52 protein-coding genes (2 of these 52 running past the window's edge) are annotated in these 56,944 nt (G+C 71.2%); 18 read left to right on the top strand and 34 right to left on the bottom strand.

Translation table 11 applies throughout. The features are described 5' to 3' along the window. The 5 genes from ACFWYW_RS05860 to ACFWYW_RS05840 all read right to left on the bottom strand — a co-directional run. Positions 1-265: the beginning of a dihydrodipicolinate synthase family protein gene (locus tag ACFWYW_RS05860; protein WP_379613624.1), read on the bottom strand. 653 nt of this gene lie to the left of the window's left edge; only the first 265 of its 918 coding nucleotides appear in the window; the start codon lies at positions 263-265; its stop codon lies off the left edge, out of view. 18 nt (positions 266-283) lie between these two features. Further along, positions 284-1,150: a carbohydrate ABC transporter permease gene (locus ACFWYW_RS05855; protein WP_379613626.1), complete on the bottom strand. Its 867-nt coding sequence runs from the start codon at positions 1,148-1,150 to the stop codon at positions 284-286. Beyond that, on the bottom strand, positions 1,147-2,013 hold the full coding sequence (locus ACFWYW_RS05850) for a carbohydrate ABC transporter permease (RefSeq protein WP_379613628.1): 867 nt from the start codon (positions 2,011-2,013) through the stop codon (positions 1,147-1,149). Before ACFWYW_RS05850 ends, ACFWYW_RS05855 begins: the two co-directional genes overlap by 4 nt. A gap of 57 nt (positions 2,014-2,070) precedes the next feature. Further along, positions 2,071-3,324, bottom strand: a complete 1,254-nt coding sequence (locus ACFWYW_RS05845) for an ABC transporter substrate-binding protein (RefSeq protein ID WP_379613630.1) — start codon at positions 3,322-3,324, stop codon at positions 2,071-2,073. A gap of 110 nt (positions 3,325-3,434) precedes the next feature. Then, positions 3,435-4,565 (bottom strand): DegT/DnrJ/EryC1/StrS family aminotransferase, encoded by a 1,131-nt coding sequence (locus ACFWYW_RS05840; protein WP_379613632.1) that lies wholly within the window; start codon positions 4,563-4,565, stop codon positions 3,435-3,437. Positions 4,566-4,633: 68 nt separating this feature from the next. On the opposite strand from ACFWYW_RS05840, the gene ACFWYW_RS05835 reads away from it, so the two are divergent. After that, on the top strand, positions 4,634-5,839 hold the full coding sequence (locus ACFWYW_RS05835; protein WP_379613634.1) for a hypothetical protein: 1,206 nt from the start codon (positions 4,634-4,636) through the stop codon (positions 5,837-5,839). 224 nt (positions 5,840-6,063) lie between these two features. On the opposite strand, the gene ACFWYW_RS05830 is transcribed toward ACFWYW_RS05835, so the two are convergent. The 6 genes from ACFWYW_RS05830 to ACFWYW_RS05805 form a co-directional block, all read right to left on the bottom strand. Continuing rightward, positions 6,064-7,086 (bottom strand): dihydrodipicolinate synthase family protein, encoded by a 1,023-nt coding sequence (locus ACFWYW_RS05830; RefSeq protein WP_379613636.1) that lies wholly within the window; start codon positions 7,084-7,086, stop codon positions 6,064-6,066. Positions 7,087-7,151: 65 nt separating this feature from the next. Continuing rightward, positions 7,152-8,159 carry an NAD-dependent epimerase/dehydratase family protein gene (locus ACFWYW_RS05825; RefSeq protein WP_379613638.1) on the bottom strand — a complete coding sequence of 336 codons (1,008 nt, stop codon included), beginning with the start codon at positions 8,157-8,159 and terminating at the stop codon, positions 7,152-7,154. Between the two features lie 53 nt (positions 8,160-8,212). After that, positions 8,213-9,106 (bottom strand): Gfo/Idh/MocA family protein, encoded by an 894-nt coding sequence (locus ACFWYW_RS05820; protein ID WP_379613640.1) that lies wholly within the window; start codon positions 9,104-9,106, stop codon positions 8,213-8,215. A 56-nt stretch (positions 9,107-9,162) separates the two neighbouring features. Beyond that, on the bottom strand, positions 9,163-10,974 hold the full coding sequence (locus tag ACFWYW_RS05815; protein WP_379613642.1) for a hydantoinase B/oxoprolinase family protein: 1,812 nt from the start codon (positions 10,972-10,974) through the stop codon (positions 9,163-9,165). A 3-nt stretch (positions 10,975-10,977) separates the two neighbouring features. Beyond that, complete coding sequence (locus tag ACFWYW_RS05810; protein WP_379613644.1) at positions 10,978-13,017, bottom strand: hydantoinase/oxoprolinase family protein; 2,040 nt, start codon at positions 13,015-13,017, stop codon at positions 10,978-10,980. Between the two features lie 42 nt (positions 13,018-13,059). Continuing rightward, the gene (locus ACFWYW_RS05805) at positions 13,060-13,443 is read right to left on the bottom strand and encodes a hypothetical protein (RefSeq protein WP_379613646.1); all 384 of its coding nucleotides are present in this window, start codon (positions 13,441-13,443) and stop codon (positions 13,060-13,062) included. Positions 13,444-13,504: 61 nt separating this feature from the next. Here ACFWYW_RS05805 and ACFWYW_RS05800 point away from each other — a divergent pair, with 61 nt between their 5' ends. Continuing rightward, the gene (locus ACFWYW_RS05800; protein ID WP_379613648.1) at positions 13,505-14,149 is read left to right on the top strand and encodes a thymidine kinase; all 645 of its coding nucleotides are present in this window, start codon (positions 13,505-13,507) and stop codon (positions 14,147-14,149) included. Here ACFWYW_RS05800 and ACFWYW_RS05795 read toward each other — a convergent pair. The 3 genes from ACFWYW_RS05795 to ACFWYW_RS05785 form a co-directional block, all read right to left on the bottom strand. Then, positions 14,146-14,814, bottom strand: a complete 669-nt coding sequence (locus tag ACFWYW_RS05795; protein ID WP_379613650.1) for a DsbA family protein — start codon at positions 14,812-14,814, stop codon at positions 14,146-14,148. The two genes, ACFWYW_RS05800 and ACFWYW_RS05795, sit on opposite strands and share 4 nt — an antisense overlap. 36 nt (positions 14,815-14,850) lie before the next feature. Continuing rightward, entirely contained in the window at positions 14,851-15,747 is an 897-nt protein-coding gene (locus ACFWYW_RS05790; RefSeq protein ID WP_379613652.1) for a hypothetical protein, read from the bottom strand. A gap of 100 nt (positions 15,748-15,847) precedes the next feature. Next, positions 15,848-16,507: a carbon monoxide dehydrogenase subunit G gene (locus tag ACFWYW_RS05785; protein ID WP_379613654.1), complete on the bottom strand. Its 660-nt coding sequence runs from the start codon at positions 16,505-16,507 to the stop codon at positions 15,848-15,850. Positions 16,508-16,601: 94 nt separating this feature from the next. Here ACFWYW_RS05785 and ACFWYW_RS05780 point away from each other — a divergent pair, with 94 nt between their 5' ends. Next, positions 16,602-17,438, top strand: coding sequence for a polysaccharide deacetylase family protein (locus ACFWYW_RS05780; RefSeq protein ID WP_379613656.1), 837 nt, complete (start codon positions 16,602-16,604; stop codon positions 17,436-17,438). On the opposite strand, the gene ACFWYW_RS05775 is transcribed toward ACFWYW_RS05780, so the two are convergent. Together ACFWYW_RS05775 and ACFWYW_RS05770 are read right to left on the bottom strand one after the other, a co-directional pair. Beyond that, positions 17,420-17,545: a hypothetical protein gene (locus ACFWYW_RS05775; protein ID WP_379613658.1), complete on the bottom strand. Its 126-nt coding sequence runs from the start codon at positions 17,543-17,545 to the stop codon at positions 17,420-17,422. The two genes, ACFWYW_RS05780 and ACFWYW_RS05775, sit on opposite strands and share 19 nt — an antisense overlap. A gap of 11 nt (positions 17,546-17,556) precedes the next feature. Further along, positions 17,557-17,802, bottom strand: coding sequence for a hypothetical protein (locus ACFWYW_RS05770; RefSeq protein WP_379613660.1), 246 nt, complete (start codon positions 17,800-17,802; stop codon positions 17,557-17,559). Between the two features lie 203 nt (positions 17,803-18,005). Between ACFWYW_RS05770 and ACFWYW_RS05765 the strand changes: the two genes are divergently transcribed. Together ACFWYW_RS05765 and cydB are read left to right on the top strand one after the other, a co-directional pair. After that, on the top strand, positions 18,006-19,343 hold the full coding sequence (locus ACFWYW_RS05765; RefSeq protein WP_379613662.1) for a cytochrome ubiquinol oxidase subunit I: 1,338 nt from the start codon (positions 18,006-18,008) through the stop codon (positions 19,341-19,343). A 10-nt stretch (positions 19,344-19,353) separates the two neighbouring features. Beyond that, positions 19,354-20,247, top strand: coding sequence for a cytochrome d ubiquinol oxidase subunit II (gene cydB, locus ACFWYW_RS05760; protein WP_379613664.1), 894 nt, complete (start codon positions 19,354-19,356; stop codon positions 20,245-20,247). A gap of 6 nt (positions 20,248-20,253) precedes the next feature. Here cydB and ACFWYW_RS05755 read toward each other — a convergent pair whose 3' ends face one another. The 6 genes from ACFWYW_RS05755 to ACFWYW_RS05730 form a co-directional block, all read right to left on the bottom strand. Next, the gene (locus ACFWYW_RS05755; RefSeq protein ID WP_379613666.1) at positions 20,254-20,721 is read right to left on the bottom strand and encodes a hypothetical protein; all 468 of its coding nucleotides are present in this window, start codon (positions 20,719-20,721) and stop codon (positions 20,254-20,256) included. A gap of 12 nt (positions 20,722-20,733) precedes the next feature. Then, on the bottom strand, positions 20,734-21,480 hold the full coding sequence (locus ACFWYW_RS05750; protein WP_379613668.1) for an ABC transporter ATP-binding protein: 747 nt from the start codon (positions 21,478-21,480) through the stop codon (positions 20,734-20,736). Continuing rightward, a complete protein-coding gene (locus ACFWYW_RS05745) occupies positions 21,473-22,201 on the bottom strand; it encodes an ABC transporter ATP-binding protein (protein WP_379613669.1) in 729 nt (242 codons plus the stop codon). Before ACFWYW_RS05745 ends, ACFWYW_RS05750 begins: the two co-directional genes overlap by 8 nt. Beyond that, a complete protein-coding gene (locus tag ACFWYW_RS05740; protein ID WP_379613672.1) occupies positions 22,198-23,184 on the bottom strand; it encodes a branched-chain amino acid ABC transporter permease in 987 nt (328 codons plus the stop codon). The genes ACFWYW_RS05745 and ACFWYW_RS05740 overlap by 4 nt, the downstream gene beginning before the upstream one ends. After that, positions 23,168-24,046, bottom strand: a complete 879-nt coding sequence (locus tag ACFWYW_RS05735; protein ID WP_379613674.1) for a branched-chain amino acid ABC transporter permease — start codon at positions 24,044-24,046, stop codon at positions 23,168-23,170. Before ACFWYW_RS05735 ends, ACFWYW_RS05740 begins: the two co-directional genes overlap by 17 nt. Positions 24,047-24,692: 646 nt before the next feature. Next, entirely contained in the window at positions 24,693-25,811 is a 1,119-nt protein-coding gene (locus ACFWYW_RS05730; protein ID WP_379613676.1) for an amino acid ABC transporter substrate-binding protein, read from the bottom strand. A gap of 203 nt (positions 25,812-26,014) precedes the next feature. On the opposite strand from ACFWYW_RS05730, the gene ACFWYW_RS05725 reads away from it, so the two are divergent. The 4 genes from ACFWYW_RS05725 (at position 26,015) to ACFWYW_RS05710 (ending at position 31,605) form a co-directional block, all read left to right on the top strand. Then, on the top strand, positions 26,015-27,046 hold the full coding sequence (locus ACFWYW_RS05725; protein ID WP_379613678.1) for a LacI family DNA-binding transcriptional regulator: 1,032 nt from the start codon (positions 26,015-26,017) through the stop codon (positions 27,044-27,046). A gap of 830 nt (positions 27,047-27,876) precedes the next feature. After that, complete coding sequence (locus tag ACFWYW_RS05720) at positions 27,877-28,806, top strand: calcium-binding protein (protein WP_379613680.1); 930 nt, start codon at positions 27,877-27,879, stop codon at positions 28,804-28,806. Between the two features lie 193 nt (positions 28,807-28,999). Beyond that, positions 29,000-30,460 (top strand): PQQ-dependent sugar dehydrogenase, encoded by a 1,461-nt coding sequence (locus tag ACFWYW_RS05715; RefSeq protein ID WP_379613682.1) that lies wholly within the window; start codon positions 29,000-29,002, stop codon positions 30,458-30,460. Next, positions 30,457-31,605 carry a hypothetical protein gene (locus ACFWYW_RS05710; protein WP_379613684.1) on the top strand — a complete coding sequence of 383 codons (1,149 nt, stop codon included), beginning with the start codon at positions 30,457-30,459 and terminating at the stop codon, positions 31,603-31,605. The genes ACFWYW_RS05715 and ACFWYW_RS05710 overlap by 4 nt, the downstream gene beginning before the upstream one ends. A 62-nt stretch (positions 31,606-31,667) precedes the next feature. On the opposite strand, the gene ACFWYW_RS05705 is transcribed toward ACFWYW_RS05710, so the two are convergent. The 9 genes from ACFWYW_RS05705 to ACFWYW_RS05665 all read right to left on the bottom strand — a co-directional run bounded on the left by ACFWYW_RS05705 (position 31,668) and on the right by ACFWYW_RS05665 (position 42,009). Next, the gene (locus ACFWYW_RS05705; protein ID WP_379613686.1) at positions 31,668-32,090 is read right to left on the bottom strand and encodes a hypothetical protein; all 423 of its coding nucleotides are present in this window, start codon (positions 32,088-32,090) and stop codon (positions 31,668-31,670) included. 416 nt (positions 32,091-32,506) lie between these two features. After that, entirely contained in the window at positions 32,507-33,253 is a 747-nt protein-coding gene (locus ACFWYW_RS05700; protein WP_379613688.1) for a leucine-rich repeat domain-containing protein, read from the bottom strand. Between the two features lie 321 nt (positions 33,254-33,574). After that, the gene (cutA, locus tag ACFWYW_RS05695) at positions 33,575-35,926 is read right to left on the bottom strand and encodes an aerobic carbon-monoxide dehydrogenase large subunit (protein WP_379613690.1); all 2,352 of its coding nucleotides are present in this window, start codon (positions 35,924-35,926) and stop codon (positions 33,575-33,577) included. Continuing rightward, entirely contained in the window at positions 35,923-36,384 is a 462-nt protein-coding gene (locus tag ACFWYW_RS05690) for a (2Fe-2S)-binding protein (protein WP_379613931.1), read from the bottom strand. Before ACFWYW_RS05690 ends, cutA begins: the two co-directional genes overlap by 4 nt. Positions 36,385-36,398: 14 nt before the next feature. Further along, positions 36,399-37,277: an FAD binding domain-containing protein gene (locus ACFWYW_RS05685; protein ID WP_379613692.1), complete on the bottom strand. Its 879-nt coding sequence runs from the start codon at positions 37,275-37,277 to the stop codon at positions 36,399-36,401. Then, positions 37,274-38,629 (bottom strand): uracil-xanthine permease family protein, encoded by a 1,356-nt coding sequence (locus ACFWYW_RS05680; RefSeq protein WP_379613694.1) that lies wholly within the window; start codon positions 38,627-38,629, stop codon positions 37,274-37,276. Before ACFWYW_RS05680 ends, ACFWYW_RS05685 begins: the two co-directional genes overlap by 4 nt. A 150-nt stretch (positions 38,630-38,779) precedes the next feature. Further along, positions 38,780-40,087, bottom strand: a complete 1,308-nt coding sequence (locus tag ACFWYW_RS05675) for a uracil-xanthine permease family protein (protein ID WP_379613696.1) — start codon at positions 40,085-40,087, stop codon at positions 38,780-38,782. An 87-nt stretch (positions 40,088-40,174) separates the two neighbouring features. Further along, a complete protein-coding gene (locus ACFWYW_RS05670) occupies positions 40,175-40,384 on the bottom strand; it encodes an RNA-binding S4 domain-containing protein (RefSeq protein WP_379613698.1) in 210 nt (69 codons plus the stop codon). Positions 40,385-40,395: 11 nt separating this feature from the next. Beyond that, positions 40,396-42,009 (bottom strand): PucR family transcriptional regulator, encoded by a 1,614-nt coding sequence (locus ACFWYW_RS05665; RefSeq protein ID WP_379635093.1) that lies wholly within the window; start codon positions 42,007-42,009, stop codon positions 40,396-40,398. Between the two features lie 130 nt (positions 42,010-42,139). Between ACFWYW_RS05665 and ACFWYW_RS05660 the strand changes: the two genes are divergently transcribed. From ACFWYW_RS05660 to ACFWYW_RS05635, 6 genes are all read left to right on the top strand, one after another. Next, on the top strand, positions 42,140-43,051 hold the full coding sequence (locus ACFWYW_RS05660; protein WP_379613702.1) for a DUF2877 domain-containing protein: 912 nt from the start codon (positions 42,140-42,142) through the stop codon (positions 43,049-43,051). Further along, a complete protein-coding gene (locus tag ACFWYW_RS05655; RefSeq protein ID WP_379613704.1) occupies positions 43,048-44,355 on the top strand; it encodes an FdrA family protein in 1,308 nt (435 codons plus the stop codon). Before ACFWYW_RS05660 ends, ACFWYW_RS05655 begins: the two co-directional genes overlap by 4 nt. Beyond that, on the top strand, positions 44,352-45,740 hold the full coding sequence (locus ACFWYW_RS05650; RefSeq protein WP_379613706.1) for a DUF1116 domain-containing protein: 1,389 nt from the start codon (positions 44,352-44,354) through the stop codon (positions 45,738-45,740). The genes ACFWYW_RS05655 and ACFWYW_RS05650 overlap by 4 nt, the downstream gene beginning before the upstream one ends. 158 nt (positions 45,741-45,898) lie before the next feature. Further along, a complete protein-coding gene (locus ACFWYW_RS05645; protein WP_379613708.1) occupies positions 45,899-48,316 on the top strand; it encodes a protein kinase in 2,418 nt (805 codons plus the stop codon). A gap of 188 nt (positions 48,317-48,504) precedes the next feature. Next, positions 48,505-49,320 (top strand): MOSC domain-containing protein, encoded by an 816-nt coding sequence (locus tag ACFWYW_RS05640; RefSeq protein ID WP_379613710.1) that lies wholly within the window; start codon positions 48,505-48,507, stop codon positions 49,318-49,320. Between the two features lie 177 nt (positions 49,321-49,497). Next, positions 49,498-50,874, top strand: a complete 1,377-nt coding sequence (locus ACFWYW_RS05635) for an MFS transporter (protein WP_379613712.1) — start codon at positions 49,498-49,500, stop codon at positions 50,872-50,874. Between the two features lie 7 nt (positions 50,875-50,881). Here ACFWYW_RS05635 and ACFWYW_RS05630 read toward each other — a convergent pair whose 3' ends face one another. After that, entirely contained in the window at positions 50,882-52,471 is a 1,590-nt protein-coding gene (locus ACFWYW_RS05630; protein WP_379613714.1) for a bifunctional 3'-5' exonuclease/DNA polymerase, read from the bottom strand. 21 nt (positions 52,472-52,492) lie between these two features. Then, the gene (locus ACFWYW_RS05625; protein ID WP_379613716.1) at positions 52,493-53,836 is read right to left on the bottom strand and encodes a metallophosphoesterase family protein; all 1,344 of its coding nucleotides are present in this window, start codon (positions 53,834-53,836) and stop codon (positions 52,493-52,495) included. Positions 53,837-54,086: 250 nt separating this feature from the next. Between ACFWYW_RS05625 and ACFWYW_RS05620 the strand changes: the two genes are divergently transcribed. After that, positions 54,087-54,491 (top strand): hypothetical protein, encoded by a 405-nt coding sequence (locus tag ACFWYW_RS05620; RefSeq protein WP_379613718.1) that lies wholly within the window; start codon positions 54,087-54,089, stop codon positions 54,489-54,491. Positions 54,492-54,545: 54 nt separating this feature from the next. Here the strand turns inward: ACFWYW_RS05620 and ACFWYW_RS05615 are convergent, their stop codons facing one another. Further along, positions 54,546-56,102, bottom strand: coding sequence for an FAD-binding oxidoreductase (locus ACFWYW_RS05615; RefSeq protein WP_379613933.1), 1,557 nt, complete (start codon positions 56,100-56,102; stop codon positions 54,546-54,548). A gap of 29 nt (positions 56,103-56,131) precedes the next feature. Between ACFWYW_RS05615 and ACFWYW_RS05610 the strand changes: the two genes are divergently transcribed. Together ACFWYW_RS05610 and ACFWYW_RS05605 are read left to right on the top strand one after the other, a co-directional pair. After that, positions 56,132-56,632: a TetR/AcrR family transcriptional regulator gene (locus ACFWYW_RS05610; RefSeq protein ID WP_379613720.1), complete on the top strand. Its 501-nt coding sequence runs from the start codon at positions 56,132-56,134 to the stop codon at positions 56,630-56,632. After that, positions 56,625-56,944, top strand: the start of a protein-coding gene (locus tag ACFWYW_RS05605; RefSeq protein WP_379613722.1) for a glycerol-3-phosphate dehydrogenase/oxidase. Its footprint extends 1,135 nt past the window's final position; 320 of the gene's 1,455 nt are visible here — the first part of the coding sequence; the start codon lies at positions 56,625-56,627; its stop codon lies beyond the right edge, outside the window. The genes ACFWYW_RS05610 and ACFWYW_RS05605 overlap by 8 nt, the downstream gene beginning before the upstream one ends.

The following is a 56,944-nucleotide window of genomic DNA, read 5'->3' as shown; positions in this document are numbered from 1 at the left end:
CACCGACCACGACGGGCACGCCGAGCGCGACCGCGCGCTCGACGACGGCGGCGCGCACCCCTTCGCTCAGGTACGGCCCGCGCCCCGTGTGGGCCAGCACCGCCAGCCCGCCCGCCCCGTCGGCGACCAGGCCGGCGAGGTAGGCGGAGACCAGGTCGAGGTCGACCTCGCCCGCGGTGGTCATGGGGGTGGCCGCGGCGGCGACCAGCGTCCCGCGCAGGCGCTCGCGCAGGTCGGCCGCGCGTGGGTCGATTGCCGTGCTCATGTCGAACCAGCCTAAGGGTTACTTCAACCCGGTCATCGCGATGCTGTTGACGAGGTAGCGCTGCAGCAGGAAGAAGACGGCCAGGCAGGGCACCACCGAGATCGCCGCGGCGGCCATCTCCATCGACTGCGGGAACTGCTCGCCGCGCAGCGTGGACAGGCCGACGGTGAGCGTGCGCATCTCCTCGCTGCTGGTCGCCACGAGCGGCCACAGGAAGTCGTTCCAGTGCCACAGGAAGACGAAGACGCCCAGCGTGGCCAGGATCGGCTTGGTGAGGGGCACCACGATCTGCAGGTAGATGCGCCATTCCGGGGCGCCGTCCACCTTGGCGGCCTCGAACAGTTCGTCGGGCAGGTCGCGGATGAACTGCCGCATGAGGAACACGGCCTGGGAGTTGGCCAGCGTGGGCACGATCAGGCCCCAGAAGGTGTCCGCGCCGTTCAGGTCGGAGATCAGGATGAACAACGGGATCAGCGTGGCCTGGAAGGGCACCATCATCGTCGCCAGGAACGCCCACATCAGCGCGTCGCGGCCGGGGAAGCGCTTCTTGGCGAAGGCGTAGCCGGCCATGGAGGCGGTCAGCAGGATGATGACCACGGAGACGGCGGCGTAGATGAAGGAGTTGAGCGTCCAGCCGAGGAAGCCGGAGGAGGTCAGGTTCGTGACCAGGTTGTCCAGCGTGAGCGCGTCCGGCCACTGGTGCGGCAGGGTCGGCTCGTTCTTGGGGCTGAGCGCCAGCACCAGCATCAGCAGGAACGGGCTGACGGTGAGCACGGCGACGAGCCCGAGCAGGAGGGCGAACGGCCACTGCCGGCCGGTCCTGCGCCGGGGCTTGGCGGCCCGCGCGGGCGCTGCCGTCACCGGCTTGGTCTCGGTCATCGTCATGTGTTGCTCCGATCGAGCAGGCGGCGCTGGATCATCGAGACGATGAAGACCAGGACGAACAGCACGATGCCGATCGTGGCCGCGTACGCCACGTTGAAGTTCCCGAAGCCCTGGTCGTAGAGCGCGTAGATGAGGTTGTAGCTGGCCCGCGACGGCCCGCCGCCGGTCATCACGTAGATGACGTCGAAGGCCTGGAACGCCCCGATCGTCTCGATGACGATCACGAAGAACAGCGCGGGGCGCAGCAGTGGCAGCACGATGCTGCGGAAGCGCTGCCAGGCGTTGGCGCCGTCGACGCGCGCGGCCTCCAGGTACGAGGCCGGGATCGACTTCAGCCCGGCCAGCAGGATGAGCATCGAGTAGCCGAAGCCCTTCCACACCGAGACCGTGGCCAGCGCGGGCAGCACCAGCGCGGTGTCGTCGAGGAAGCCGACGGGACCCAGATCGATCTTGGCGAGCAGTCCGTTGATGAAGCCGTCGAACTCGTACATCCACCGCCAGATCACGCCGGCGAACACGAAGCTGGTCACGTAGGGCAGGAACAGCGCGCTCCGGAAGATCCCCTTCATGAAGATGACGGAGTTCAGCAGCAGCGCCGTGCCGAGCGAGACGAGCAGGGTCAGCGGAACGTAGATCGCCACGTAGACGATCGTGACGCGCAGCGCTCCCATGAAGATCGGATCGTCGAAGAGCCGGGCGTAGTTGGTCACGCCGACGAAGCTCCAGCTCCCGTCGAGCTGGTAGTCCGTCACGCTCAAGCCCGCCGCGCCCAGCGACGGAACGAACCGGAAGATCACGAAGAGCACGAGCATCGGCAGGACGAACAGCAACCCGGTGATGGGGTCGCGCAGCCGGTGTCGCACAGGTTCACGCCTTTCGCGAAGGGGTGGGGAGGCCGCGCGGCGGCCTCCCCGAGTACGTCAGCCCGCGGCCGCGAGCTGGTCGTCGACCAGCTTGGCGGCGTCGTCGAGCGCCTGCTGGGCGGTCTTCTTGCCCTGCAGCGCCGACTGGATCTCCGGCGCGAGCGCGGTCATCACCTGGCGGGCGGCCGGGTGCGTGTCACCGGGGAAGGCGAACTCCAGCGACTTCTCGAACTCCTTGGCCAGCGGCGACGTGCTCGCCGGCGAGGCGTCGGTGCGGGCGGTGAAGAAGCCGGACTCGGTGGCGAGCCGGGTCGCGACCTCTGCCGAGCCCAGGTAGGCGGCGAACTTCTTGGCCGCGTCGGCGACCTTGGACGCCTTGGCCAGCACGACGCCGCCGGGGATGCCGAAGGCCACCTTCTTGGCGCCCTCGAGCGGGCCGCCGACGACCACGTTCTCCTCGCCGACGCCCGCGCCGAGCTGCGTGGCGCCGATGGGGGCGGCGGAGTGGTACATGGCGACCTTGCCCTGGGCCAGCGGGCTGCCCTCGATCACGTTGGCCAGCGTCGCCGCGTTCGCCGGCAGGCCGCCGGCCTTCTGCAGGTCGAGCAGGAACTGCAGCGACTTGACGCCCTCGGGGCCGTTGAAGGCCGCCTTCTTGCCGTCGGCGGAGAAGACGGTGCCGCCGTTGGCCCACAGGATCGGGTAGAAGCTGAGGTTGAGCGACGTCTCGGGGGCGCCGGGGTAGAGCAGGATCGGCGTCTTCTTGGCGGCCAGCTTCGGCGCGGCGGCCAGCACCTCGTCCCAGGTCTTGGGCACTTCGGTGACACCGGCGTCGGTGAGCAGCTTCTTGTTCCAGATGGGCGCCGTGATCGTCTGGTAGATCGGGACGCCGTAGAGCTTGCCGTCGACGCTCAGCGCGGTCAGCGCGTTGGGGCGGAACGACGCCTTGTCGGCGGCGATCGCGTCGTCGACGGGGGCGACGGTGCCCTGCTTGACGTACTGCGGGATCTGGTCGGGGCCCAGCAGAACCAGGTCGAATCCCTTCTTGGAGGCCAGCGCCGCCGTCACCTTCTGCTGGCGGCCGTCCCAGGGCTGCTGCTCGATCTTGACGTCGATGCCCGCGTTCTTGGCCTCGAAGTCCTTCTCGACCTTGTCCCAGAACGCCTTGCTCTTGGCCTGGTCGTCGATGACGGGGTACATCCACATCGTCACCGTGCTCTTGCCGCTGTCGGATCCGCCATCGGATCCACCGCATCCGGCGAGCGTCACTCCCAAGGCGGCCGCGAGGCCGGCTACCGCTACCTTCCTCATGGGCCTTCCTTTCTTCGTAATACCGGTCTAGACCGAAACCTAGCGATCGGGAGAACAGGGGGTCAATGCCTGATACATGACCGTAACTAGGCGGCCCTCCGGGATATCGGTCACCGGCAGTGCGCCCGCACGCTCGCGGAGATCGCGGCCACGTGCTCGCCGGTGTAGTTCTCGTTCCAGTCGATGACCAGGAGCGTATCCCCGACCAGCCGCTCGGCCTCGGGGCAGGTGGCGGCCCGGTAGCCCTCCAGCGGGTAGCGCGAGCTCCCGTACAGGGGGGCATTGAGGACCGGCGCGTGATTGAGGGTCTGATTGAGGTATCCGGCCCGTGCCGGAATTCCGTCCCCGCGCAGCTTCTCCGCCACCTCGCGGGCCTCGCCGCCGGGGAGGACGAGCGGGAACAACCACCACGCGTGACCGCCGGGGCGCGGCAGCCGTACTCGATCCAGGCCCTTGAGATCTTCGATCAGCTGTACGGCGGTGCGCCGCCGGTCGGCCAGCACGCCGGGCAGCTTGGCCAGCTGGGCACGGGCCACCGCGCCCTGCAGTTCGGTCATCCGGTAGTTGAGGCCGAGGCTCTCGTGGGAACGGCCGCGGGCGCGGTCCCAGCCCTTGTCGGCGAACAGGCGCATGCGCCTGGCCAGCTCGTCGTCGTCGGTGAGGGTCAGGCCGCCGTCGCCGCTGGTGATGTGCTTCCACTGCTGCAGGCTCAGGGTGCCGACGTCGCCCGCGGTGCCCGCGTACCGGCCGCCGGGCAGTTCGGTCAGCCACGCCTGGGCGCAGTCCTCGATGAGGGCCAGGCCGTGCTCGTCGGCCAGCGCGCGGAACTCGGCCATCGGGGCCGGGGCGCCGAACAGGTGGACCACCATGATCGCGCGGGTGCGGGGGCCGATGAGCCCGGCGACGGAACCGGGATCGAGAATGCCGGTGGAGGGGTCCACGTCGGCGAAGACAGGGACGGCGTTCTGCGCCAAGATGGGGGCCACCGTGCCGAAGTCCGTGATCGGTGTCGTGATGATCTCGTCCCCGGGGTCCGGTGCGGCCGCCACGACCGAGAGATGGAGGGCCGCCGTGCCGGAGCTGCACGCGATGGCGTGGCGGGAGCCGTACATCCGCGCGACCTCGGCTTCGAGCGCGCGCACCTCCGTCCCCCAGACGGAGCTGAGCATGCCGGAACGGATCACCCGCTCCAGCGCCGCGATCTCCTCGTCACCGAGGGTACGGCCGGCGGATTCGGCCATGCTTGGAAACTTGAGAGTCACAAGTTAACCTTTCGGTCTTGACCGTAATAGTGAAGAAGGAGGCGAGGGTGGGTATCGTCATCGGGGTCGTCGGCCCGCATGATCTGGTCGACGACGTCGCGGCCACCTGCGAGGAGCAGCCCGGGGTGAGCGCGCTGCGGCTCGACTACGACCACGAGTCGCAGGCCCCCGCCATCGTCGAGGCCCACGCCAACGCCGTGGAGGGCTGGCTGTTCACCGGCATCGTCCCGTACATGCTGGCCCGCGACGCCGACATGCTCTCGCGGCCCGCCTCGTTCGTGGACTACTCCGGCGCCACGCTGCTCAGCGGCCTGGTACGGCTGCAGCACGAAGGCTACGACGTCACCCGGCTGTCCATCGACACGCTCGCGCCCGCCGACGTCACCGCCACGTTCACCGAGGCGGGACTGCCCACCGACCAGCTGCGCACGCTCGGCTACCGCCCGGAGATGACCTCCAAGAAGGCCATCGCCTTCCACCGGCGCGGGCCCGGCCACCCGGTGATCACCTGCCTCAGCTCGGTGCACGAGGCGCTGCGCGGGGAGATGCACGTGCTGCGGCTGGCGCCGTCGGTGCACTCGGTGCGGGTGGCGCTGCGCCAGCTCCTGCTGACCGCGGAAGGGCAGGAGCGGGAGGACGCGCAGATCGCGCTCGGGCTCATCGACGTGGACGGAGAGGACGGGCTGCTGCGCGAGGCCACCGCGCTCGGCGGCACGCTGGCCGGGTTCCGGGGCGGCACCCATCTGCTGGTGACCACCCGCGGCCCGCTGTACGACGCCACCGGCGGGTTCACCGGGCTGCCCATGCTCGGGCGGCTGGCGGCGGGGGGCCGGGGGGTGCGGGTCGGGTTCGGCCTCGGACGCAGCGCCGCCGAGGCGGAGAGCCTGGCGCGCCGGGCCCTCGCCCGCGCCCGGCGGATCGGGGACGTGGCGGCGGTGCTGTCGCTGCGGGCCGACACCGACATCGTGCTGGAGTCGGTGACCAGCACGCCGGCCGGTGAGCAGAACCTGTCCGTGCTGGCCCGGCGGGTCGGGCTGTCGGTGCCCACCCTGGAGCGGCTGCTGGAGGCGCGGGACGCCTCCGGGGGTGAGCCGCTGACCACGCGGGAGATCGCGGAGCGGCTGGCCGTACAGCAGCGGACCGCGCGCAGGATGCTGCACCGGCTGGAGCTCGCGGGCCTGGCCGAACGCACCGGCAACCTCACCAGCGGCAGCAGCGGCCGCCCCCTCACCCTCTACCGCCTCACCCTGTAGCGCCCTCAACCCACGGGCTGTCAGCCCCGGGTATGTCACCCCTGGGGATGTCACCCCGGAGGATGTCCGGCCCCAGGAGGTCAGCCCGGAGGATGTCAACCCCCAGGTGGTCAACCCACCGGATGTCAGCCCGAGGGAGGTCAGCACTCGGGTGGAGGGCTTTGGGAGGTGGGCGTGGTGGAGCCCCGGTGCCGGGAGGCGGCGCCGGGGCTCGGGGTCGTTCTCTAGGAGAGCCACCGGTCCAGGCCCTCGGCCACGAACTCGTCGTCCCGCAGCCACGGGTACGCCGCCCACACCCGGTCGATCTCGGCGAGCTGCCCCGGCGACAGGTCCTCCTCCGGGTCCAGGCACCAGCGCCCGGCCAGCAGCCCCTGCCGCCGCAGGATCTCGTGGATGCCCGGAATGCACCCGTGGAACCCGTTCGCCGAGTCGAAGATGGCCGCGTTCGCGTCGGTCAGGTGGCCGTCGAGGCTCAGCAGGCGGCGTACCGCCTCGTCGTCACCGCCGCGCGCCCGCCGCGCCTCCTCCAGCAGGCCGACGGCCTTGCCCACCCACACCGCCCACTGCCCGAGCAGCCCGCCGACGAACTCGACCTCGACCTCGCGCCCGTCCACGATGACCCGGTGCGGGGTGATGAGGTCGGCCAGGATGTGGTCGTCGTTGCCGGTGTAGAGCGCCACTTCGTCGGAGCGCCCTGCCCTGACCACACCGTGCAACACGTCGAGGGTCCGATAGCGGTCGAAGGGCGCGACCTTGATCCCGACGACGGATTCGACGCCGGCCAGGCGGGTCCAGAAGTCCCTGGACAACGTCCGGCCGCCCACGGCGGGCTGCAGGTAGAAGCCGATCACCGGCAGCACCTCGCCGACCGCCCGCGCCCGCTCGATGAGCGCGTCCTCGTCCAGCTCGGCGTAGGGGCTGAGCAGGACCATGTGGTAGCCCAGCGTCCTGGCCAGCTCGGCCTCGGCCACGGCCTGCGCGGTCGGCCCGGTCGCCCCGGCGACCAGCACGACCTCCCGTCCCGCCTCGCGCGAGGTCTCCGCGGCCAGCTCCAGCACCGGCGCCAGCAGCGGCGTGCCGTGGATGGCGAACTGCGTGGTGTGCACGCCCACGGCCAGCCCGCCCGCGCCCGCGTCCACGTAGTAGCGGGTCAGCGCCCGCTGGCGGCGCTCGTCGAGCTTCCTGCCCGCGTCCAGCGCGAGCGGGTGCGCCGGGATGACCAGGCCGCGCCTGAACAGGTCACGCACGGACGTATGAGCGTCTGGAGCCGTGCTGAGCACGTGATTTCCCCCTTGGTCGAAGAGCATGCTGATCAGAACCGGCCGTCGCGCCGCTCGAACTTGGTCGGCTTGCCGAGCAGCGGCCCGCCCTCGGACACCCAGCGCGCCGTGTGCTCGATCAGCTCGGCCGGCGTCAGCTCCGGGTAGCCGTACAGGCGGTGGCACTTGCCCGCGTTCGACAGCAGCGCGGTGGGCGCCTCCTCGCCGACGAGGATCGGCTCCTTGCCGATCGCGCGGCCGAGGTCCCGCGCCGCCTGCCGCACCGAGATCAGCTCGGGTCCGGTCAGGTTCAGCAGGTACGGCGGAGCGTCCGCGTGCAGCAGCGCCCGGAGCGTCACCTCGTTGGCGTAGCCCTGCCAGACGACGTTGACCTGCCCGGTGGCCAGGTCGATGGGCTCACCGGCGACGATCTTCTGCGCCAGGTCGACGAGCACGCCGTATCGCATCTCGACCGCGTAGTTGAGCCGGATGAGGGCCAGGCGGGTGCCGTACTTCTCGCTGAAGTGCTCCATGACGCGCTCGCGGCCGAGGCAGCTCATCGCGTACTCGCCGACCGGGCCGGGCTTGGTCTCCTCGGTCGCGCCGCCGCTGGTGACGGGCGTGAGCGGGTAGACGTTGCCGGTGGACAGGGCGGCGATCCTGCTGTGCCTGAACCGGTCGGCGACCCGGCCGGGCAGGTAGGAGTTGGTGAACCAGGTCGCGTGCTCGGCGCCCTGGGTGCCGAACTTGGCGCCGACCAGGAAGACCACGTTCTCGACGTCGGGCAGGTCGCGCAGCGCGGCCTCGTCGGCCACGTCGGCGCTGACCACGGTGGCGCCCTCCGCGGTCAGCGCGTCGGCCAGGCCGGGCTCGGAGAACCTGGACACCGCCACCACGCGCTTGCCGCCTCGCGTGGCGTTGAGCGCCAGCCTGACCAGGCTGGGGCCCAGCTTGCCGCCCGCACCCAGGATCATGATGTCGCCGTCGAGCCTGGCCAGGTCGTCGACGAGCCCCGCGCTCGGTCGCGCCAGCCGCTCTTCGAGCTCCGATACCGTCCGCACCCCGAACTCCTCTCATTTACGGTCCAGACCGTAACTATCGGAGTCTCGCCCTGTCAATGGGTAGGGACCGCTTCGCGCGCCGAAATCAGCACTTCGAGGATGGCGCGGGTCTGCTCCCACGGCACCGGGCTGGGCGCGCCGGCGACCATGTCCAGGAACGCGTTGACCGTCCCCTCGTACCCGAGACCCTTCAGGTGGTCCTCGCCCGCCTCGATGGCGATCTCTCTGGAGCCGTCGCGGGTGTGGACGGTGACGGTGTACGCCTCGTCCTCGGAGACCCCGATGATCTCCACGGTGCCGGTGATCCCGCTCCCCCAGCGCAGCGCCATCACACCGGTGTCCTCCGAGCGCAGGCCCTCGTAGTGGCGTACGGCACCGGCCGCGCCGGCCAGCCGTACGTCGGGACCGAGCAGCGCGACCAGCAGCTCCACCCCGTGCACGCCCATCGTCACCATGGTCCCGCCGCCCTGGCCGGGCGTGTCCTGCCACGGGTTGTAGCCCGTCGCCCAGATCCCCACGTCGTGCCGTACGGTGGCCCGCACCGCCAGCACCTCCGCCGGATCCACGCGCGCCCCCGCGAAGGCCGGCGCGAAGCGCAGCACTGACGTCGACAGCACCCGGTCGGTGATGTCCAGCCGGTCCAGGGCCTCCAGCTGCTCCCTGGAGGCGGCGGCCGGCTTGTTCATGAAGACCGGCGCCCCGGTCCGCAGCACCGCGCCCAGCGCCGCCGGCGCCTGCGGGTTCGGCACGGTGAGCACGACCCCGTCCGGCTCCGCGGCCAGCAGTTCCTCAAGGCCGCCCGCGACCTTGGCCCGCGGATGCTCCTCCACGAACCGCGCCAGGCGCTCCGGATCCTGCTCCCAGACGGTCAGCTCGGCATGGCGCGCCAGGGTCCTGGCGTCGGTGTACGGGTGACTGGTGGCCAGACCGGCGAGTGCGATCCGCATGGTGATTCCTCCCCATCGTTTCCACGAATGGGGGAAATCATGGCACCTACCCTGCGTTACAGTTCGTCGACGTCCGGCGCCGGCCTGCCGCCCGACAGCCGCGCGTAGCCGGGCCCGCGGTCGAAGAAACGGCCGTTCGCCGGGCGCAACCGGGCGCGCAGCTCCGCCGTGCCCTGCTCGTCGATGCGGTCGCCGTCGAGCACCACACCGTAGTCGCCGAGCGCGCCCGCGATGGAGACCTTCCCGTCGCGCACGTCCGCGGCCACCGCCCGGGGGTCGCGGTCGTAGGGCGAGCCCCACCCGCCGCCGCCCGTGGTACGGATGCGGACGACCTCGCCGGCCTGCACCGGATGGTCGTCCACCAGCCCCTCCATCTCCTTGCCGGCGACCTCCACGCGGAACGGCCGTCCGGCCAGCCCGCCGTTGACGCCCCAGCAGGACAGGATCGAACGGTCGGCGATCGACATGTAGGAGGCGTCGCGCAGCATCCTGATGTGCTTGTCGTAGCCGAGCCCGCCCCGGTACATGCCGGGCCCGCCCGAGTCGCACGCCAGCGCCAGCCGCTCCACCCGGAACGGCCAGCGCGCCTCGGCGAACTCCACCGGGATGTTGCGCGAGTCGGGCACCACGTGGATGGTGTCCTCGCCGTCGGCGTACCACCGCCCGCCGGAGCCGCCGCCGAGAACCTCCCGCATCAGGTACGGCCGGCCCTCCCCGTCCAGCCCGTGGACACCGGTGTAGCGGATGGTCTCCTGGTCGGCCGGCATCCTGCCCTGGGTGGCCTTGGCCAGCACCCCGGCCAGCACGCCCAGCAGCCGCAGGATGACGAACGTGCGGGCGTTGGTCGGCGCCGGGAAGACGGGCGTGAGCAGGGTGCCCTTGCCGGGGAAGCGCATCTCGATGAGCGGCACCACGCCCTCGTTGACGTCCAGCTCAGCCATGCGCTCCGGGGTGTCGGCCAGGTTGCGCAGGACCGGGGCCAGCCACTTCTTCAGGAACACCCCGTCGGCGTAGTCGCCGGCGTGGTTGATCGGTCCCTTGGCCTGCGGCGAGGTGCCGGTGAAGTCGATGGTCAGCGGCGCGGGCCTGGCGTGGTCGACGGTCAGCGTGATGCGCTGGGCGTGCAGGCGCGGCTCGTCGACGCCGTCGTGCTCGGCGTAGTCCTCCCAGACGTAGACGCCTTCGGGGATCTTGGCCAGGAGCTCGCGGCGGAAGGTCTCGGTGGTCTTGGAGATGATCGCGTCGAAGCACTCCTCGACGGCGGCCCTGCCGTACCTCTGGAAGAGCTCGGAGAGGCGGCGCGCGCCCATGAGGCAGGCCGAGCACTCGGCGTCCAGGTCGCCGGCGAGCGAGTCGGGCATGCGGGAGTTACGGGTCATGATGCGCAGCGCGGCCTCGTTGGGCACGCCCTGGTCCCAGAGCTTGATCGGCGGCACCATCAGGCCCTCTTCGAAGACGCTGCGCGCGTGGGAGGGCATGCTGCCGGGCACGGACCCGCCGATGTCGTCGTGGTGGCCGAAGGCCTGGACGAACGCGACGACCTCGCCCTCGTGGAAGACCGGGACGGTCACGCACAGGTCGGGCAGGTGGCCGATGCCGCCTTCCGAGAGGTAGACGTCGTTGTGGAAGTAGACGTCGCCCTCCTTCATCGTCTCGGCGGGGAAGTCCCTGACGACGGGCTGGACGAGGGCGCTGTAGGAGCGGCCGGTGAGCTTCCTGAGCCGCACGTCGTGGATGCCGGCGCGGAAGTCGTGCGCGTCGCGGATCATCGGCGAGCGGGCCGTGCGCGCGATCGCGGTCTCGACCTCCCGCTCCACCGAGGCCAGCGTGCCTTCGACGATCTCGATGAGGATCGGGTCGGCGCTCATGGGTTACTCACCCTCCTGGTCGGCGGCGGGTTCCGGCTTGCCGGGGCGGATCACCAGGTTGCCGAAGGGGTCGACCTCGGCGTGGAAGCCGGGGTGGACGGGGATCGTGGAGCCGTACTCCTCGATGACCGCGGGGCCCTCGACCACGGCGCCGGGGGCCAGTTCCGCGCGCTGGTGGATGGGGGTCTCGGGGGTGGGATGGTCGAAGTGCACCGCCCTGGTGTGCGGCTCACCGTCGGGGACGTCGCCTTCGAGGCGGCGGATGGCCGGGCGGGTGATGGGGCCGATGCCGGAGACGCGCAGGTTGACCCATTCGACCGTGTGCCGGGGGTCGTCGCGGTAGGCGTAGCCGTACAACTTCTCGTGGGCGTCGTGGAAGCGCGCGGTCACCTCGGCGCGCCACCCCTCGTCCACCTCGCCCGGCGGGGCGTGGACCCGGACCTCGTAGGCCTGGCCGTAGTAGCGCAGGTCGGCGCTGCGCGCGTGGACGGGGTCGTCGAAGCCCTCGCGGTCCAGCGCCTCGGCGGCCGTGGACTCCAGCTCGCCGAAGATCCGCGCGGCCGTCTCCAGGTCGAGCGAGCGCGTGACGTGCGTGCGGACGTAGTCGTTCTTGACGTCCACGGTGAGCAGGCCGAAGGCGGAGACGTTGCCGGGCCCCGGCGGTACGAGCACCGCGGGCAGGCCCAGGATGTCGATGAGGCGGCAGGCCAGCAGCGGGCCGGAGCCGCCGAACGTCACCAGCGGGAAGTCGCGCACGTCCAGGCCGCGCTTCACGGTCAGGCGCCGGATGGCGTTGCTCTGGTTGAAGGCGCTGATCTCCAGGATGCCGGTCGCGGTCCGCTCGGGGCTGAGGCCGAGCTTGTCGGCGAGGTCCTCGATGCCGGCGCGGGCGGCCGCCGCGTCCAGCGGGATCTCGCCGCCGAGCAGGTGGGGCGGGATGCGGCCGAGGTAGACGTGCGCGTCGGTGACGGTGACCTCGGCGCCGCCCCTGCCGTAGCAGAGCGGGCCCGGGTCGGCGCCGGCCGAGCGCGGGCCGACCTTGAGCGTGCCCTCGGGCGAGATCCAGGCGACCGAGCCGCCGCCCGCGCCGACCGTGACGATGTCGATCATCGGGATCTTGCACGGGTAACGGCCGACAGAGCCCTCGGTGGTGGTCGAGGGCTCGCCGTCGATGACGACGGCGACGTCGGTGGAGGTGCCGCCGCCGTCCAGCGTGATGACCGACGGGTGGCCCGCGGTGGAGGCGATGAGCGCGGCGCCGAGGGCGCCGGCGGCCGGTCCCGACAGCACCGTGGTGATCGGCTGGTTGACGACCTCGCGGGCCGACAGGATGCCGCCGTTGGACTTCATCACCGAGAACGGCATGCCGAGCCGGTCGGCAAGGTTGGCGATGTAGCGCCGCATGGCGGGCTTGACCGCGGCGTCGACCAGCGTGGTGACCGAGCGCTCGTACTCGCGGTACTCCCGCAGCACGTCGCTGGAGATCGAGACCACCGCCTCGGGGTGCTCGCGCTCCAGCACCTCGCGCATGCGCCGCTCGTGCTCGGGGTTGGCGTAGGAGTGCAGGAAGCAGACGCCGATCGCGGTGATCCCCTTGGACCGGAACCAGCGCGCCGCCTCGGCCGCCTGCTCCTCGGAGAACGGCCGCACCTCCTCGCCGAGGTGGTCCAGGCGCCCGCCGACGGTCTTCACCAGGTGCACGGGCACGATCCTGGGCGGCTTGACCCAGAAGTAGGAGTTGCCGTACCCGTCGGGCACGCTCTGCCGGGCGATCTCCAGGACGTACTCGAAGCCCTCGGTCGTGATGAAGCCCAGCTCGGAGATGCGGTCTTCGAGCAGCTGGTTGGTGGCCACGGTGGTGCCGTGGACGATCGAGCTGACGTCGAACTCGCCGAGCTTCTCGATGCCCGTGATGAACCCGTCGGCCGGGTTGGCCGGGGTCGAGGGCGTCTTCGTGGTGACGACCTCACCGGTACGCTCGTCCACCGCCACGACGTCGGTGAACGTGCCTCCGGTGTCGACTCCGATACGCACGCTACGCATGCTTCATATGTGTACTGGGCTCGGATAACAGACGGATTGCCATCATGTACGGCGCCGGCCCAGAACTTCGTCAATAACACGTGGCGCGTTCTGCGTGCCCACGTAGGCGGCCAGCCGTACGACCATCTCCTGGGACTTCGACAGCTCGGCCTCGACGCGCGCCTTGCCCGACTGGCCGGCCTGCACGCCGAAGTAGGCGCCGATGATCGTGCCGACCACCCCGGCCACGCCCGCGAACAGCGCGGCGAACTCCTTGGTGGCGAAGACCGCCGCCCCGAAGGCGATGAGGACCGCGATGATGCCGGTCACCACCACGAAGAACCCGTAGCGCCAGCGGGCGGCGTCCGCCTGGGCGGCGGTGAGGTCGTCGGGACTCATCATGGCGTCCAGTGCGGGCGGCTTTTCTGCGGGCTTCTCTGTGACCAAGGCGTCCTCCTGAGGCTCTTGGGACAAATCTCCCATAAGCCAACCACTAAGGTGGCACTCCGTGACCGAATCGTCTGCTCTGTCTGCCGCGCCCTCCGCCGCCGGCCGTGATGCCGTGCTGAAGTTCTACTTCGGGCCCATGGACTGCGGGAAGTCCACGCTCGCCCTGCAGCTGAACTACAACCACGGCAGGCAGGGGCGGCGCGGGCTCGTGCTCACCAAGCACGACCGCTCCGGCGGGCCCAAGGTGACCAGCAGGATCGGGCTCGGACTTGAGGCCATCGAGGTCGAGGACGGCCTCGACCTGGTCGCCCTGGTCACCGCGCACGACCGCATCGACTACCTCATCTGCGACGAGGCGTGCTTCTACTCCGTCGAGCAGATCGAGCAGCTGGCCGACCTCGTGGACGAGCACCGCGTCGACGTGTACGCCTTCGGCCTGGCCTCCGACTTCCGGTCGGTGATGTTCCCGGCGGCGCAGCGGTTGTTCGAGCTGGCCGACGAGGTGAGCAGGCTCCAGGTGGAGGTGCTGTGCTGGTGCGGGCGGCCGGGCCAGCTCAACGCCCGGGTGGTGGGCGGCGTGATGGCCCGTACCGGCGAGCAGGTCGTCATCGGCGACACCGCCGCCTCACCCGTCCGCTACCAGGTGCTGTGCCGCCGCCACCACCGCTCGGGCGACCTGGGCGAGCCGCTGCGGGGCCTCTAGACCGCGCAGCTGTCGTCGGCGCAGCCGTCGGCGGGCGCGGCCAGCACCGTGATGGGCTTCTGCCCCGTCCGCTCGGCCACCTCCTCCAGCGCCGCGACGAACGTCTCGTACGGCTGCGCCCCCGAGACCGCGAACTGCCCCTCGAACAGGAAGAGCGGCACCCCGCTTATCCCGAGCTGCCGGGCCCGCGCGAGATGCTCGTCCACCTCGGCCGAGCCGTCGCCGTCGTCGGTGACGCCCGCCTCGGCGGCCAGCTTGGCCAGCACCTCGGTGTCGCCGACGTCGAGCCCGTCGGTGAAGTGGGCCTGGAACAGCCGCTGCGCCATCTCCTCGCCCCGGCCCTGGGCGGTGGCGACCTGGATGAGGCGGTGCGCCTGGGCGGTGTTGGCGCTGACGGCGTGGTCGAAGCGCAGCTCCAGGCCCTCCTGCTCGGCCACGCCGGTGACCTGGGAGGTCATCTGGGCGATGTCAGGGCCGAACTTGCGCTCCAGCGCGGTGAGCAGCGGCTCGCCCTCGGCGGGCGCGTCCGGGTTCAGCTGGAAGGGGCGCATGGTGATCTCGACGGTGCCGCCCTTGGCGCGGTAGGCCTCGGCGGCGCGGGCGAAGCGGGTGTGCCCGATGTAGCACCAGGGGCAGACGATGTCGGAGAAAATCTCAACTTTCACGTACGACGACAACCAGCGGGACCCGTCCCCGCATTCCTATCCGGCGGCCAGTTCGTCCAGCCGGTACGGCAGGTAGCCCGAGTCGTCCACCAGCGCGGAGGCCCCGCGCCACCAGCCGAACCACTCGGCCGAGCGCCACATCCAGTCGACCCGCTCGATCGCGGCCACCACGTCCCCGACCGTCTCCCACGTCGGTCCGAGAAGGTCCTGGCCGACGCCGTGGCGCAGCGCCCAGGCCCGCAGGATGCCCACGGCCCGCTGGTCGACCTTCCTGGCGTACGGGTCGGGTGAGTCGCCGGGCAGGTGGTGGGGACCGAGGCCGGCGGCCACGCCCCAGCTCCACTGCGCCTCAGCCGGGCGGGAGTAGCGCAGCGAGTGGAAGTCCAGGTTGGAGCCCAGGTCGTCGTCGGGGCGCCGGGTCACCACCGCGTCCAGGCGGCCACCGGCGTCGAAGTGCACCACGAGCCGCTGGCCGGGCTTCACGCCGTCGGGCAGGTCGAAGCGGTCCTCGGCCTGCCAGGAGTTGAGGTCGACCTGGGCGACGGGCCGGCCCCACAGCTGGTCGGCGGCGTCGTCGGCGATCCAGGCGCCGAGCATCTCCAGCGCCGTGAGATCGGTCCACGGCTCGATGGCGACGGCGGTGCGCAGCACCTCGTCGGGCGCGGGCAGCTTGCCGCCCCTGGTCTGCGACCACCAGGCCTCGCCGAGTTCCCTGGTGCCGACCAGGAGGGCGGCGATCGCGGCCAGCTCCGCCGAGCGGCGGGTCAGCGACGCGCCGAGGGCCAGGTCGAGGCAGCGGGAAGTGCGCTCGTGACCGAGTACCGGGGTCGCGTCGCCGATGAGCATCTCGGCGGTGGGCCGGTCCTCGCCGAGCAGGTTGCGGACGACTCGCCTGGCCTCGGTCCTGGCGTCTTCAGCATGTGCCTGGCGCATACTTGCAACGCTACGCCCGGAGATCCTTTTCCGCTACGCCGGGCCCGGCCCACGACACCCGCTTTGCCAGGCTCGCCACCGTGACGAGCAGCGGTTCCCGTTACGGCGGGCCGGGGCGGCGGCGGGTGGCCCGGCCCAGGAGCCAGCCGACCGCGACGCCGGTCAGGGCGATGCCGGCGCCCATGCCGAACGAGGCCAGCATGACCCAGGGGCGCGTCTGCGTGTGCTCCTTGGCCGGCCGTTCGTAGACCTGGGGACCGGCGGGCACAAGGGCCGCCGGATCGCCCGGCGACGCCGGCACCACGGACGCGGCGGGCGTGGGGCCTTCGCGCAGGTGGGTCTCCACGGCGGTGAAGAACTCCCCCGCCGTCCGCTTGGCCACCGACCCGAGCATGCGCTGCCCGACCCCGCCGATCATGCCGCCGACCACGGCCTCGGCGTCGTAGTCGACCCGGGTGCCGTCCTCGACCTCGCTCAGCCGGACGTGCACGGTGGCGTCCACGGTGCCGGGCGCGCCCTGCCCCCGGGCCCGCAGCACGAAGCTCTCGGGCGCGAGCGGCTCCGAAAGCCCCACTTCGCCGTGGTACACGCCTTTGATGGCGGCCACGCCCGCGGTGACCGTCATGCGGTAGGTGTCCGGCCCGCTCTCCTCCAGGCGCTCACAGCCCGGGATGGTGCGTACCAGCACCGCCGGATCCTGGAGCGCCGCCCACACACGATCTCTCTCGATGCCGATCACGGCACTGCCTGCGAGCTTCACACGGCCACTCTAGGCACACGACCCCCTCCGCCCGCATGGCAACTCCCGCCGAGAACCGCGGGAAGTCCTCGTCGAGCTGGCATGATGGAGCGCCATGGCCAGGGGGATCTTCGGGGGGCCGCGCCGTGCGTGCGCGGCGGGGATGGTGGCGCTGTCGGCGATGACCGCGGCCTGTACGGCGGGGCAGGCCCAACCGGCCGCCAACCCCCCACCGGAGCAGACGTCACCCACGCCGCGACCTCAGGAACCGGCCGGCGTGAAACCCCGCCCAGGGGAAGTACGCAAGATCGCCGGCCCGCGCCCCAGGGTGATCAGCTCGATCCCCACCCGGCGCAAGGTGGTCTTCCTGACCATCGACGACGGCTGGGAGCAGGACCCGGGCTTCGTCAAGCAGGTACGCGAGGAACGCATCCCGATCACCGCCTTCGCCATGCGCGACGCGGTCGAGGCCAAGGGCACGCCCGACCCGGCGGGCGGCACGGGCCGTTTCGTCGGCGCGGGCAAGTGGGGGTACTTCCAGGAGTTGCGCGAGGCCGGGGTGGCGGTGGAGAACCACACGCTCACCCATCCCAACCTGCTGCTGCTGGGCCGTGACGCCCAGCGCGCGGAGATCTGCGGCGCCTCCCGGCTGATCGGCAGGCGGATCGGCGCCCGTCCGGCGTTGTTCCGGCCCCCGTTCGGCAACTACAACGCCGACACCCTGGCCGCGGCGAAGTCCTGCGGCATCAGGGACGTTCTGTTGTGGACCGCCAGCGTGCAGCCGGGCGGCAAGATCGCTTACCAGGTTCCCGACAAGAGGCTGCGCCCCGGTGACATCCTCTTGCTGCACTTCCGTCCCAACCTGGCGAGGGACTTCCGCATCCTGATCGACAAGATCAAGCGGCGGGGTTACGAGCTGGGCGACCTACAGGCCTATCTGGCCGCGACCTGACGCCTGACCAGGACGGCACGGCGGCGGCGATGACGGTGCCGCCGCTCTTCCTCCGGCGGCGCCTCCCACAGCGGCGGTGCGATGATCTCGCGGAACAAGGGGTGCATGACGGTCCTCCTCAGGCCGCGAGCCGGTAGGCGGGGTAGGCGGCGGTGACCGCGCCGAGCGCCCAGCGCATGCGGGCGGCGAACGCGTCGGGGTGGTCGCCGGCCTCCTGTGCCACGTAGGCGGCGCACCCGGAGGTGTCGCCACCGCAGGCGCAGAGGCGGTCGTCGATCACGTTGCGCACGCGGTCGGAGGTCAGGATGTCGGAGGGCTGCAGGGCTGAGGTGAAGAGCACCTGGGCCAGCTCGATGGTGGTCATCTCCCGTGCCTTTCTCTGAGTCTGTGCTTATTTAGACCCCGGCCCGCCCGGGAAGTCATCGCACTTTTCCACGTTCGGCGAACCTGTTTTCTCCGGCTGTGACAAAGATCGCAGAGCTCGCCGCCCCGTTGCTCTACAGCTTGTAGTACTACTTCTAGTAGATGAACTACAGGCTGTAGAGCTCAGGGACCCGTGAGGGACAGATGGACGCACTTGACCTGGCACGGTGGCAGTTCGGCATCACCACCGTCTACCACTTTCTTTTCGTACCGTTGACGATCGGCCTGGGCATCTTCGTGGCCGGGCTGCAGACCGCCTGGCACCGCACGGGCAAGGAGCACTACCTGCGGCTGACGAAGTTCTTCGGGAAGCTCTTCCTGATCAACTTCGCGATGGGCGTCGTGACCGGCATCGTGCAGGAGTTCCAGTTCGGGATGAACTGGAGTGAGTACTCCATCTTCGTGGGCGACGTCTTCGGGGCGCCGCTGGCCATGGAGGCGCTGCTGGCCTTCTTCATGGAGTCCACGTTCCTCGGCCTGTGGATCTTCGGCTGGGACCGGCTGCCGAAGAAGGTGCACCTGGCCACGATCTGGGCCGCGGCCATCGGCTCGAACCTGTCGGCGTACTTCATCCTGGCCGCCAACGCCTGGATGAAGCACCCGGTCGGCTACACGGTCGAGAACGGCAAGGCCAGGATGACCGACCTGTGGGCGGTGCTCACCAACTCCACCGCGCTGGCCCAGGTGCCGCACGTGATCGCCTCGGCGTTCATCGTGGCGGGCGGCTTCGTCCTGGCCGTCTGCGGCTACCGCTGGCTGAAGGACCGCGACGACATGTGGCGCGGCACCGCCCGCGCCGCCCTGCTGATGACCGCCGTCGCCGGAGTCGTCGTCGCGGGCACCGGCGACATGTCGGCCAGGCTCCTGCACGAGCAGCAGCCCATGAAGCTGGCCGCCGCCGAGGGGCTCGAGCGCGACACCGCGGGCGCGCCGTTCTCGATCGTGCCGGGGCTTGAAGTGCCGAAGGTGCTCAGCTTCCTGTCCACCCACGACCCCGACGCGGTGATCGCCGGAACCGAGGACCTGCAGAAGCGCTTCGAGCAGCAGTTCGGCCCCGGCGACTACCGGCCGAACCCCGAGGTGGTCTTCTGGTCGTTCCGCGTGATGCTCGTCTTCGGGCTCGGCACGGTCGCGCTGTCGGTCCTGGGGCTGTGGCTGACCCGCAGGAAACGGCCGCTGCCGGACTGGCTGGCCAAGGTGCTGGTGCTGGCGCTGCCCCTGCCGTTCCTGGCGGTGATCGCCGGGTGGCTGCTCAGCGAGGTGGGCCGCCAGCCCTGGACGGTCGCCGGCGAACTGCTCACCGCCTCCAGCGTCTCGCCCGGCGTGAGCCTCGCCGAGGTGGCCACGACCCTCGTGATCTTCACTCTGCTGTACGGCGGGCTCGCGGTGGCGGAAGCCGTACTGCTGACCAGGCATGTGCGCAGGGGACTCGACGAGCCCGCGAACGTCGCCGCCCAGCCCGAACCGGCGCTGGCGTACTGAGGAGCTGACCGTGATCGATCTGTGGTTCGTGATCATCGCCTTCCTGTGGACCGGCTACTTCGTGCTGGAGGGCTTCGACTTCGGGGTGGGGATGCTGGCGCCGTTCGTCTCGCGCGGCGCCGGCGAGCAGCGGCAGGCGCTGCAGACGATCGGCCCGGTCTGGGACGGCAACGAGGTCTGGCTGATCACCGCGGTGGGCTCGATGTTCGCCGCCTTCCCGGCCTGGTACGCGGGGATGTTCAGCTCGTTCTACCTGCCGGTCGCGCTCGTGCTGGTCGGGCTGATCGTGCGCGGGGTCGGGCTGGAGTGGCGCGGCAAGGTGACCAACACGTTCTGGTGCGATGCGGGCATCGTGGCCGGGAGCGCGCTGCCCGCGTTCCTGTGGGGGGCGGTCTTCGCCGACATGCTGTTCGCCAGTGGGCTCGCGGCGCTGCTCGGCGGGGTGTTCTCGCTGGCGGTGAGCGTGCTGCACGGCGCCGTGTTCCTCGCGCTCAGGACCGAGGGGCCGCTGCGGCGGCGGGCGCGGACTGCGGCGCTGGCCGCCTCGGGGCTCGCGGTGCCGGTGGGCGTCCTGGCGCTGTCGCGGCTGGGCGGCGGCGTGGCCGGCACGGCCGCGGCGCTGGCCGCCGCCACCGCCCTGGCCGGGGCAGCGGCGCTGATCTGGCGGCGGCGCGAGGGCTGGGCCTTCGCCGCCACCGCCGGGGCGATCGTGCTGACCTCGGTCGCGGTCTTCCTGGAGCTCGCGCCGATGCCGCTGCCGGGGCTGACGCTGGCCGAGGCGGCCTCGGGGCCGTACACGCTGACGATGCTGAGCTGGATCGGGCTGATCACGCTGCCGTTCGTGCTGCTCTACCAGGGCTGGACGTACTGGGTGTTCAGGAAGCGGGTCCTGGTGCCCGCCTGAGCGCGGTCAGGCGGTGGGGTGCGGCTCGTCGAGCTCCGGGGGGATCGGCTTCTCCGGCGGCACGATCCCCTCACCGCCCATCTCGCGGGGCAGAACCGAGAAGAACCCGCCGTAGGCGATCACCGCGACGGTGCCGCTGGCCAGCAGGACCAGTCCGGCGATCCACGACATGTGCCAGAAGGCGGCCACGACCCCGACGCAGGAGGTCAGCGGCCCGACGCTCTTGGCGATGTTGAGCAGCGGCGTCGAGCCCAGGAACCGGTGGGTCTTGCGCAGCTGGTTGATCATCGTCAGCACGGCCAGCAGCGGGATCGCCACCGAGAAGGACAGCACGCAGACGAGGGCCGCGACGTCGAGCTCGGCCACGGTCAGGAACGGCTGGACCAGGACGATGCCGATCGCGATGAACCCGGCATAGATGAGATTGTCCTGGTCAAGCCAGGTTTCTTTGCGTTTCCAGTCCTTCGTAGACATTCGCACATCTTGTCATGTTTGAGGGCCATTTCGGGCGGCCGCTCCGCCCAGGTAGAGGGCGCCCAGCCGGGGGTCGGCGGCCAGGTCGCGGGCCGGTCCGGAGATGTGCACGGCGCCCAGGTCGAGGACACAGCCCACGTCGGCCATCTCCAGCGCGCGGCGGGCGTTCTGCTCCACCAGCAGCACCGCCACCCCGGCCCGGCGCATCAGGTCGATCTGGTCGAAAACGGTCTGCGTGGTCTTCGGGTCCAGGCCCATGGACGGCTCGTCCAGCAGGACCACCTTGGGCTCCAGCATCAGCGCGCGGGCGAACTCCACCTGCTTCTGCTGCCCGCCCGACAGCAGGCCGGCGATGCCGCCCCACCGCTCGGCCACGATCGGGAACAGTTCCTTCACCGCCTCCTCGCGCTCGCGCAGGCGCGCCTTGTCGCGCACGGTGTAGCCGCCCAGCAGGACGTTCTCCGCGACCGTCATCTCGCGGAAGACGCTGTGGCCCTGCAGCACGTGCGACAGTCCGCGGTCGAGCAGCGCCTGCGGCGAGCGTCCCGTCACGTCCTCGCCAGCCAGCACGACGCTGCCGGAGCGGGGGGCGAGCAGGCCGCTGGCGACCCTGAGCACGGTCGACTTGCCCGCGCCGTTCGGGCCGACCAGGCAGACGACCTGGCCCGCCTCGACCGTGACCGACAGGCCGCGCAGGACCAGGGCGGCCCTGCCGTACCCCGCGGTGATGTCCTTGAGTGACAGGAGCGGCTCAGACACCTAGGTACGCCTCCAGCACGCGCGGGTCGCTCTGGACCGTCTCGGGGGTTCCTTCGCAGATCGGGGCGCCGCGGTCGAAGACCACCACGTGATCGCACATGCCCATGACCACATCCATGTTGTGCTCGACGACCAGGAACGTCCTGCCCTCGGCGTTGAGATCGCGCACCAGCGTGACGATCCGGTCGATCAGCGCCGGGTTGACGCCGCCCGCCGGCTCGTCCAGCAGCACCAGGTCGGGGTCGCCCATGAAGATCGCGGCCAGTTCGAGGAGCTTCTGCTGGCCGTACGACAGGTGGCGCGCCTCGGCGTGTTCCAGGTGCTCGATGCCCATCCTGTGCAGCCAGTGGCGGGCCCGCTCGACCTCGGCGGTGTTCCGGCTGCCCGCGAGCAGTTCCCGCAGACGGGTGCGGCGGACGGCGACGAGCATGTTCTCCAGCACCGTCATGCGCGGAAATATCCGGCACAACTGAAACGTGCGCCCCAGCCCCGCGTGCGCGATGCGGTGCGGCGACCAGGCGGTGATCTCCCTGCCCTTGTACAGCACCCGGCCGGCGTCCGGCCGGATCAGGCCCGTGACCAGGTTGAAGAACGTCGTCTTGCCGGAGCCGTTCGGGCCGATGAGACCGTTGATCGCGCCCTCGCGGATCTCCACCGTGGCCCCGTCCACCGCCGTGACCCCGCCGAACGCCTTCGCCAGACCCTCGGTTCGCAGGCTCATCCCTTGACCTCCTGAAGGCGTTGCTCCGCGGTGTCCTCCCTGATCGAGGCGCCCTTCGGCCGGCCGATCAGCCTCGGCACGATGCCCTCGGGCATGAACAGCACCACCAGCACCAGCAGCACGCCGGTCGCGGTCAGGTGGATCTGCGACTCGCCGAGCGCGATGAGGAAGTACTCCCCCGCCGGGGCGATGATCAGCGCGCCCAGCAGCGGGCCGAACAGGTGGCGCACCCCGCCCAGCAGGCTCATCAGCACCATGTAGACGCCGCTGACGATGGAGAAGACGAAGATCGGGTCGAGCGAGCGGAACCAGACCGCGTACAGGCCGCCCGCCAGCGCCACGAACAACGCCGACACCGCGAACGCCGCCACCTTGAACGCCGCCGTCGGCACGCCCAGCATCTCGGCCTTGTCCTCGTCCTCCCTGATCGCCTTCAGCCCGCCGCCGAAGCGCGAGCGCGAGATGAACCACCAGGTCAGCAGCACCAGGCCGAGCAGCGCCAGGAACAGGTAGAAGAACACCATGTGCGTCTGGCCCCTGCTCAGGTCGAACGGCGCCGGCACCTGCAGGCCCGTGGCGCCGCCGGTCAGCGACCGCCAGCCCTGCACGAGCAGGTTCATCACCGACACCAGCGCGATCGACACGATCACGAACGACGCCCCGCGCACCCGGACCGCCGCCACCCCGATGACCGCCGCGGCCACCGTCACCAGCACCGCCGAGACCAGGAGCGCCAGTACCCACGGCATGCCCGCCCGGGTGATCAGCAGGCCGGTGCCGTAGGCGCCCAGCCCGAAGAAGGCCGAATGGCCCAGCGAGACGTAGCCGGTGAAGCCGCCCAGGATGTTCCACGAGGTGGCCATGGCGGCGTACATGACCGTCAGGACTCCGGCGTAGACCAGGTAGTAGTTCGGGACCAGCCAGGGGTAGGCGAGGGCGCCGGCCGTACCGGCGAGGAGGAGGAGTTTAGAAACGGTGCGCAAGCCGGCCTCCGAAGAACCCCTGCGGGCGCAGCAGCAGCGTCAGGAACAGGAAGGCGTAGAACATGAGCGTGGCCCAGGTGGCGTCGACCGTCACCAGCACCAGGCCCTCCACCACACCCAGCAGCACTGCCGCCAGCGCCGCGCCGACCACGCTGCCCAGGCCGCCGACCACGATGATCGCCATGAGCTTGCCGATCCAGGCCCAGTGCGAGGCCGGGAAGAACGGCGTGATCAACGCCAGCACCCCGCCCCCGACGGCCGCCGTCGCCAGCCCCACGCCGAACCCGTACCCCGTGACCCGATCCGTCCTGATCCCCACCAGCCGCGCGGCCTCCCGATGCTGAATCGTCGCCCGCAACGCCTGCCCGAACCGGCTCTTCACCAGCACCCCGAACAACACCGCCAGCGTCAGCCCCGCCACCCCAAAAGCAATGATCTTGTCGTACGGCAGGCTGACCGCCCCGATCGTCAGGCTCTTCGTGTCGTAGCCGACGGTGACCGACTTGTAGGAGCCTGTGTAGATGGTGCCGAGGAGGCCCTCGATCGTCAGCGCCAGGCCGAACGTCAGCAGGACCGACATCATCTGGACCTGGTCGGAGGCCAGGCGGGCCAGCAGGAGGCGCTGGACCAGCACGCCCAGCACGAAGAAGACCGGGACGGTGAGGGGGATGGTCAGCAGCGGGTCCATGCCCAGGGCTGTGTGGAGGGTGTAGGTGAGGTAGGCGGCCAGGAAGAGGAAGGCGGGGTGGGCGACCATGACGACCCGCATGACACCGAAGTACAGGGAGAGGCCGGAGGCGAGCAGGGCGTAGAGCCCGCCCGTCAGAATCCCGAGCCCCAGCCCCTGCAGAAGCAACGTCAAGCTACCCACCTCCCCCACCGGCCCCTAGGCCCACACCCCGGACTCCCCCGACCCCCGCCCAACCACCCCTGACCCACCGACCCGCCAGATCCCACCAGCCCGTCAGCCTCCAGTTCCCCGTCAGACCCCAGCGGCCCGTCAACCCGCGGCCTGTCAGCCCTCTGACCATCGGCCCGCGGTCCATCAACCCCCGGTCCATCAACCCCAGGCCTGTCAGCCGCCGGTCCATCAACCCCTGGTCTGACCGCCCCCGGTCCATCAACCCCAGGCCTGACCGCCCCCGGTCCATCAACCCCAGGCCTGACCGCCCCCGGTCTGTCAACCCCTGGTCCATCAACCCCTGGTCTGACAGCCCCTGGCCTGGCAACCCCTCGTCCATCACCCGCAGGTCCGTCCCAACCCCGGCCTGCCACACCCTCGCCCGTCTCCCCCAGGCCTGTCCGACCCCGGGCTGTCGGGCCGTGGTCCGGCGTCCTCCGGCCTGTCAGACCCCGGTCCGACAGACCCTCGTCCGTCATCCTCCGGTCCCTCGGACCCTGGGCTGTCAGACCGTGGTCTGTCATCCCCAGATCTGTCAGACCCCCGTCCGACCTCCCAAGGTGTGAAGGGTTCCCGGCCGTACCAGGTCCCATGGAGTTGTGGATGGTCACCACTCCTTCTTCGGGAACACGAGCTTGGCCGTCTGTGCCTTCGAGCCCTCCGGCAGCACGATCTCGACCTTGCCGTTCACGTACTGCTGGATCATGTGGGCCTGCTCGGGGCGTCCCTGGTCGTCGAAGGACAGGGGGCCGACCACGGTGTCGAAGGTGGCCTGGCGGAGGTGGGCGGCGAGCTTGTCCTGGCACTCCTTGCTCGGCTCCACGCACTTGACCGCGTTGACCGCCGCCTCCACGACCTGTCCGACCGTGTAGCCGTTGGCCGCGTCCTCGTTGGCCTCGCCGCCGAACATGTCCTTGTAGCTCTTGACCAGCGCGTCGTTGCCGGTGAACCCCGATCCGGCCGACCAGCCGACCGGGGAGATGACGCTCTCGGCCGCGCCCTTCACCGCCGCCGGGAACTCGGGCAGTGTCGGCCCGGTGCTGAAGGCGGCCAGTTTGGGCTGGACCTTGAGCTCCTGCAGCGCGCGGACGAGGCCGACGGAGTCCTCGAACTGGGTGCCGCCGACGACGATGTCCGGTTTGGCCTCGGCGATCTTGGCGGCGATGGGCGAGAAGTCGGTGGTCTCCGGCGGGTACACCTCGTCGGCCACCGTCTTGATCCCGGCGGCGGCCAGCTTGTCGCGCAGGCCGTACGCGGTGCCCTGGGCGAACGGATCGTCGAGGCTGGCGTAGGCGGCGGTCTTGGGCCGCTGGTCCGGGGGCAGCTTGATGAGGTAGTCGGCCAGGTAGTTGTAGTGGTCGTCGGCGATGGCGGGCGCCGCGTAGAACAGCTTCTTGAAGCCCTGCTCGAAGACTTCCTTGGCGGCTCCGGCCGGCTCGACGAACAGCATGCCGTACGACTCGGCGACCTTGCCCGCGGGGATGACGAGGCGCGAGGAGAAGGGCCCGAAGACCAGGTTCACCTTGTCCTGGGTGATCAGGGACTCGTAGTCGGAGGTGACGCGGTTGGGGTCCGAGGCGTCGTCGCGGAAGATCAGCTCGACCTTCCTGCCGAGCAGCCCGCCCTTGGCGTTCACGTGCTCGGCCCAGATCTTGTAGCCCTCCTGGATGCCCTTGCCGGGCTCGGCGAAGTCGCCGGTCAGGGGGAGCGAGATGCCGATCTTCACCGGCCCCGTCGTGGGCGCCTGACCCGCGGGCTGGTCCTCCGCCTTGGCACAAGCGGAAATACTCAAGCTCGATAATGCAAGAACCAACGTTGCCTTGCGCACATATGACATTTCCGGTCCTCCCGGCGTACGCAAGCGCTTTCGTAAGCGCTTTCGGTTACGATGGCACGTGTTTCAGCGGCGGACAAGGGGGTCGCGCGCCCATGGCCAATCGTCCGGCTCCGCCACGCCTCGTCGACGTCGCCAGAGCCGCGGGTGTCTCGCTGGCCACCGCGTCCCGGGCCATGACCGGCTCTGCGGGGGTGAGCGCCGTGGTCGCCGCGCACGTACAGGCCGTGGCCAGCCGCATCGGGTACGTCCCGAACAGCCACGCCAGAGCCTTGGCCGGCGGGCCGTCCACGATCGTCGGCCTGATCGTCCACGACGTCGGCGACCCGTACTTCGGCGAGATCGCCCGAGGCGTCCTGCGCGAGACCGAGTCCCGCGGCTACATGGCCCTGATCAGCCAGACCGAACGCGACCCCGCCGCCGAACTCGCCCGCATCCGCGCCCTGCGCGCCCACCGCGTGAACTCGATCGTCCTGGCCGGATCGGGCTACGTGGACGCCAGCACAGAGACCGACATAGCCGCAGAAGTCCGCTCCTTCACCAACGCGGGCGGCCGCGTGGCCGTCATCGGCCGCCACCACCTCCCCGTGGACGCCGTACTCCCCGACAACCTCAGCGGCGGCGTCACCCTGATGCGCCACCTCCTCGACCTGGGCCACCGCCGCATAGGCGTTCTGTCCGGCCCTCCCAACCTCACCACCGTCGAGGACCGCCTGGCCGGCCTCCGCCTGGCCATAGGCGCCGCCCGCCTGCCGTGGCACACGGTCCCGGTGGTCCCCGGCGACTTCACCAGAGAGGGCGGCGCCGCGGCGGCAGCGTCCCTCCTGAACAACCACCCCGACCTGACCGCCGTCATCGCCCTGAACGACCCGATGGCCGTCGGCGCCCTGTCCTGGCTCCTGGGCTCAGGCCGCAGGGTCCCGGCCGACATCTCGGTAGCCGGATTCGACGACATCCCCGCCGCGGCCGACGTCTACCCCGCCCTCACCACCATCCGCCTCCCCATGATCAGCATGGGCCGCCAGGCCCTCGAACTCGTCCTCAAACCCTCCGTCTCCCGCCCCCGCCGCCGCCGTACCCCCCACGAACTCATCCCCCGAGCCAGCACCGCCCCACCCCACCCCTAACTCACACCCCACGCCAAGCACCACATACACCCCCACACCACGCGCCGCACACGCACGTTCACATCACACGCCATACCGACACCACACGCCTCACCCACACCACCGCCACACCCGCGCCTCCACACCTGCAACCGCCACCCGCGGATCGCAATGGCGCAGCAGTGGAGCGACGGCACGCAGACCCGCTGGCTGGCACGCGGGCCACTAGCGCGGCGGCCCACTGGTGGTGCGGAGGCGCAGCGGTGGCGGGGCGCGGCTGGTGGAGCTGCGGCGGCGCGGTGGTGTGAAGCGGCTGGTGGTACGGCGGCACGCAGGCCCGCTGCGCGACGCGGCGAATGCGGTGGGGGGCGAGATGCGCGGATGGCGTGAGTGCGCAGGCGCGCGGGAACGCCACGTGCGCGGGGCAGGCCGCATGCGCGGGGCAGGCCGCATGCGCGGGGCAGGCCGCATGCGCGGGAAGGCCGCATGCGCGGGAAGGCGAGTGGGTGGGGAGCGGGGTTGCGAGGGGTGTTGTGGTGGGGGTGGTGTGTGGGGGCTGGGGGCAGGTGTTGGGGGTGAAGGATTGACAGGGGGATTTGGCGAGTTACGCTTCGGCCGGAGGCTAACGGAAGCGCTTTCGGAAGCGCTTACGAATAACAACCGTCGATCACTCGACCGAGAGGATCCGGATGTCGGCCCTTCGCGTGCGCTTATGTGCCCTGGCCACCACTACTGTGCTCGGTGCGGCGATGCTCGCGCCGGGGTCCGCTGTCGCGAACGATTCGGGGGGCCCAGGGTCCGCCGGTTCCGGCCATGCTGCTTGTGATCCGGGCAGCGCTGTGGTTCGGAAGGTGAACGGAGCCGGCAACTGGGCGCCGGTGACGCCGTCCAAGTGGCGGTTGCCCGGGGATCAGGTCATTCTCGCCGAGGCGGGGGTGGCGCGGCCGGGGCCGCGGCGGCCGTTCGAGTACGCGGTGCTCACGGCCGGGCCGGAGTTCGCGTCGGTGGAGATCGAGGCGACCGTACGGCTGGACACGCCGGTCAGCGTCAGCAACCGGGACGTGATCATCGTGTTCGGGTACCGGTCGGACACGCAGTTCTACTACGTGCATCTGTCCCAGGACAACACCATCTACCCACACAACGGGATCTTCGTCGTCAACAACGCGGACCGCCTCCGGCTCGATCACCAGTGGAACGGGCAGGTGGGGGCGCCGCCTGCCGTCACCGACGCGCAGTGGCACCGGGTGCGGGTACGGCACTGCGTGGCGACCGGCGAGATCGCCGTGTACATGGACGGGTCGACCACACCCCTCATGACCGCCACGGATAGGACGTTCGGCACCGGCCGGGTCGGGTTCGGTTCGTTCGACAACATCGGCCGCATGCGGGATATGTCGCTCAAGGGCACACCGGTCTGCGCCGGGGTGGCGTCCACCGTCGTGGGAACCGACGGACGGGATCTGCTGTCCGGCACCTCGGGTGCCGACGTGGTCTCCGGGCTCGGCGGCGACGACCTGGTCTGGGGCCTCGGCGGGGATGACGTGGTCTGCGGTGGTGACGGCAGCGACGTGGTGCTCACCGGCTCGGGAAATGACCAGGTCTATGGGGGTGCGGGCAGCGACGTCCTCTCCACCGGTCGCGGCGACGATTCCCTGTACGGCGGGCCGGACCCCGACGCCCTGAACGGCGGCCCCGGCAACGACCACCTCTACGGCACCCGGGGCACCGACGTCCTCATCGGCGGCCCCGGAGACGACACCACCCACGCCGACTCCTGACCCGGCCCCCTCCCAGCCACACGGCCCAACAGGCCAACAGGAGCAGACCGGCACAAGCAGACCCGCGAACCAGCAAACACCGGCAATCCCCGTCGACCGAGCGCGGCACCGGCTGGCGACACCGCGGTGCCGTACCAGAAAGCGCTGTTCTCAAGCGCCCAGAAGCCCACCCTCGACCCCCTCTGGTGATGCCATGACCGTGAAACCCCTCCGAACCTTGGCCGCCGCTCTGCTCGTGACCGTCCTGGCGACGACTCCGGCGGTGGCGGAGCCCGATATGCCCATCGACGACCCGATTCCCGAGAAGCCGACCCCGTCGGCGCTGACCCTGACGCTGGAGGAGTTCGCGCAGTTCCCGAAGACGGAGCCGGTGCCGACCCCGACCGACCAGCGCCTGGTCAGGTGGGCGCGGATCAACTACTTAGGCCAGGTGCCCGACCGTTCCGGCCGGATGTTCGTCAACGATCTCAACGGCAAGCTGTACCTGCGCGACAAGGGCACGTGGCAGGAGTACCTGGACGTCGGCGCGACGTTCGCCCCGGACTTCATCTCGGGCCGCGGGCTGGGGAGTGGGTTTGGGTTTGTGGCGTTCCATCCGGAGTTCGCGAGGAACGGGAAGTTCTACACCGTCCACACCGAGGCCGGCGCGGCGCTCACCACGAAGACGCCCGACCTGACCCCGCAGCAGAACTCGATCGTCCACGGCGTCATCGACGAGTGGACGGCCACCGACCCCAAGGCCGGCACCTTCCAGGGCACCCGCCGCGAGATCCTGCGCCTCGGGTTCGGCAGCAACATCCACGGCATCCAGCAGATCGACTTCAACCCCACGGCCGGCCGCCGCGACCCCGACTACGGCCTGCTGTACGTGGCCGCCGGCGACGGCGGGCGCGGCGTGACCACCACGAACCCACAGGATCTGGGCATACCGCAGGGCAAGATCCTGCGCATCGACCCCACCGGTACGAACAGCGCGAACGGCAAATACGGCATCCCGGCCGGCAACCCATTCGTCACCCGGCCGGGCGCGCTCGGTGAGATCTACGCGTACGGCATGCGCGACCCGCACCGCTTCTCCTGGGACCCGGCCGGATCGAACCGCCTGTTCCTCGGCCACATCGGCGAGCACGAGATCGAGGCGATCTACGATGTGCGCGCGGGTGACAACTTTGGCTGGAGCGTGCGCGAAGGGTCATTCGTCTTCAAGAGGGAAGACCGCTGCAACCTGTACACCTTGCCCGCGGACGACGCCCAATACGGCTATACCTACCCGGTCGCCGCATACGACCACGACCCGCCGCCCGGCCACTCCTGCACGGCCGACAGCGGGCACGCGGTGGTCGGCGGGATGGTCTACCGCGGCTGGCGGCTGCCGTTCCTGTACGGAAAGTACGTGTTCGGTGACATCGTGGACGGGCGGATCTGGTTCACCCACGCCTCGAAGATGCGCCGGGGCAAGGACCGCGCGGTCATGTACGAGCCCAAGCTCCGCGACGCCGCCACCGGCCAGCTGGTGACGATGAAGAACCTGGCCGGCAGCAACCGCGTCGACCTGCGCTTCGGCCGCGACGGCCACGGCGAGCTGTACGTGCTGTCCAAGGCGAACGGCAAGATCTGGAAGGTCACGGGCGCGCGCTGGGAGTTCCCGTCATGAGATTTCGGCATCTGTCCGCCCTCACGACCCTCCTCCTCACCGCCGCCCTGACCACCCCTCTCGCCGGTACGGCTACCGCCACAGCGTCGTCCGGTGCGGCGGGAAACCCGGCAGCGCCCGGGACGGTTCCGGCGACCGAGGCAGTCTCCGGGACCGGGACGGGCACGCGAGAGGCGGCGGGCAGCCCCGAGGCCGAGCCGGCGCCGGTCACGGATGAGGTCGAAGCGGCCAGAACCGAGGTCGAGGCGGCGCGGGCAGAGGCAACCGGGAAGGGATGGGGGTGGCCCACTGTGCTGCCCAGCCTGCGGCGCGACCTGGTGGCCCACTACGACTTCGAGCACCCCGACCCCGCCACCCCGGCCATCGAACAGGACCGGGGACGTTCCGGCACCGGCATCACCCTGGTCAACGGCGGAGCCGGCATGCGGGTGCGGGACGGCGCGCACCGCGGCAGCCGTACCTCGGTGCAGGTGCGGCAGGTCAGCCCCACGACGGCGAGCAGCGACGACTGGAAGGCGGGCGTCTACTCCCCCACCGGCGTGCCCACGCTGAACGCCTTCAACGCCGTCCGGGGCGCCACCATCATGGGCTGGTTCAAGATGACCGGCCAGAACCCCAGCCCGAACTCCAACTCCGCCAACCCGGACGACTTCTACGGCGCGATCGGCCTGGCCGGGGTGCTGAGCGGCAACTCGCAGGGGCACGACGTTCGCGCCCTGCTGGAGCTGATCACGGTCAACGGCGAGATGCGGGTCGTGGCGCTCGGGCGGCGCGTGGACGGCAGCAGCTCGCAGACATTCGCGGCAGACCGGCCATGGCAGGAGATTCTGCCGCCGGGCGAGTGGGTGTTCCTGGCGGCCACGTTCGACTACGACACCGCGACCATGCGCCTGTACAAGAACGGCCGCCCGCTCTCCGGCTTCTACACGCTGACCGGCGACCCGTGGACGATCGACGGCCCGCCCGAACCCGACCTCGCCTCACCCACCGACCCGCGCGGCATCAAGATCGGAGGCAGCTACCCGCAGAACAACCGCGAAGGCAACCCCTGCAACTGCCGGATGGACAGCCTCATGTTCCTTGACCGGATCGCCACCCCGGGCCAGGTGCTGGGCCAGTACCTTCTGGTCGCCCGGCACTGGTGAGCCACCGCCGGACCGGTGCCGCCACACCGGCCCGGCGGTCGTCCGTGGGGGCGACAGACCGGTCAGGAGGACGGCGTGGGCGTCTGCGTGCGGTGATCCTTGAGATGGAGGTCACCGCCGAGCCGCTTCCTGATCCGGTCGAGCACCTTGCGGGTGGACAGCGCGGTCCACAGGTGGCCGACCAGGTGCGGGTTGTACTCGGGCGCGGTGTCCATCCAGGCGTCCTTGCCCGCCTGGGTGGCGAACGTCGTGAGGAAGAACTCGCCGTCACCCGTCTTGCAGTGGCCCTGCCGGAGTTCGGTGGCATCGATCTGGATCTTCGGCCGGCAGTCGACCTTGGCGGCGAGCTCCTCGACGGTGAGCGCCACGGGCTGCGGGTTCTGGGCGGCGGCCACGTAACCGCCCCCGGACCCATCACCCGGCGAGCAGGCCGCGGCCAGCGCGACGGCGATCCCGCAGATGGTCAGCCGCGTAAATGTCGTCATGCGCGAAGATACGCACCCCCTGACCCAAGAGTTCACCCCAAGATCGCCGAGACCACGAGACCAACCTCAAGGCGCAGGGCCCACAAGACGCGGGGCGCGGCAGCGCGGGCGCCCGAGTGCGGGGCGCGAGGGCGGAGGCGAGCGCGCGTGTGCGCGAGTGTGGGGCGCGGGAGGGCGAGTGCGGAGCCCGGGAGGGCGTGGGCGCGAGTGCGGGGCGCGAGTGCGCGCTGCCGCGAAGGGGACGCGGAAGCGAGCGCGAGGGACCGCGAGCGGGGGCGCGGGGCGGCGGGCGTGGGCGCGCGTGTGAGCGAGCGTGGGGCGCGGGAGCGCAAAGGGGCGCGGGGCAGGGGGTGCGCGGCGCGAAGGGCGCGCGGGCCGCGGGGGCGCGAGTGGTGGGGGCGGGAGGGTGGGAGAGGTTAGCGGAGCACTGTGCATCCGGATGACCGGAGGCGGTCGAGTACCGGGGGGTCGCCTTCCAGCTTGTTCCAGCGCAGGTCCAGTTTCCGCAGCCCCAGCGGCAGCTCATCGGGCAGGGTACGCAGCCGGTTGTTGCGCAGGTCGAGTTCGACCAGTCCGGAGGGCAGAGCGGGCACCCGGGACAGCAGGTTGTCCCGCAGGTCGAGGTGGATCAGCCCCGGTGGCAGAGGGGGCAGTTCGCGCAGCCGGTTCCCGCGAAGGTGCAGTTCTCGCAACCTGCCCAGGCGGGCGAGCGAGGCGGGCAGGGTTTCCAGCCGGTTGTTGTACAGGCGCAGCTCCACCAGCCCGGCCATGTCCCCGAGGGAGGCGGGCAGCGACTCCAGGCGGTTGTCGGTCAGGTTGAGGTACGCCAGGCGGTCCAGCCTGCCCAGTGCCGCCGGTACCTGGGCAAGGCCGTTGTCGCTGAGGTACAGGTAGTCGGTCAGGGGGAGGTCGCCGATCGTGGCGGGGACGGTGGCGAGCTGGTTGTGACCGAGGTCGAGCATGCGCAGCGAGCGTAGCCCGCCGATCGCCGGGGAGATCTCGGTGAGCGCGTTCTCGGCCAGGTTGAGCGTCTCCAGGCCGGTCAGCTCCCACAGCGTGTCGGGGACGGAGGTGAGCCGGTTCCCGCCGACCGCCAGGTGCCTGAGGCCGCCGGGCAGCCTTTCGGGGAGGGCGGTGATGGCGTTGCCGTACAGGAAAAGCACTTCAAGGTACGGCGGGCAACAAGGCACCCGAGTCAGCAAATTTCCGTCAAGATGCAACTCCCGCAACCCGCTATATCCCGAAAAATCCGGAACATCCGCCAACCGGTTACCATCCAGCAACAACACAGAAGCCCCGGAAGGATCCGGCACAGAAGTCAGCCCACGCCAGGCGAGATCAACACGCATGCCGCAGGAGCCTATCGGCCTCGAACCGGACGGCCGAGCAGGGGCTAACAACCCAAGAAGCGGCCGCCGAGTTAGGGCCTTACGGCCTGGAAAGCGGCCGCCCAAGCAGGGGCAAACGGCGCAAGAAGCGCGAACCTAGCGTGCCCGCAAATGGTAAAGGTCAGACGGCGAGATAGGCATCCGATCGATGTCGAACCCCTCAGCATCCTCCACAGCCGAAGCGATCACCGCCGACACCGGAATCACCCCAGCCTCCCCCGCCCCCTTGATCCCCAGGGGGTTCAACGGCGAAGGCGTCTCCAGATGTGCCGTCTCGATCCGCGGAATCTCACTCGCATAAGGCATCAGAAAGTCCATGAACGAGGCGTTGAGCAGCTGCCCGTCCGCGTCATAAGCCATCCGCTCATAAAGCGCACCCCCGATCCCCTGAGCCACCCCACCATGCACCTGCCCCTCAACGATCATCGGATTGACCAGCCGCCCGCAGTCGTGCACCACCGCATACCGCAAGATCCGAATCTCCGCCGTGTCAGGATCGGTCTCCACGATCGCCGCGTGCATCCCGGCGGCGAAGGTGGACCGGATGGGCGAATAGAACCCCCGCCCCTCCAGCCCAGGCTCCTCCCCATCGGCCACAGGCGGCCGATCCGTAGGAGCAGCGGTGGAGAACTGCGTGGCCTTCGCGGTCTCGGCGTCAAAGGAGTACCGCAGCGGATTGGACAGCACCGCCACGGTGGACAGCGGAATAGACGCGGACGGCGAGCCGACCACGTGCACCAGCCCATCGGCGATGTCAAGGTCGGCCGGATCGGCCTCCAGCGCCTCCGCCGCGATCCGCAACGCCTTCTCCCGCACCTTCCTGCAGGCCAGAGCGATGGCATTGCCGCTGACCACGGCGGCCCGGGAGGCGAAGGTGCCCACGGCGTACCCGAACCGGCGCGTGTCCCCGGTCACGACGGAGACCCGCGAGAGCGGCACCCCCAGCTCGCTGGCCGCGATCTGCGCGAACACGGTCTCGTGCCCCTGCCCCTGTGAGGTCAGCCCGGTGGAGACGTGCACCCGCCCGTCCGAGGTGATCTGCACATGCCCGCCCTCGTACGGCCCCACCCCGGTCCCCTCGACGTAACAGGCGAGCCCGATCCCCCTGTTCGGCGAACGCTCGAAGGAGTCCCACCCGATCAGCTCCTTGATCATGCGCAGCATCTCGGGATAGTTCCCGCTGTCGTAGACGAGCGGCCGCCCGTCCTGAAAGGTCATGCGCTGGTCGTAGGGAAACTCCGACGGCCCGATGAAGTTGGCCGCGCGCACGTCGGCCCGGTCCACGCCGAGATGTTGGGCGATCTTGTCCATCGTCCGTTCCATGCAGAAGACGGCCTGCGGCCGCCCCGCGCCCCGGTACGGCGTGACCTGCACGGTATTGGTGTAGATGGAGCTGAACTCCACCCGGTACGACCCGATCTTGTACGGCCCGAGCAACTGCGTGGACGTGACGATTGGCACGATGATCCCGTAAGGCGTGTAGGCGCCGTGGTCGTGCAGGATCGTCACCTCCAGCCCCAGCACCCGCCCGGCGTCGTCGAACCCGACCCGTACGTACTGCACCTGCGCCCGCTCATGCGCGCTGGCGACGAAGTGCTCGCGCCGGTCCTCTGCCCACTTGACCTCGCGCCCCAGCGTCATGGCCGCCCACGGCACCAGCACCTCCTCCGGCCACGGGTGCACGATCTTGACGCCGAACCCGCCGCCCACGTCGGGCGCGATCACCTCGACGTGGGGCAGCGGCAGCCCGAGCTTCGCGGCGATCGCCATCCGGACGCTGGTGGAGGTCTGGGTGCTGGAGTAGACGCGCAGGTCGCGGCCGTCCCAGCGGGCGTACACGCCGCGGCCCTCCAGCGGCATGCTGGCGCTGCGCTCGATGTCCAGGCGGAACGCGAGCGTGTGCGGCGAGGTCTCGATGCACTCCCTGGCGCTCGCGCCGCCGGTCGAGGCGACCTCCTGGACGAGGTGGGCGCCCAGGTTGGCGGGCACGTCCTCGTGGACGAGCCGCGATCCCTGCGCCGCCTCCTCCAGGCCGACGACCGGCTTGAGCGGCTCGTAGTCGACCTCGATCAGCGCGCAGACGTCCTCGGCCAGGTAGCGGTCGGCGGCCACGACCATGACGACGGGCTCGCCGACGTGCCGGACGGTCTCCCTGGCCAGGGGGTGGGCGGTGCGGCCGTGGGTGAGGGCCGGGTGCGGGATGAGCAGGGGCAGGGGCTCGGCCACCCCGGGTGGCAGGTCCTCCCAGGTGTAGATGGCGACCAGGCCCTCGACGTCGAGGGCCGCGGTGACGTCGATGTCGCGGATGCGGGCGTGCGCGTGCGGCGAGCGGACGAACGCGGCGGCCAGCGCCTCGCGCCCCAGATCGTCCAGGTAGCGTCCCTGACCGGTCAGCAGGCGCTCGTCCTCCACCCGCTGAACCGGCTCGCCGAACAACCGCGTGCTCACGACTCCTCCGTCATCAGCTCCGCCGCCCTGTGCACGGCTTTGACGATGTTCTGGTACCCGGTGCACCGGCACAGGTTGCCCGACACCCCTTCGAGCACTTCCTCCTCGGTCGGGGCCGGGTTCTCCCTGAGCAGCGCCGTCACCGTGCACAGGAACCCGGGCGTGCAGAACCCGCACTGCAGCCCATGGCACTCCGCGAACGCCCGCTGCACCGCCGACATCCCGTCCGGCCCGGCCAGCCCCTCGACCGTCGTGATCTCCTGCCCGTCCACCGTGACCGCGAACGTCAGGCAGGACCGCACCGGCTCCCCGTCCAGCAGCACCGTGCAGCACCCGCACACGCCGTGCTCGCACCCGACGTGCGTCCCGGTCAGCCCGAGGTCGTGGCGCAGGCAGTCCGACAGCAGCCGCCGCGCCGGAACGCTCACCCGCCGCGCCACCCCGTTCACGACGAGCATGATCTCGTGCCCGCTCAACCGCTCTCCCTCTCGCCGTCGTCACTGCCCGCGGTGCGGGCGGCCGCGCGCAGCGCCCGCTCGGCCAGAACCCCCAGCAGATGCCGCCGGTACTCGGCCGTCGCGTGGATGTCCGCCTCCGGCTCAGCCCTTTCCTGTACGGCCCGCGCCGCGGAAACCCAGTCGGCGCCGTGCCCGCGGTCCTGGGCCACGTCCACCACGAGCGGCACCGGGCCGACCCCGATGCACGCCACCCGTGCCACCGACACCCGCAGATCCTCGTCCAGGACGACCAGCGCGCACACCCCGGCCAGCGCGTAGTCGCCGTGCCTGCGGGCCACCTCCACGAAGGCGGTGCCGGAGCGCTCGCCCAGGGCCGGGAAGAACGCGGACACGGCCAGTTCGCCGGGCCGGATCGCGGACTCCATCGGGCCGGTGAAGAAGTCCCGCGCCGCCACCTCGCGCTCGGCGCCGCGGGCGGCCAGCCGTACCGAACCTTCCAGAAGCACGAGGACGGCGGGCAGTTCCGCGGCCGGGTCGGCGTGCACGAGGCTGCCCACGACGGTGCCGCGGCTGCGGATGGCGGGGTGCGCGACCAGCCCGAGGGCCTGCCGCAGCAGCGGCTGGACCGCGGCGACCGGCCCGGAGCGGTGGATCTGCGCGTGCCTGGCCAGCGCGCCCACCCGCACCCCGCGCGCGGAGGTCTCGACGGCGGCCAGCGCGCCGACCCGGTTGATGTCGACGAGGTGCGCCGGGGCGGCCAGGCGCATGTTGAGCATGGGGATCAGGCTCTGGCCGCCGGCGAGCACCTTGCCCTCGGCCCCGGCCTCGGCCAGGGCGTCGAGGGCCGCCTCCACCTCGCGGGGCGCGTGGTACTCGAACGGGGCGGGCTTCACCCGGCGGTCTCCCTGATCTCGGCGGGCCGGCCGGCGATCCATCTCAGCAGGTGGTAGCCGCCGACCACGACGATGGTGCCGAACGCGATGCCCTGCAGCCGGAACTCCTCGGTGATGATCTGCTCCACCGGGCCGATCGCCAGGATGATGCCGGCGCCGATGGGCACCATGTTCACGGGGTCGGCGAAGTCCACTCTGTTCTCCACCCAGATCTTGGCTCCGAGCAGGCCGATCATCCCATAGAGGATGACCGTGACCCCGCCCAGCACGCCGCCCGGCGTGGCGGCGACCAGGGCGCCGAACTTCGGGCACAGGCCGAACAGGATCGCGATGACGCCGGCGATGTAGTAGGCGGCGGTGGAGTAGACGCGGGTGGCGGCCATGACGCCGATGTTCTCGGCGTAGGTGGTGGTGGGCGAGCCGCCCACGGCGCTGGTCACGACGGTGCCGATGCCGTCGGCGGCGACGGCGCGGCCCACGTACGGGTCGACGTCGGTCTTGGTCATCTCGCCGACGGCCTTGACGTGGCCGATGTTCTCCGCGATCAGCGCGATGACGGCGGGCAGGACGAGCAGGACCGCGCCGAACCTGATGTCGGGCCCGTGGAAGCTCGGCAGCCCGATCCAGTCGGCCTGGGCGACGGAGGAGAGGTTGACCCGCGGGTGTGTGTCGACCTTGCCGGTGGCGGCGTTGAACGCGGTGATGTTCCCGAAGACCTTGTCGAAGCCCCACGACAGCAGGAATCCGGCGACCAGGCCGACCAGGATGCCGATCCGGCCGATGAACCCCTTGAACGCCACGATCACCACGAACGTGATCACCATCGTGATCAGGGCCATCCACTGGTCCTGCGGCCAGTAGACGTCGGCCACGACGAACGCCAGCCCGAACCCGATGAGCATGACGACCGCGCCGGTCACCACCGGCGGGAAGATCCGGTGGATGACCTGGACGCCGAGGAAGTGGATGGCCAGCCCCGCGAGGGCCAGCACGATCCCCGCCACCAGGATCGCGCCGGTGACGATGGCGTCGGCCGCCGGGGTGTCGCCGCCCATGAGCGCCCTGATGGCGATCACGCCGCCGACGAAGGAGGCGCTGGTGCCCAGGTAGCTGGGCACCTTCCCCTTCACGATCAGCAGGAAGAGGATCGTGGCGATCCCGGACATCATGATGGCCACGTTCGGATCCAGGCCCATCACGAGTGGGAAGACGAAGGTCGCGCCGAACATCGCGATCACGTGCTGGGCGCCGAACCCGACCATTCTCGGCCAGGTCAGGCGCTCGTCGGGCCTGACGACCTCGCCGGGAGCCAGGTGTTTTCCGTCGCCGTGTTTGGTCCAACCCAAAACCATGAGAGCCCCTTTTCTACCGGGCCGTCGGTTCGGTGGCCGCCCCGCAGGCTCCTCCGCGGCGGTTCCTCGCTTGTCGGGCACATTAGGCCCGATGTCACTGTCCTACACCGTCATGATCTGCCAAAGCTGGGCCGATGACCAGAGGCGCCCTTACCGGCGCACCGCCCTGAGCACGTGATATCCCACCAGAAGGACGATCGTGCCGAGCGTGATGCCGCCGAGCGAGAAGGTCGAGGTGATCGGGAAGGCGACCGGGCCGATCGCGCAGATGATCCCGGCGCCGACCGGGACCATGTTGGCCGGCTCTGCCAGGTTCACCTTGTTCTCGATCCAGATCTTGGCTCCGAGCAGGCCGATCATGCCGTAGAGGATCGTGGTGACGCCGCCCAGCACGCCGCCGGGCGTGGCGGCGATCAGCGCGCCGAACTTCGGGCACAGGCCGAACAGGATCGCGATCACCGCGGCGATGTAGTACGCGGCGGTGGAGTAGACGCGGGTGGCGGCCATGACGCCGATGTTCTCGGCGTACGTGGTGGTGGCCGAGCCGCCGACGGAGGTGGCGACGACGGTGCCGACGCCGTCGGCCATGACCGCCCGGCCCATGTACCTGTCGACGTCCGCGCCGGTCATCTCGCCGACGGCCTTGACGTGGCCGACGTTCTCCGCGATGAGCGCGATCACCACCGGGAGGCAGACCAGGACGGCGGAGACCTCGAAGACCGGCCCGTGCAGCTTGGGCAGCCCGATCCAGTCGGCCTGGGCGACGGCGTCCAGGTTGACGCGCAGGTGCTCGCTCACCTTCCCGTCGCCGCCGGGCGCGGTGATCGGCCCGCCGATCAGGTCCCAGGCCCACGACAGCATGAACCCGAACACCAGGCCGAGCAGCACCCCGATCCGGCCGAGGAACCCGCGCAGGACCCCGATGAACACGAACGAGGCCGCCATGGTCAGCAGGGCGACCCAGGGGTCCTGGGGCCAGTAGACGTCCGCCGCCACGTACGCCATGCCGAACCCGATCAGCATGACCACGCCCCCGGTCACGACCGGCGGGAAGATCCGGTGGATGACCTGGACCCCGAGCAGATGGATGGCCAGGCCCGCCAGCGCCAGCACCACCCCGACCGCGAGCAGCGACCCGGTCACCGTGGCGCTGTCGCCGCCCGCGGCCCTGATGGCGACCACCGCGCCCACGAACGAGGCGCTGGAGCCGACGTAGCTGGGCACCTTCCCCTGCACGATCAGCAGGAACAGGATCGTCGCGACGCCGGACATCATCACGGCCAGGTTCGCGTCCAGCCCCATGACCAGCGGGAACACGAACGTGGCGCCGAACATGGCGATCACGTGCTGGGCGCCGAACCCGATCATCCTGGGCCAGGTGAGCCGCTCGTCCGGCTTGACCACCTCACCCGGCGCGAGCCGCTTCCCGTCGCCGTGCAGCTTCCACCCGAACGCCATCTTGCCTGCCCTCGCCTCTCACCAGCGGAGATGTCTCCTATTTGATGTCGGAGAGCACAATAGAGGCAGGAGTGACACGCGTGGTCGTCAGGCCACGTGAATGGTGAAGCCGTCTCCGGCGACCACCTGGCCGGAGCGGATCTTGCGGGTCTTGCGGAGCTCGACCTCCCCGTCGACGTAGACCATCCCCTCCGCGATCAGGTGTTTGGCCATGCCGCCCGTCTCGGTGACGCCGCAATATTTCAGCAGGTCGCACAGCGGGATGAAGTCAGAGTTCAGCTCGAAGTCCAGGTCCACAACGGCCCAGCTTAGATGCCCCGCATGCGCAGGACGTGCAGGGCCAGCGTGAGGTTGAGACGCAGGTGGTGGTCCTCGGTGAAGTTGCCGAGCATGCGCTCCAGCTTCCCGATGCGGTAGCGCAGGGTGTTGTAGTGGAAGTGCAGCCTGCGCGCGGTCTCGGCGACGTTGAGGTTCGTCTCCAGCAGGACCTGGAGGGTACGCCGCAGGTCACCGTTCTCCGCGTCGTCGTCGCCGGCCAGCGGGCCCAGGGTCTCGCGGACGAAGGCGTGCAGTTCGTCGGTGTCGTTGACCAGCGACAGCAGCCGGTACACGCCGAGCTGGTCGAACTGGGCGACCGCGCCGGGGCCGTGGAGCTGGCGGCCGACCCTGGCCGCCTTCAGCGCCTGGGAGTAGGCCTCGGGCAGGGTCGCGGGGGCGGTGCAGCGGCGGGAGGTCCCGGTCGAGAACGTGGCGGGAAGGGCGTCGGCCAGGGCCGCGGCGGCGTCCTTGGCCACGCGGGAGGCGTCCAGGGCGGCGTCCACGACCGCGACGACCTCGTGGGAGAAGCCGGCGACGGCGCCGCGCGGGTCGTGCCTGCGCACGGCGGCGGTCCAGCCGTTGACCATGCGGTCCTGGGCGCTGCGCTCGTCGCCGTCGGGGTCCAGCTCGGCCACCAGGACGGTCACGGGCCGCTCCAGGTCCCAGCCGAAGGCGCGGGCCCGCGCGCTGATGCGTTCGGCGCCGCCGGCCCGGCCGGTGAGGACGTCGCGCAGGAAGTCGGCGCGGTACTTGCTCTCGACCGCGTTGACCGCCTCCTGCCGGGTGACGACCAGGGCGGCGACGGTGGCGGTGCGTTCGAGTATGCCGATGTCGCTGTCGCGGATCGCGCCGGTCGGGCTGTAGGCGATGATCCGGCCGTGGTGGTGTCCGCCGGCGACCACGGGGACCGAGGCCAGGGTACGGCCGGCCGTACCGGGGAGGTCGACGGGCGCCGGAGCCGGCGGCCCTTCGCGCGCGATCGACTCGCGTAAGGCCGCCACGTGGTCGGAGGGCCCGGCGGCGGCGAGCACCCGCCCGCTGCCGTCGACGGCGGCCACGGCGACGTCGAGCAGCGCGGCCACCTCGGCGGTCACCTCGTTGAGCCCGCCGCCGGCCAGCACGACCTGCACCAGCGCCCGGTGCGCCTCCTCGGCGCGGGCGAGCACGGCGGCCTGCCGGTTGAGGATGTCGGTGAGCACCTGGTTGAGGATGTCGTCGAAGCCGACGTCGTTCGGCAGGATGATCAGCGGGAACCCCAGCCGGTCGGCCTGCTCGACCATCTCCCCGGGCAGTTCGTCCACGTAGCGCCCGAGTTTGATGGCCAGCGCGGCCAGCCCGCGCTCGTCGAGGTCGGCGACGAGCCGGCCGAGCGACTGCGGCGTGTTGCGCAGCGGGTAGCCGGTGGTGAGCAGCAGTTCGTGCGGCTTCACCCAGGCCAGGATGTCGGGCACCTCCATGACGTTGAGGCGCTGGACGATGCGGCCGAGCCCGCTCTCCCCGGCGATCAGGCGGGCGTCGGCGAGGGTCGAGACGCCCAGCACCTCCCCGACGGAGACGCCGTGGATGATCGTGCCCGTGCTGGCCAGGCGAACGGGGGGCTCCATGTGGTGATTGTGACCCCAGAAGCGGTCTGTCAGGAAGAGCCAACCTTCTCCGTCACTGTTGGCAAATTTCTCCGTACGGGGTGTCGTGGGGCCGTTCTACGGTCAGGTCCAAGGTCGGAAGGGAGGCCCGGTGACGGTCAGTACACATCCCAGGCGTGCCCGCACCCACGTGACCGGTGCGGCCAGCGCCGCCGTGCGCCCGGTCCTGGAGTCGCCGCGACGCCGCGCCCGCGTGCTCGCCGCTTTCCCGGCCGGCATCTACTTGGAGGTCAGGACCGATCTGGAACCGTCGGTGATCGCGATCATCACCGGCGAGGCGACCCGCCTGCCCAACTCGGTCCTGCTCGCCGCCGATCTGCCGCACGTCACGGTGGGTGACGACGCGTCGGTGGGCGAGGGGACGATCGAGCTCGGCCGCCTCAGCCTGCGCGCCCGCCGCTGGTGGGACCCCGCCCCGCCGCTCGCCCCCGTCGATCCGGTACGGCTGGCCGTATCCCTTGATCCGGCCCGCCCGGCAGATCCGGCCCGCCCGGCAGATCCGGCCCGCCCGGCACCCGGCCTGGCCGGGCACCAGGCGATCGAACTGCTGGCCGAGTCCTGCGCCCGCGGCTGGCTGCTCGGCGTCGTGACCGCCGCCGAGCAGCTCATAGGCCTCGGCCCCGGACTCACCCCGAGCGGCGACGACGTCCTGGCCGGGCTGCTGGTGACCCTGCGCCACCTGGGGAGGTCCGCCGGGGTGGAGCGGGCGGTCTGGCTGGCCGACTGGCTGGCCGCGACCGTGACCTACGACGCCGGCACCAGGACCACGCCGCTGTCCGCGACGCTCCTGCACTGCGCCGCGCGCGGCGAGTCGTGCCCGGAGGTGACCGGGGTCCTGCGGGCGCTGACCGGCCGCGGCGCTCTGGAACCGGCCGTGTCCAGGCTGTGCCGCCTGGGCCACACCTCGGGCGCCGATCTGGCCCAGGGCGTCGGGATCGGGCTGGCGGCAGTCCGCGCGCTGGCCGCCGACCCGGTGCCGCCCGCGCTGGCGGGTGCCAGGTGAGCACGGACGAGGTGGTCCTGCGCAAGGGCGTCTACCGCGACTCCGTCACGCTGATGCGGATCAGCAAGACCCTGTCCGATCTCGACGGCGTGGAGGTGGCCGTGGTCGCCATGGCCACGCCGCTCAACCTCGATCTGGCCCGCGACCTGGGCTTCGTGCTGCCCGCGGCCGACCCGGCCGACCTGCTGGTCGCGGTCAGGGGCGAGCGCGCGGTGGCCGCCCACGCCGAACTCGACGCGCTCCTGTCCGCGCACGCCCCCGTCGCCGCCGCCGACAGCGACCAGCCGCCGCTCACCACCCGGTCGGCCGCCCGCCGTACCGAGGCCGGGGTGGTGCTGGTGTCGGTGCCGGGCGAGCACGCGTTCGCGGAGGCGGTGGACGCCGTCGAGGCGGGGCTGCCGGTCATGGTGTTCAGCGACGGCGTGCCCCTGGAGCAGGAGATCGCGCTGAAGGACCTGGCCGCGGACAAGGGCGTGCTGGTCATGGGGCCCGACTGCGGCACCGCGGTGATCGCCGGGGTGGGCCTGGGCTTCGCCAACGTCCTGCGGCCCGGTCCCGTGGGCATCGTGGCCGCCTCCGGCACCGGCGCGCAGCAACTGGCGTGCCTGCTGGACCTGGCCGGGGTCGGCGTCAGCCACGTGCTGGGCGTCGGCGGGCGGGATCTGTCGCCGGAGGTCGGCGGACGCTCGGCCAACCGGGCGCTCGCGATGCTGGACGAGGATCCTGCCACCGAGCTGATCGTGCTGGTGTCCAAGCAGCCCGCGGTACGGCCGGCCGTACCGGCGAAGAGGTTCGTGGAGGCGTCGGCGGATCTGACGGCCACGGCCGAGCGCGTCCTCAAGGAACTGGGGCGGGCCGTGCCCGAGTGGCCCGCCTGGCCCGCGTGGGCGGGCAGGACGGCCACCGGCACGCTGCGCGGCATCTACTCGGGCGGGACGCTCTGCGCCGAGGCCAAGGGCGTGGCGGGGGCCGGCGAGTTCGTCGACTACGGCGACGACGCCTACACGCGCGGCCGGCCGCACCCGATGATCGACCCGACGCTGCGGCTGGAGGCGCTGGCCGCGGTCGCGGAGGGGGACGTGGTGCTGATGGACGTCGTGCTCGGCCACGGGGCCGACCCCGATCCCGCCGCCTCGTACGCGCACGCGGTCGCCCGCTGCCCCGCCACGGTCGTCGTGGCGCTGATCGGCAGCGAGGGCGACCCGCAGGACCTGCGCAGGCAGGCCGCCGCCTTCCGCGAGGCCGGCGCCGCCGTCTTCACCTCCAACGCCCAAGCCGCCCGGCACGCCAGGAGCCTGCTGTGAGCCTTCTGTCCGGCCCGCCACGGGTGATCACGGTCGGCGCCGAGCTTCTGGGCGAGGCCCTGGACGCGCAGGCGGTGCCGCGGACCGCCGTCGCGTGGCGGCCGCCGCTGCCCGGCACCGCTGACGCGCTGACGCGGGTGCTGGCCGATCCGCGCCGCGCCGCCGCCAACGAGCGGGCCGTGCGCCGCCTGACCACCGCGCGCCCCCACCTGGCCGGGGTACGGCGGGCCGCCGAGGCGCTCGACCTCCCGGCGCGGACGTTCTTGCACGCCGGACCGCCCATCACCTGGGAGCGGGCGTCGGGGCCGATGCGCGGCGCCCTGATCGGCGCGACGCTGCTGGAGGGCTGGGCGGCCGACGAACGCGAGGCCGCCGGGCTGCTGGCCGACGGCCGGATCGCGCTCGAACCCTGCCACCACCACCGCGCGGTCGGCCCGATGGCGGGCGTGGTCGGCCCGTCGATGTGGATGTTCGAGGTACGCGACGAGGAGCACGGCGGCGCCGCGTACTGCTCGCTCAACGAGGGCCTGGGCAAGGTCCTGCGCTATGGCGCCTACGGGCCCGAGGTGCTCGACCGGCTGCGCTGGATGGACGCGGTGCTGGGCCCGGCGCTGGCGGCGGCGCTGCGGGTGAGCGGGCCGATCGACCTGGGCGCGCTGATCGCGCAGGCGCTGCAGATGGGCGACGAGCTGCACAACCGCAACCGCGCCGCCACGTCCCTGCTGCTGCGCGAGCTGGCCCCGGCCCTGGTCGAGGCGGCCCCGGGCACGGCGGCCGAGGTGCTGCGCTTCGCCGGCGGCAACGACCACTTCTTCCTCAACGCGGGGATGGCCGCCGCCAAGGCGAGCACGGACGCGGCGCGCGACATCCCCGGCTCGTCGCTGGTGGTGGCGATGGCGCGCAACGGCACCGACTTCGGGGTGCAGGTCTCGGGGCTGGGCTCGCGGTGGTTCACGGGTCCTGCTGGGGTGCCCGACGGCCTCTATCTCGGCGCGTACGGCCCTGCCGACGCCAACCCGGACATCGGCGACTCGACGATCACCGAGACGGCGGGGCTGGGCGGCTTCGCGATGGCGGCGGCCCCGGCGATCGTGCGCTTCGTCGGCGGCGAGGTGGGGGACGCGGTGGCGGCCACCCGGTCCATGTACGAGATCACGCTGGCCGAGCATCCCGCCTACCAGATCCCGGGTCTGGGGTTCCGCGGGACGCCGGTGGGCATCGACGTCACGCTCGTGGCGAGGACCGGTGTGCTGCCGGTGGTCAACACCGGGATCGCGGGCCGCGTGGCGGGGACGGGGCAGGTCGGCGCGGGGCTGGTGAGCCCTCCGGCCGAGGCGTTCACCAAAGCTCTGGCGGCATTGACCAAGCGGGCCGCAATTCAGTAAGTGATCCATTCAAATACCACGTTTGTGCAGGTCAGACAGCACTTTTGCACGATATATCAGCGTTCAACTTCCGTTCGTCAATCAACTGCCTATATCGTGTCGAACCTCATAATCTAGAAGTATCGTGTTACCGATGAGGCTGGAGATGGGGGCGGGAGATGTCAGCCGACCGCGTGCTCAGCGGGCCAGGCGCCGAGGGCGTTCCGCAGAGCCAGGGCCGACTGATCGGCCGGCGCTATCGCCTGATGTCGCCGGTGGGGCGCGGCGGCATGGGCATGGTGTGGCACGCCCATGACGTGCTGCTCGACCGCGCCGTCGCGGTCAAGGAGCTGATCCTCCCCTACGGCCTCGACCACTCCGGCACCCAGGTCGCCAACCGCCGCATGCTGCGCGAGGCCCGCTCCGCCGCGCGCCTCACCCACCCCGGCATCGTCACCGTCCACGACGTCGTGGAGGAGGACGGGCGGCCGTGGATCGTCATGGAACTGGTCCGCGCGTGGTCGCTGGAGCAGGCCGTACGGCAGAGCGGCCCCCTGCCCGTCATCCAGGCCGCCGAGATCGGCATCCGGGTCCTCGACGCGCTGCGGCACGCGCACGCCGCCGGAATCCTGCACCGCGACGTCAAACCCGGCAACGTGCTGCTGACCTCCGACCGGGTCGTCCTGACCGACTTCGGCATCGCCGCCATCGAGGGCGACGTCACCATCACCCAGACCGGGCTGCTCATGGGCTCGCCGGCGTACATCCCGCCGGAGCGGCTGTCCGGCCAGCCCATCACCCAGGCCGCCGACCTGTGGTCGTTCGGCGCCACGCTGTACGCGGCCGTCGAGGGCCGCCCGCCGTACGAGGGGCCCGACGCCATCGCCGTCCTCGGCGCGGTCCTGACCCAGGACCCGATCAGGCCGCAGCGGGCCGGAGCCCTGCTGGGCGTCATCGAGGGCCTCCTGCGCAAGAACCCCGCGGAGCGCATGGCCGCCGCCGAGGTCACCGAGCAGCTGGAGAAGGTCCTGCACGCCCACGGCTCCCGGCCGCCGCGCGGGCCCGAGAGCAGCGGCCTGCCCACCCGTGCGGACCCGACGCCGGTCGGGCTGCTGCCTCCGCTGGAACCGCCGTCGGGGCCGATGCCGTCGCGGATCGTGGAGACGCCTTCTGGGCCGGTGCGCGTGCCGTACGACCCGCTGAAGAGCCCGTCCGGCGGCTACGTCATGCCCTACGACGGCCTCGCCAGCCCGTCCGGCAGCCACAACACGCAGCAGATCCAGCAGCCCGGATCCTCCTTCGACGCCTTCACCAGCCACTCCGGCCCGCTCCCCGCGGGCGGCTACGACTCCCTCACCGGCACCCAGGACCCCCTCCCGCACCTCCCATTCGCCGCGCCCCCGCCCATGACCGGCCATCCGCAGCCGGGCGGCCACGCACCATCGGGCGGCCATCCCGCGCCTGGTGCCCACTTGGCGTCAGGTGCCCACGACCTGCGCTCACCCTCGGGCCCCCACGACCCCCGCGCCCCGCACTCCCCGTCCGGCCCGCATGACCCTCTCGCCCCGCAGGACCCGCGCTCCCGGTCCGGCCCGCACGACCTCCGCTCGCCCTCCGGGCCCCACGACCTCCGCGCCCCGTCCGGCCCGCACGACACGCGCTCGCCCTCCGGGCCGCACGCGTTGTCCGGGTCGCATGACGTGCGCTCGCCGTCCGGAGGCGTCTCCTCGCCCGCCGGGCCGCCCTCCCTGGAGTTGGCGTCGGGGCCGGGGATCGTGCGGCCGACGTTCGGGGGTGTGTCGGGGCCGCAGCCGATCCTGCCGCTGACCAGCGATGTCCGCAGCGCACCCTGGCCGCTGGCCTCCGCGGACGACCTGCGCGAACAGTCCAGGGACCTGTCCCGCGGCCTCGGCGGGAGCCGTAACGCGAAGGCGCCGGAACGCCTGACCAAGAGCCGCAGGCGCCCGGCCGACGACGGTTCCGGCTGGATGCGCGACGGCCGCCCCACCCCGCGTCTCATCGTGACCGCCCTGGCCGGCATTGGCGCGGCGGCGGTGGCGATCTGGCTCCTGACCTCGGGCGGCACCCCCACCCCGCCGACGGCCGCCGGCGGCGCGCCGTCATCGTCGTCGAGCACGGCACCGGAGCCCTCGGTGGCAACCGTCCCCGACGGCTACAAGGAACACACCGCCGCCGGCTTCACCGCCGCCCTGCCCGGCACGTGGAAGGCCGCCACGACCAGCGGCGGCGCCACGTTCACCGGCCCCAAGGACTCGGGCATGAAGATCACCGTCCAGCAGACGGCCCCGCAGCCGGACGGCGGCGTGGCCGAACTGTCCAAGGAGGAGGCGGACGGCGGCGTGGAGGGCTACATCCAGGTACAGCTCCAGGCCCTGGAGTGGCGCGGCTGGAAGTCGGCCGACTGGGAGTACACCTACGCGCTGGAGAACGGCGTCCCCATGCACGCCCTGACCCGCTTCGTCAGCATCGACGATGCCGCCGCCTACAAGATCACCTTCGCCATCCCCGAACTCAAGTGGGACGACCAAACCGAAACCCGCAACACCTTCCTGAACACCTTCCGCCCCGCCACCTGACCCCCGGGCACCCCGGCACCGCCCTCGCGCGCTCTGTGCGCCCCTGACGCCCGCGTCCTCAGGCCCGGATCGCGACGATCCCACCCGCAGATCCGGGCGGCGGAATCTGCCGGCGGGTTGTCGCGGCTTTCGGTCGCGCAATCCGGCGTGCGTACCGTGAAGGGAACGATGGCCTGTACGGTGCGGGCATGTGGGTGCACGCGCTTCATGTCTATCCGATCAAGTCCACCCAGGGGCATGACCTCGGCAGCGCCGAGGTGGAGCCGTGGGGGCTGGCCGACGATCGGCGGTACCTGGTGGTGGACGAGCGTGGTGAGATGATCACCGCGCGCCAGTTCCCGATGCTGCTCGCCTGCCGGGCCGAGGTCGCGGGCGGCACGCTGACGCTGACCGGCCCGCACGCCGATCCCCTCCTGGTACGGCCGGCCGCGGCGATGACCGGTGTCACGGTCGGGCGTACCGTCGTGGAGTTGCGCGACTGCGGCGACGAGGCGGCCGCCTGGCTGTCGGCGCTGCTGGATCGCCCGGCCCGCCTGAAGTGGCTCGACGACCCGACCCGCCGCCCGGTCAATCCCGAGTACGGCAGGCCGGACGACCGGGTCAGCCTGGCCGACGGCTATCCGCTGCATCTCACCACCACGACCTCGCTCGCCCAGCTGAACGACTGGATCGCCGAGACCGCCGCCGAGCGCGGCGAGGATCTGCCGGACCCCCTCCCGATGCGCCGCTTCCGCCCGAACGTGGTGGTGGACGGGGTGGCGAAGCCGTTCGCCGAGGACGGGTGGAAGCGGGTACGCATCGGCGACCTGGACTTCCGCGTCACCAAGGGCTGCGACCGCTGCGTCCTGACCACCATCGACCCCGGCACCTACACCAAGGGCAAGGAACCCATCCGCACCCTGTCCATGCACCGCAAGTGGGACGGCAAGGTCTGGTTCGGCATCAACCTCATCCCCGACGCCCCCGGCCACATCAGCCTGAACGACCCGGTCACCCCGTTGTAGTCACACCCAGGCACGGGTCGTCTAGACGACACCCGATCAGCCGATCTCGCCCATCAACACCTCTCACCCAACAAACCCGCCTATCAGGACGTCACGGCAGGTCAACCACCGATCCCCCACACCCACCCCACCCAGACCGTAAATAGCTGCTTTCCGGTGGTATGGGACACTTCACCGGTGACCGATACCCCAACAAAGCGCGACATTTCATCGCCCGCCGATGTTCGCGGCATCCAGCGACGTACCCTCGCCGTCCTGTCGATCGCCCAGATCGTCGGCGGCGTCGGTGTGGCGGTCGGCCTCGCGCTGAGTTCCGTGGTGGTCGACCAGCTCTCGGGGTCCACGGTCATCAGCGGCCTGGCCGGCACCGCCACCGTCCTCGGCGCCGCCCTGCTCGCCCTCCCCATCGCCAGAACCGCCGCCAGGAGCGGCCGCCGCGCCGGCCTCTCGCTCGCCTACGTCGCCGCCACCGCCGGATGCGCGCTCTCCGTCCTGGCGATCACCATCGAGTCCTGGCCGCTCCTGCTCGCCGGCCTCGTGCTGGTGGGCGGCGGCAGCGCGGGCAACCTGGCCGCCCGCTACTCCGCCACCGACCTGTCGCCCAAGGGCCACGCCGCCCGCCACCTGTCGCTCGTGGTCTGGATGGCCACCGTCGGCTCCGTCGCCGGCCCGAACCTGGCCAAGCCCGCCGACCACGTCGGCATGTCCGCCGGGCTGGTCGCGAACGCCGGTCCCTTCGCCTTCTCCGCCCTGGCCTTCGCGCTCGCGTGGCTGGTCGTGGCGGCCGGCCTGCGCCCCGACCCGCTCAAACTGGCCCGCTCACTGACCGAACCGACCGAGCTGACCGATTCGATCGAGCGGACCGGGCAAACCGGGCGGACCGGGCGGACCAGGCGCGACGGGCAGACCGGGCACGGCGAGCGGGCCGGGCCGGGTGCGTCAGGTGCGGCGGGCGCGACGCCCGCCGTACAGGACAAGGCGTTGCGGAACGGCTGGCGCACCCTGCGCACCACCCCCATGGCCAGGCGCGCGCTCGTGATGATCGCGATCAGCCACACCGCGATGGTCTCGGTCATGTCCATGACGCCGGTGAAGCTGCACCACGACGGCTCCAGCCTCGACGTCATCGGCCTGGTGATCAGCCTGCACATCGCCGGCATGTACATGCTGTCGCCGGTCGTCGGCTGGCTGGCGGACAAGGCGGGCCGGGTGCCCGTGCTCATCCTGGGCATGTCGCTCCTGCTCGCCTCGGCGGTGCTGGCCGGGACCGCGCAGCACAGCGTCTGGCAGGTCACCGCCGGCCTGGTCCTGCTGGGTCTCGGCTGGTCGTGCGGGCTGGTGGCGGGTTCGGCGCTGGTGACCGAGTCCGTGCCGCTTGACCGCCGCCCGGCCGTCCAGGGACTGTCCGACCTGATCATGAACGTCTGTGGTGCCACCGGCACCGTCGTCGCCGGCGCCATCGTGGGCGGCCTGTCCTACGGCGTCCTGGGCCTGGTCGTCGGCGTCATGGTCGCCGCCGCCGGCGTCTGGCTCTACGTCACCACCCGCCGCTGACCACGGATCACTTGGCGTCGGAGTAGCAGGACACGGCCACCGACTCCATGGGGAAACGCACCGGCGTCTGACCGAACAGCAGGCGGCTGGCCTCGGCGGCGGAGGCGGTTACGGCGGCCATGACCTCCTCGGCCAGCGGCAGCGGGCAGTGCACCATCACCTCGTCGTGCTGGAAGAACACCAGGCGCGCCGCCTCGGGCAGCCGCCCGCGCAGCACCGCGAGCAGGGCCAGCGCCCACTCGGCCGCGGTGGCCTGGACGACGAAGTTGCGGGTGAAGCGGCCGCGGTCGCGGGCGGCGCGGACGCCGTCGGGGCCGGACACGAGCTCGCGCCAGCGCTGGGACGGCGGCGGCGAGGTACGGCCCAGCCACGAGCGCACCAGCTTGCCCTCCTCCCCCGCCTTGGCCGCGTCCTCGACGAAGTGGTAGGCCTTCGGGAAGCGCTGGCGCATCACGGCCAGAAGCTTGGGCGCGTCGCCGCTGGTGCCGCCGTACATGGCGGAGAGCATGGCGAGCTTGGCCTGGTCGCGCTCGCCGCCGAACGACTTGGCCAGGGCCGAGTAGAGATCGATCTCACCCGCCGCCCCCGCCAGCCCGGCGTCGCCCGCCATCGCGGCCAGCACGCGCGGCTCCAACTGGGCGGCGTCGGCCACGACGAGCGTCCAGCCCTCGTCGGCCACCACGACCTTGCGCATGACCTTCGGGATCTGCAGCGCGCCGCCGCCGCTGGTGGCCCAGCGGCCGGAGACGACGCCGCCGACGACGTACTCGGGGCGGAAGCGGCCGTCGTGGACCCACTGGTCGGCCCAGACCCAGCCGTGGAAGGAGTAGAGGCGGGCCAGTTCCTTGTAGGCCAGCAGCGGGCGTACCGAGGGGTGGTCGAGCTGCTTGATCTCCCACGAGCGCGTCGACTTGATCGCCAGGCCGGCGCCCTTGAACGCCTTGACGAGCTGCTGCACCGAGTCGGGGTTGACCGCGTGCCCGAACGCCGCCGACACCTCGTCGGCCAGCGCCTGCAGCTTGGCCGGGCGCATGCCGTGGACGGGGCGGGGGCCGAGCATCTCGGTCAGCAGGGCGTCGTGGACGTCGCGCCGCCACGGCATGCCGTCGTGGGCCATCTCGGCGGCGACCAGCGCGCCCGCGGACTCGGCGGCCACCAGCAGGCGGAAGCGGCCGGGCTCCGGCAGGGCGTCGATGCGCCTGAGCTGGTCGTCGAGTACCTCGGCGAGCTCGCCGGTGTCGAGCCTTCTGCGCTCGGGCTCGAACAGGGTGTCCTGCCTGGCGGCGGGGCCGTCGCCGTCGTCGGGGACCGGCAGGCCGCGCAGCCTGGCGTGGGCGGCCTCGGCCGAGCGGGCCTCGCCGTAGCGGCCCTCGTGGGCCAGCAGCAGATTCTCGGTGAGCGTGATGTCGTGGCAGCGCGACACGCGGCGCCCGGCCGACAGCAGCGGAGGGTAGGACTCGCGCGTGTCGGCCCACACCCACCGCGGGCGGGCGCGCTCCACCGCCGCCACGCGCTCCGGGAACGCGGCCCCCGCCTCGGCGGAGCCGTTCTCCTCGGGGAGGGTGCGGATCGCCTCCCCCGCCATCAGCGCGTACACGCACCCCAGAGTGCCAGGTCACTACGACAATCCGATGACCACCTCGTCCTCGAGCGGCGGGTCCTGCTCGGCGGGCAGGCAGCCCGTCGCGGCGAAGCAGCGCACCGTCAGCTGTCCGGGCGTCACCGACAGGTGGAGGAACTGCTTGAAGAACGGCGGTTCGTCCCAGTCGGACAGTTCGGACAGATAGCGGTGGAACACCTTGTCGACCGGCAGCCGGAACGGCCACGGATACGCGCCCAGGATCCGCGCCGCCCACCGCATCCGCCGGGTGACCACGGTGGTGGCGTCGAGTTCGCGGACCGGTGTGTTGCCGATCTGATCGACCATGATGCAGGCGGCCTCGGCAGGGGTGAGGTAGAGCCACTTCATGCGCAGCCGCCTCGCGTACAGCTGGCTGTAGAACGACAGCGAGTCGCCGCGCAGCGGGTAGCAGCGGAAGTCGTCCTCGTGCACGCCGGCCACGTCCACGCGCCTGATCGTGTGCGTGGCGTGCATGAAGGCCCCGGCGCCGCCGGTGACGAAGTACTGGATCACGCGGTCGCCGACGCGTACGGGGTAGCGCTGGTAGTTGTGCACGTCACCGCCGATGGCGGCGACGTAGCGGTATGCCGGGTCGCGGACGATGTCGTCGATGGTGCCCCCGCCCTCCAGCGGCGACGGCTTGTAGTCGTTGCGGGTGTAGATGGGCTTGCCGGTCACGAGGATCTTCGGGCGGGGGTCGAGTGAGGTACGGCGCAGCCACTCCACCTGAGCCTTGTCGATCACGCCCTTGATGCCGGTGTCGATGCCGACCACGAGCAGGCTCTCGCTCTCGATCACCCAGTAGGGACCCGGCTGGACCGACCGCTGGTTCGGCGACCCGCGCAACTTGCGCGCCTCGGCCAGGCGGTCCTCGTCGATCTTCTCCGGCTTGCGCCACAGCAGCCCGCGCAGCCCCCGGTCGGGCGTGGGCCGCAAAGGGGCCGCGTCACAGAAGACCCGCATGAACCCGCCGAGCCCGTCATACCAGTCGTGGTTCCCGGGAATGGCGTAGATCGGCGCGTCATAGGCCTGATACGGACGGAAGAACTTGTCCCCGTACTCGTTTCCCGCACCCGTCGGATAGATGACATCGCTGGCGATGACGGTGAACGCCGTGTCCTTGCCCACCTTGAGCATTCCCGGCACCACGGCGTACTGCGAGGCGTCGCCCTCGCCCGGATCCCCCAGGATCAGGAACTGGAAGGAGTCGCCGACCGGCGGCGTGATCCGGTGGTCCGGGTCGACGCCGCGGGCGTGCTGCGCCTCCATCCACCTCTGGCGTACCTTGCCGGACGGATCTCCGAAGAGCCCGGCCAGGATCTCGTTGCGGGAACGCCACAAGGTGCGTGGATGCAGCCAGGAAAACGTGTCATTGTTCGGCCGCAAATCCCGATAAGTGCCGACCTGCTGGCATCGCCATCCGGCGCCTTCCTCCGATGTCCGGGACGACTGCTGCTTTCCGCGCTCCGCCGCGACTTCCACCATGACCATATCTTTGCCGCGATCTTGCGGAATCGCACCCCGAACTCTCCGTACCGCTGAGAACACGCATGGTGTACGCTCAACGGTCAACCGTACGAGGGGGGCTGGGATGGCCCGTAACGGTTTCGACGATGCGATCCAGCGCGGCACAGTGGGGGCTGAGGCCGTCGAAGGGTTGCTGGCCTATGCCCAGAGCAGACCCGGGTGGGGCAGGGCGGGGGTACGCAGCGCCCTGGAGGCGGTGGCCATGAGCAGGGCCCTGGCCACCCGCGACCCGGCGGCGCACACCGGCCTGCTCGCCCGTTCCTTACGCACGGCCGCCACCATGCTGCTCAAACGCCGCCGCCCCGCGCGGGCGCTGCCGCTCGCGGAGGAGGCGGTCAGCCTGGCCCGCGCCTCGGGCGGCGCGCCGCTCGTGGTCTCCCTCGTCGTCCTCGCCGAGATACTCAACGCCCTGCGGCGCCACGCCGAAGCCGCCGAGGCCATGACGGAAGCCGACAAGATCCGCCAGTAGACGCCAGTAGACGCCGGGAGACGCCAGTAGACGCCGGGAGACGCCAGGTGGCCGTCAGGCGATGAGGGCGCCGGGGTTCATGATGCCCGCGGGGTCGAGCCGGTCCTTGACCGCACGCAGGATCTCCACCCCGAGGGGCCCGATCTCCCTGGCGTAGGCGTCGCGGTGGTCGCGTCCGACGCCGTGGTGGTGCGAGATCGTCCCGCCCGCCTCGACGATGGCCGCGCTGACCGCCTCCTTGGCCCGCTCCCACTGCTCGACCGGGTCCCCGTGCTGGGCGGTGACGACGGTGAAGTACAGGGAGGCCCCGGTCTCGTAGACGTGCGAGATGTGGCACATGACCAGCGGCGAGCCGAGGGAGCCGAGCAGCGACAGCCGTACCGCGTCGTAGAGGCGCGGCAGGTTCGCCCAGAACCCGGCCGTCTCCAGCGTCTCGACGGTGGCGCCGGCGGCGAGCAGCGAGTCGCGCAGGTAGGGGGCGGAGAAGCGCCCGTGCGCCCACGCCCGCCCCGGCTCCGGGCCCAGCGGGACGCCACCGAGCCCGGCCAGCACCTGTCCCGCCGCCTCGGCCCGCGCCCGCACGTCCGTGCCCTCGTACCCGGCGATGACCAGGCAGCCGCTGTCGCCGCCGCCGATCGCGTCGGGCTTGGCCAGGCCGATCATGGTCTCGGTCTCGTCGGACAGCCGCAGCACGGTCGGCAGCGGTCCCCGCTGGGCCAGGGTCCGCAGGGCGGCGGAGCCTTCGGCGAAGGAGGCGAAGCGCCAGCCCTCGTACGCCGTCTCCGCCGGCGCCTTCCGCACCCGCAGCCGCAGGGAGGTGATGACGCCGAACGCGCCCTCCGAGCCCAGGACGAGCTGGCGCAGGTCGGGCCCGGCGGCCGACTTGGGCGCCCGGCCGAGTTCCAGCGTGCCGGCGGGGGTGGCGAGGGTCAGCCCGGCGACCATGTCGTCGAAGCGCCCGTATCCGGCCGACGCCTGTCCGCTGGAGCGGGCCGCGGCGAAGCCGCCGAGCGTGGCGTACTCGAAGGACTGCGGGAAGTGGCCCAGCGTGAGCCCATGTCCGGCCAGGAGCCGTTCGGCCTCGGGCGCGCGCACGCCGGGCTCGAACGTGGCGATCATCGACTCGGGGTCCACCGCGACCAGGCGGTCCATCCGGCCGAGGTCGAGTGCCACGACCGCGGTGAAGCCGTCGCCGGCCGGGGTCAGGGCGCCGACCACCGACGTGCCGCCGCCGAAGGGGACGACGGCGATCCCCGCCTCGGCGCAGACGCGCAGCACCGCGGCCACCTCGTCGTGCGTGGCCGGTGAGACCACGGCGTCGGGGGCGTGCGCGCCGTCGCCCGCGCGCATCCGCAGCAGGTCGGGCGTGGACTTGCCGCGCGCGTGGCGGACGCGGTCCTCGTGGCCGGTGCCGACGTGCGCGGGGCCGGTGATCTCGCCCAGCGCGTCGAGGGCGGATTCGGGCAGGCGGGAGGGCGCCAGCCGTACCGAGGAGAGGGTGGCGGCGGGCTCGGCGGGCGCGCGCACGCCGAGCAGGTCGTGCAGGAGCGTGCGGACCGTCTCGGGGAGCTCGCGCGCCTTGGCGGGATCGCCCCAACCGGACCAGAGCATGGGTTCACTCACGCTCTACACTGTGACACATGACGTCGATTCGTCACAATGACGGCGTGCTGGACGCGGCACGGGAGTGCGTGCTGGCCTACGGCGTGCGGCGCACGACGCTGACCGACGTGGCCCGCCGGGCGGGGGTGTCCCGGATGACCCTCTACCGGCGCTGGCCGGACGTGCGCAGCCTGGTGGGCGACCTGATGACCAGGGAGTGGGTCAGGGTGGTCGAGGGACTGGACGTGCGCGATCCGGTCAAGGCGGTGGTCGAGGGCGTCAGGGCGCTGCGCGGGCACCCGCTCCTGCGCAAGATCGTCGAGGCCGATCCCGAGATGCTGCTGCCCTACCTGCTCCAGCGCACCGGAGCCACCCACGAGGCGGTCCTGGCCGTCCTCGAACCAGCGGTCGGGGACCGCGCGAAGGCCAGGGCGATCCTGCTGGTCGCGCAGTCGTTCCTGCTGTCCGGCCCGACCATGCTCGGCGACGACGCGCTCGACGCCGAGCTCACGACCCTCCTGGAGCGCTACCTTGCCTAGATCTTTCCCGCCTGAAGCTTCCTCCCTGAACGCCGCGCGCCGCTCGGCCGAGCTGGCCAGGACGGCGGAGGAGACCGTCGACGTCCTGGTCGTCGGGCTGGGCGCGACGGGCGCCGGCGCGGCACTCGACGCCGCCTCGCGCGGGCTGTCGGTGGCCGCGATCGACGCGCACGACCTGGCCTTCGGCACCTCGCGGTGGAGCTCCAAGATGATCCACGGCGGGCTGCGCTACCTGGCCAAGGCGCAGCTGGGCGTGGCCTACGAGAGCGCCGTCGAGCGCGGCATCCTGCTGAACCGCACCGCGCCCCACCT

Source organism: Nonomuraea sp. NPDC059023 (assembly GCF_042740095.1).
Classification (GTDB): Bacteria; Actinomycetota; Actinomycetes; order Streptosporangiales; family Streptosporangiaceae; genus Nonomuraea.
This window is presented reverse-complemented; position numbering and strand designations above follow the sequence as displayed.

Excerpts from the sequence above, each read along its gene's own strand:
- ACFWYW_RS05705 (WP_379613686.1), bottom strand. The coding sequence starts at position 32,090 with ATGACGACATTTACGCGGCTGACCATCTGCGGGATCGCCGTCGCGCTG.
- ACFWYW_RS05845 (WP_379613630.1), bottom strand. The coding sequence starts at position 3,324 with ATGAGGAAGGTAGCGGTAGCCGGCCTCGCGGCCGCCTTGGGAGTGACG.
- ACFWYW_RS05755 (WP_379613666.1), bottom strand. The coding sequence starts at position 20,721 with ATGTCTACGAAGGACTGGAAACGCAAAGAAACCTGGCTTGACCAGGAC.
- ACFWYW_RS05675 (WP_379613696.1), bottom strand. The coding sequence starts at position 40,087 with ATGGCGTTCGGGTGGAAGCTGCACGGCGACGGGAAGCGGCTCGCGCCG.
- ACFWYW_RS05810 (WP_379613644.1), bottom strand. The coding sequence starts at position 13,017 with ATGCGTAGCGTGCGTATCGGAGTCGACACCGGAGGCACGTTCACCGAC.
- ACFWYW_RS05840 (WP_379613632.1), bottom strand. The coding sequence starts at position 4,565 with ATGGCCGAATCCGCCGGCCGTACCCTCGGTGACGAGGAGATCGCGGCG.
- ACFWYW_RS05640 (WP_379613710.1), top strand. The coding sequence starts at position 48,505 with ATGTGGGTGCACGCGCTTCATGTCTATCCGATCAAGTCCACCCAGGGG.
- ACFWYW_RS05780 (WP_379613656.1), top strand. The coding sequence starts at position 16,602 with ATGGCCAGGGGGATCTTCGGGGGGCCGCGCCGTGCGTGCGCGGCGGGG.
- ACFWYW_RS05725 (WP_379613678.1), top strand. The coding sequence starts at position 26,015 with ATGGCCAATCGTCCGGCTCCGCCACGCCTCGTCGACGTCGCCAGAGCC.
- ACFWYW_RS05620 (WP_379613718.1), top strand. The coding sequence starts at position 54,087 with ATGGCCCGTAACGGTTTCGACGATGCGATCCAGCGCGGCACAGTGGGG.
- ACFWYW_RS05680 (WP_379613694.1), bottom strand. The coding sequence starts at position 38,629 with ATGGTTTTGGGTTGGACCAAACACGGCGACGGAAAACACCTGGCTCCC.
- ACFWYW_RS05690 (WP_379613931.1), bottom strand. The coding sequence starts at position 36,384 with ATGCTCGTCGTGAACGGGGTGGCGCGGCGGGTGAGCGTTCCGGCGCGG.
- ACFWYW_RS05645 (WP_379613708.1), top strand. The coding sequence starts at position 45,899 with ATGTCAGCCGACCGCGTGCTCAGCGGGCCAGGCGCCGAGGGCGTTCCG.
- ACFWYW_RS05855 (WP_379613626.1), bottom strand. The coding sequence starts at position 1,150 with ATGACGATGACCGAGACCAAGCCGGTGACGGCAGCGCCCGCGCGGGCC.
- ACFWYW_RS05715 (WP_379613682.1), top strand. The coding sequence starts at position 29,000 with ATGACCGTGAAACCCCTCCGAACCTTGGCCGCCGCTCTGCTCGTGACC.
- ACFWYW_RS05710 (WP_379613684.1), top strand. The coding sequence starts at position 30,457 with ATGAGATTTCGGCATCTGTCCGCCCTCACGACCCTCCTCCTCACCGCC.
- ACFWYW_RS05815 (WP_379613642.1), bottom strand. The coding sequence starts at position 10,974 with ATGAGCGCCGACCCGATCCTCATCGAGATCGTCGAAGGCACGCTGGCC.
- ACFWYW_RS05820 (WP_379613640.1), bottom strand. The coding sequence starts at position 9,106 with ATGCGGATCGCACTCGCCGGTCTGGCCACCAGTCACCCGTACACCGAC.
- ACFWYW_RS05765 (WP_379613662.1), top strand. The coding sequence starts at position 18,006 with ATGGACGCACTTGACCTGGCACGGTGGCAGTTCGGCATCACCACCGTC.
- ACFWYW_RS05770 (WP_379613660.1), bottom strand. The coding sequence starts at position 17,802 with ATGACCACCATCGAGCTGGCCCAGGTGCTCTTCACCTCAGCCCTGCAG.
- ACFWYW_RS05745 (WP_379613669.1), bottom strand. The coding sequence starts at position 22,201 with ATGAGCCTGCGAACCGAGGGTCTGGCGAAGGCGTTCGGCGGGGTCACG.
- ACFWYW_RS05790 (WP_379613652.1), bottom strand. The coding sequence starts at position 15,747 with ATGCGCCAGGCACATGCTGAAGACGCCAGGACCGAGGCCAGGCGAGTC.
- ACFWYW_RS05615 (WP_379613933.1), bottom strand. The coding sequence starts at position 56,102 with ATGCTCTGGTCCGGTTGGGGCGATCCCGCCAAGGCGCGCGAGCTCCCC.
- ACFWYW_RS05665 (WP_379635093.1), bottom strand. The coding sequence starts at position 42,009 with ATGGAGCCCCCCGTTCGCCTGGCCAGCACGGGCACGATCATCCACGGC.
- ACFWYW_RS05610 (WP_379613720.1), top strand. The coding sequence starts at position 56,132 with ATGACGTCGATTCGTCACAATGACGGCGTGCTGGACGCGGCACGGGAG.
- ACFWYW_RS05775 (WP_379613658.1), bottom strand. The coding sequence starts at position 17,545 with ATGCACCCCTTGTTCCGCGAGATCATCGCACCGCCGCTGTGGGAGGCG.